The 57,101-nt window shown below is 72.7% G+C and carries 49 protein-coding genes, 3 tRNA genes and 1 pseudogene (1 of these 53 running past the window's edge); 29 read left to right on the forward strand and 24 right to left on the reverse strand.

What is annotated here, in order from left to right; all coding sequences use genetic code 11:
* Nucleotides 1–11: 11 nt before the first annotated feature.
* Nucleotides 12–84: transfer RNA gene (locus tag KR546_RS13615), tRNA-Asn, on the reverse strand.
* Nucleotides 85–314: 230 nt separating this feature from the next.
* On the opposite strand from KR546_RS13615, the gene KR546_RS13620 reads away from it, so the two are divergent.
* Nucleotides 315–692, forward strand: a complete 378-nt coding sequence (locus KR546_RS13620) for an ACT domain-containing protein (protein ID WP_238445269.1) — start codon at nt 315–317, stop codon at nt 690–692.
* A gap of 5 nt (nt 693–697) precedes the next feature.
* On the opposite strand, the gene KR546_RS13625 is transcribed toward KR546_RS13620, so the two are convergent.
* The 4 genes from KR546_RS13625 to qcrC all read right to left on the reverse strand — a co-directional run bounded on the left by KR546_RS13625 (nt 698) and on the right by qcrC (nt 4,382).
* Nucleotides 698–1,105, reverse strand: coding sequence for a hypothetical protein (locus tag KR546_RS13625; protein WP_238445270.1), 408 nt, complete (start codon nt 1,103–1,105; stop codon nt 698–700).
* Complete coding sequence (gene qcrB / locus KR546_RS13630) at nt 1,102–2,475, reverse strand: cytochrome bc1 complex cytochrome b subunit (protein WP_238445271.1); 1,374 nt, start codon at nt 2,473–2,475, stop codon at nt 1,102–1,104. Before qcrB ends, KR546_RS13625 begins: the two co-directional genes overlap by 4 nt.
* A gap of 70 nt (nt 2,476–2,545) precedes the next feature.
* Nucleotides 2,546–3,466, reverse strand: coding sequence for a ubiquinol-cytochrome c reductase iron-sulfur subunit (locus tag KR546_RS13635; protein ID WP_238445272.1), 921 nt, complete (start codon nt 3,464–3,466; stop codon nt 2,546–2,548).
* Nucleotides 3,459–4,382, reverse strand: coding sequence for a cytochrome bc1 complex diheme cytochrome c subunit (gene qcrC / locus KR546_RS13640; protein ID WP_238445273.1), 924 nt, complete (start codon nt 4,380–4,382; stop codon nt 3,459–3,461). Before qcrC ends, KR546_RS13635 begins: the two co-directional genes overlap by 8 nt.
* 211 nt (nt 4,383–4,593) lie before the next feature.
* Between qcrC and KR546_RS13645 the strand changes: the two genes are divergently transcribed.
* From KR546_RS13645 to KR546_RS13660, 4 genes are all read left to right on the forward strand, one after another.
* On the forward strand, nt 4,594–4,899 hold the full coding sequence (locus KR546_RS13645) for a thiamine-binding protein (protein WP_238445274.1): 306 nt from the start codon (nt 4,594–4,596) through the stop codon (nt 4,897–4,899).
* Nucleotides 4,900–5,084: 185 nt separating this feature from the next.
* Nucleotides 5,085–5,834, forward strand: coding sequence for a transglycosylase family protein (locus tag KR546_RS13650; RefSeq protein WP_238445275.1), 750 nt, complete (start codon nt 5,085–5,087; stop codon nt 5,832–5,834).
* A 141-nt stretch (nt 5,835–5,975) separates the two neighbouring features.
* A complete protein-coding gene (locus KR546_RS13655; protein ID WP_238445276.1) occupies nt 5,976–7,184 on the forward strand; it encodes an acyl-CoA dehydrogenase family protein in 1,209 nt (402 codons plus the stop codon).
* Nucleotides 7,181–7,741: a hypothetical protein gene (locus KR546_RS13660; protein ID WP_238445277.1), complete on the forward strand. Its 561-nt coding sequence runs from the start codon at nt 7,181–7,183 to the stop codon at nt 7,739–7,741. Before KR546_RS13655 ends, KR546_RS13660 begins: the two co-directional genes overlap by 4 nt.
* A 70-nt stretch (nt 7,742–7,811) precedes the next feature.
* Here the strand turns inward: KR546_RS13660 and KR546_RS13665 are convergent, their stop codons facing one another.
* From KR546_RS13665 to KR546_RS13675, 3 genes are all read right to left on the reverse strand, one after another.
* Nucleotides 7,812–8,780, reverse strand: coding sequence for a phytanoyl-CoA dioxygenase family protein (locus KR546_RS13665; protein WP_238445278.1), 969 nt, complete (start codon nt 8,778–8,780; stop codon nt 7,812–7,814).
* Between the two features lie 132 nt (nt 8,781–8,912).
* Nucleotides 8,913–10,751 (reverse strand): translational GTPase TypA, encoded by a 1,839-nt coding sequence (gene typA / locus KR546_RS13670; RefSeq protein WP_238445279.1) that lies wholly within the window; start codon nt 10,749–10,751, stop codon nt 8,913–8,915.
* Nucleotides 10,752–10,868: 117 nt separating this feature from the next.
* Nucleotides 10,869–11,435 (reverse strand): hypothetical protein, encoded by a 567-nt coding sequence (locus tag KR546_RS13675; protein ID WP_238445280.1) that lies wholly within the window; start codon nt 11,433–11,435, stop codon nt 10,869–10,871.
* Between the two features lie 149 nt (nt 11,436–11,584).
* On the opposite strand from KR546_RS13675, the gene KR546_RS13680 reads away from it, so the two are divergent.
* On the forward strand, nt 11,585–11,974 hold the full coding sequence (locus tag KR546_RS13680) for a hypothetical protein (RefSeq protein ID WP_238445281.1): 390 nt from the start codon (nt 11,585–11,587) through the stop codon (nt 11,972–11,974).
* Nucleotides 11,975–11,999: 25 nt separating this feature from the next.
* Nucleotides 12,000–12,073: transfer RNA gene (locus tag KR546_RS13685), tRNA-Ile, on the forward strand.
* A gap of 116 nt (nt 12,074–12,189) precedes the next feature.
* Here the strand turns inward: KR546_RS13685 and KR546_RS19765 are convergent.
* From KR546_RS19765 to KR546_RS13705, 3 genes are all read right to left on the reverse strand, one after another.
* On the reverse strand, nt 12,190–13,032 hold the full coding sequence (locus KR546_RS19765) for a tail fiber protein (RefSeq protein WP_338019158.1): 843 nt from the start codon (nt 13,030–13,032) through the stop codon (nt 12,190–12,192).
* Nucleotides 13,033–13,154: 122 nt separating this feature from the next.
* Entirely contained in the window at nt 13,155–13,424 is a 270-nt protein-coding gene (locus KR546_RS13700; protein WP_238445282.1) for a lipopolysaccharide assembly protein LapA domain-containing protein, read from the reverse strand.
* A gap of 33 nt (nt 13,425–13,457) precedes the next feature.
* A complete protein-coding gene (locus KR546_RS13705) occupies nt 13,458–14,930 on the reverse strand; it encodes an ATP-binding protein (RefSeq protein ID WP_238445283.1) in 1,473 nt (490 codons plus the stop codon).
* A gap of 107 nt (nt 14,931–15,037) precedes the next feature.
* On the opposite strand from KR546_RS13705, the gene KR546_RS13710 reads away from it, so the two are divergent.
* The gene (locus KR546_RS13710; RefSeq protein WP_238445284.1) at nt 15,038–15,760 is read left to right on the forward strand and encodes an aquaporin; all 723 of its coding nucleotides are present in this window, start codon (nt 15,038–15,040) and stop codon (nt 15,758–15,760) included.
* A gap of 57 nt (nt 15,761–15,817) precedes the next feature.
* On the forward strand, nt 15,818–16,402 hold the full coding sequence (locus KR546_RS13715) for an HdeD family acid-resistance protein (protein ID WP_238445285.1): 585 nt from the start codon (nt 15,818–15,820) through the stop codon (nt 16,400–16,402).
* Between the two features lie 16 nt (nt 16,403–16,418).
* On the opposite strand, the gene KR546_RS13720 is transcribed toward KR546_RS13715, so the two are convergent.
* Nucleotides 16,419–18,014 (reverse strand): peptide chain release factor 3, encoded by a 1,596-nt coding sequence (locus KR546_RS13720; protein WP_238445286.1) that lies wholly within the window; start codon nt 18,012–18,014, stop codon nt 16,419–16,421.
* 122 nt (nt 18,015–18,136) lie between these two features.
* On the opposite strand from KR546_RS13720, the gene trhA reads away from it, so the two are divergent.
* Both trhA and KR546_RS13730 read left to right on the forward strand, forming a co-directional pair.
* On the forward strand, nt 18,137–18,811 hold the full coding sequence (gene trhA, locus KR546_RS13725; protein WP_238445287.1) for a PAQR family membrane homeostasis protein TrhA: 675 nt from the start codon (nt 18,137–18,139) through the stop codon (nt 18,809–18,811).
* Between the two features lie 20 nt (nt 18,812–18,831).
* Nucleotides 18,832–19,347 carry a gamma carbonic anhydrase family protein gene (locus KR546_RS13730; protein ID WP_238445288.1) on the forward strand — a complete coding sequence of 172 codons (516 nt, stop codon included), beginning with the start codon at nt 18,832–18,834 and terminating at the stop codon, nt 19,345–19,347.
* A 12-nt stretch (nt 19,348–19,359) separates the two neighbouring features.
* Here the strand turns inward: KR546_RS13730 and KR546_RS13735 are convergent, their stop codons facing one another.
* Entirely contained in the window at nt 19,360–20,352 is a 993-nt protein-coding gene (locus KR546_RS13735) for a LysM peptidoglycan-binding domain-containing protein (RefSeq protein WP_238445289.1), read from the reverse strand.
* A 290-nt stretch (nt 20,353–20,642) separates the two neighbouring features.
* Here KR546_RS13735 and KR546_RS13740 point away from each other — a divergent pair, with 290 nt between their 5' ends.
* The 5 genes from KR546_RS13740 (at nt 20,643) to KR546_RS13760 (ending at nt 27,930) form a co-directional block, all read left to right on the forward strand.
* Nucleotides 20,643–23,582 (forward strand): DEAD/DEAH box helicase, encoded by a 2,940-nt coding sequence (locus KR546_RS13740; protein ID WP_238445290.1) that lies wholly within the window; start codon nt 20,643–20,645, stop codon nt 23,580–23,582.
* Complete coding sequence (locus KR546_RS13745) at nt 23,579–24,469, forward strand: hypothetical protein (protein ID WP_238445291.1); 891 nt, start codon at nt 23,579–23,581, stop codon at nt 24,467–24,469. The genes KR546_RS13740 and KR546_RS13745 overlap by 4 nt, the downstream gene beginning before the upstream one ends.
* A gap of 212 nt (nt 24,470–24,681) precedes the next feature.
* A complete protein-coding gene (locus KR546_RS13750; RefSeq protein ID WP_238445292.1) occupies nt 24,682–24,900 on the forward strand; it encodes a hypothetical protein in 219 nt (72 codons plus the stop codon).
* Between the two features lie 74 nt (nt 24,901–24,974).
* Nucleotides 24,975–26,360 (forward strand): class I SAM-dependent methyltransferase, encoded by a 1,386-nt coding sequence (locus KR546_RS13755; RefSeq protein ID WP_238445293.1) that lies wholly within the window; start codon nt 24,975–24,977, stop codon nt 26,358–26,360.
* A complete protein-coding gene (locus tag KR546_RS13760; RefSeq protein WP_238445294.1) occupies nt 26,353–27,930 on the forward strand; it encodes a sulfatase-like hydrolase/transferase in 1,578 nt (525 codons plus the stop codon). The genes KR546_RS13755 and KR546_RS13760 overlap by 8 nt, the downstream gene beginning before the upstream one ends.
* A gap of 118 nt (nt 27,931–28,048) precedes the next feature.
* On the opposite strand, the gene KR546_RS13765 is transcribed toward KR546_RS13760, so the two are convergent.
* A complete protein-coding gene (locus KR546_RS13765; protein WP_238445295.1) occupies nt 28,049–29,350 on the reverse strand; it encodes a S1C family serine protease in 1,302 nt (433 codons plus the stop codon).
* A 332-nt stretch (nt 29,351–29,682) separates the two neighbouring features.
* Here KR546_RS13765 and KR546_RS13770 point away from each other — a divergent pair, with 332 nt between their 5' ends.
* On the forward strand, nt 29,683–31,299 hold the full coding sequence (locus tag KR546_RS13770) for a sulfite oxidase (protein ID WP_238445296.1): 1,617 nt from the start codon (nt 29,683–29,685) through the stop codon (nt 31,297–31,299).
* Nucleotides 31,300–32,025: 726 nt separating this feature from the next.
* A pseudogene (locus KR546_RS19340) lies at nt 32,026–32,775 on the forward strand (sensor histidine kinase); the annotation flags it as partial.
* 90 nt (nt 32,776–32,865) lie between these two features.
* On the opposite strand, the gene KR546_RS13780 reads toward KR546_RS19340, so the two are convergent.
* Entirely contained in the window at nt 32,866–33,528 is a 663-nt protein-coding gene (locus KR546_RS13780; RefSeq protein WP_238445297.1) for a response regulator transcription factor, read from the reverse strand.
* 119 nt (nt 33,529–33,647) lie between these two features.
* Here KR546_RS13780 and KR546_RS13785 point away from each other — a divergent pair, with 119 nt between their 5' ends.
* Together KR546_RS13785 and add are read left to right on the forward strand one after the other, a co-directional pair.
* Nucleotides 33,648–35,582 (forward strand): ABC-F family ATP-binding cassette domain-containing protein, encoded by a 1,935-nt coding sequence (locus KR546_RS13785; RefSeq protein ID WP_238445298.1) that lies wholly within the window; start codon nt 33,648–33,650, stop codon nt 35,580–35,582.
* Nucleotides 35,579–36,622 (forward strand): adenosine deaminase, encoded by a 1,044-nt coding sequence (gene add / locus KR546_RS13790; RefSeq protein ID WP_238445299.1) that lies wholly within the window; start codon nt 35,579–35,581, stop codon nt 36,620–36,622. Before KR546_RS13785 ends, add begins: the two co-directional genes overlap by 4 nt.
* 18 nt (nt 36,623–36,640) lie before the next feature.
* Here the strand turns inward: add and KR546_RS13795 are convergent, their stop codons facing one another.
* The 7 genes from KR546_RS13795 to KR546_RS13825 all read right to left on the reverse strand — a co-directional run bounded on the left by KR546_RS13795 (nt 36,641) and on the right by KR546_RS13825 (nt 45,316).
* Nucleotides 36,641–37,927 carry a citrate synthase gene (locus tag KR546_RS13795; protein WP_238445300.1) on the reverse strand — a complete coding sequence of 429 codons (1,287 nt, stop codon included), beginning with the start codon at nt 37,925–37,927 and terminating at the stop codon, nt 36,641–36,643.
* A gap of 166 nt (nt 37,928–38,093) precedes the next feature.
* Nucleotides 38,094–38,537: a MarR family winged helix-turn-helix transcriptional regulator gene (locus KR546_RS13800; RefSeq protein ID WP_238445301.1), complete on the reverse strand. Its 444-nt coding sequence runs from the start codon at nt 38,535–38,537 to the stop codon at nt 38,094–38,096.
* 18 nt (nt 38,538–38,555) lie between these two features.
* Entirely contained in the window at nt 38,556–39,350 is a 795-nt protein-coding gene (locus KR546_RS13805; RefSeq protein WP_238445302.1) for a DNA-formamidopyrimidine glycosylase family protein, read from the reverse strand.
* 89 nt (nt 39,351–39,439) lie between these two features.
* Nucleotides 39,440–39,616 (reverse strand): DUF1931 family protein, encoded by a 177-nt coding sequence (locus tag KR546_RS13810; protein WP_238445303.1) that lies wholly within the window; start codon nt 39,614–39,616, stop codon nt 39,440–39,442.
* Nucleotides 39,617–39,774: 158 nt separating this feature from the next.
* Nucleotides 39,775–44,397 (reverse strand): DEAD/DEAH box helicase, encoded by a 4,623-nt coding sequence (locus KR546_RS13815; protein WP_238445304.1) that lies wholly within the window; start codon nt 44,395–44,397, stop codon nt 39,775–39,777.
* Nucleotides 44,394–44,918, reverse strand: a complete 525-nt coding sequence (locus KR546_RS13820; RefSeq protein ID WP_238445305.1) for an NUDIX domain-containing protein — start codon at nt 44,916–44,918, stop codon at nt 44,394–44,396. Before KR546_RS13820 ends, KR546_RS13815 begins: the two co-directional genes overlap by 4 nt.
* Before the next feature lie 20 nt (nt 44,919–44,938).
* Complete coding sequence (locus tag KR546_RS13825; protein ID WP_238445306.1) at nt 44,939–45,316, reverse strand: hypothetical protein; 378 nt, start codon at nt 45,314–45,316, stop codon at nt 44,939–44,941.
* 69 nt (nt 45,317–45,385) lie between these two features.
* On the opposite strand from KR546_RS13825, the gene KR546_RS13830 reads away from it, so the two are divergent.
* From KR546_RS13830 to hppD, 5 genes are all read left to right on the forward strand, one after another.
* On the forward strand, nt 45,386–46,678 hold the full coding sequence (locus tag KR546_RS13830) for a glycosyltransferase family protein (protein ID WP_238445307.1): 1,293 nt from the start codon (nt 45,386–45,388) through the stop codon (nt 46,676–46,678).
* A 51-nt stretch (nt 46,679–46,729) separates the two neighbouring features.
* Nucleotides 46,730–48,136 carry a WS/DGAT/MGAT family O-acyltransferase gene (locus KR546_RS13835; protein ID WP_238445308.1) on the forward strand — a complete coding sequence of 469 codons (1,407 nt, stop codon included), beginning with the start codon at nt 46,730–46,732 and terminating at the stop codon, nt 48,134–48,136.
* On the forward strand, nt 48,133–48,570 hold the full coding sequence (gene dut, locus KR546_RS13840) for a dUTP diphosphatase (RefSeq protein ID WP_238445309.1): 438 nt from the start codon (nt 48,133–48,135) through the stop codon (nt 48,568–48,570). The genes KR546_RS13835 and dut overlap by 4 nt, the downstream gene beginning before the upstream one ends.
* Nucleotides 48,571–48,647: 77 nt before the next feature.
* Nucleotides 48,648–48,724 (forward strand) — tRNA-Gly (locus KR546_RS13845).
* Nucleotides 48,725–48,853: 129 nt separating this feature from the next.
* Complete coding sequence (gene hppD / locus KR546_RS13850; protein WP_238445310.1) at nt 48,854–49,972, forward strand: 4-hydroxyphenylpyruvate dioxygenase; 1,119 nt, start codon at nt 48,854–48,856, stop codon at nt 49,970–49,972.
* Between the two features lie 23 nt (nt 49,973–49,995).
* Here the strand turns inward: hppD and KR546_RS13855 are convergent, their stop codons facing one another.
* Entirely contained in the window at nt 49,996–50,991 is a 996-nt protein-coding gene (locus tag KR546_RS13855) for an LLM class flavin-dependent oxidoreductase (protein WP_238445311.1), read from the reverse strand.
* A 143-nt stretch (nt 50,992–51,134) separates the two neighbouring features.
* On the opposite strand from KR546_RS13855, the gene KR546_RS13860 reads away from it, so the two are divergent.
* On the forward strand, nt 51,135–51,950 hold the full coding sequence (locus tag KR546_RS13860; RefSeq protein WP_238445312.1) for a hypothetical protein: 816 nt from the start codon (nt 51,135–51,137) through the stop codon (nt 51,948–51,950).
* Nucleotides 51,951–51,953: 3 nt separating this feature from the next.
* Here the strand turns inward: KR546_RS13860 and KR546_RS13865 are convergent, their stop codons facing one another.
* The gene (locus KR546_RS13865) at nt 51,954–53,906 is read right to left on the reverse strand and encodes an acetoacetate--CoA ligase (RefSeq protein WP_238445317.1); all 1,953 of its coding nucleotides are present in this window, start codon (nt 53,904–53,906) and stop codon (nt 51,954–51,956) included.
* Between the two features lie 204 nt (nt 53,907–54,110).
* On the opposite strand from KR546_RS13865, the gene KR546_RS13870 reads away from it, so the two are divergent.
* The 3 genes from KR546_RS13870 to KR546_RS13880 form a co-directional block, all read left to right on the forward strand.
* A complete protein-coding gene (locus KR546_RS13870) occupies nt 54,111–55,799 on the forward strand; it encodes a phospho-sugar mutase (RefSeq protein WP_238445313.1) in 1,689 nt (562 codons plus the stop codon).
* 85 nt (nt 55,800–55,884) lie between these two features.
* Nucleotides 55,885–56,793 carry a DNA double-strand break repair nuclease NurA gene (locus KR546_RS13875; protein WP_238445314.1) on the forward strand — a complete coding sequence of 303 codons (909 nt, stop codon included), beginning with the start codon at nt 55,885–55,887 and terminating at the stop codon, nt 56,791–56,793.
* A gap of 120 nt (nt 56,794–56,913) precedes the next feature.
* Nucleotides 56,914–57,101, forward strand: part of the annotated coding region (locus tag KR546_RS13880; protein ID WP_238445315.1) for an ATP-binding protein (this coding region is incomplete at its 3' end). Its footprint extends 967 nt past the window's final position; 188 of its 1,155 annotated nt are in view.

Here is a 57,101-nt window from a genome sequence, read left to right on the forward strand (position 1 = left end):
GGTGGGAACTGCTCCGGGGGTGGGGCTCGAACCCACGACAACTCGATTAACAGTCGAGTGCTCTGCCAGCTGAGCTACCCCGGAAAGGTGCGCGACTACGCGGCCGGAAAGTGTACCAGCGGCGTCGTCGGTCGCCGACCACGAGACGCCCCCGTGCGGGTGTCCCGCCGACCCCGCAGACACGGGTCCGGCCGCCTAGCCTGTGGCACGAAGCGAACGGACGGTCCGCGACATTCTCCGGCCCGACCACGCGTCCCGCGACCGGCACACCGAGCCCGGGAGCGATTCGGACGCGACCCAACCAGGAGGCACTCATGCGCAAGGATCTCGTCGTCACCCCCGACGACCGCCCCGGCGTGCTGGCCGACATCGGCGAGACGCTGGCCGAGGCGGGCGTCAACATCGAGGCCTGCAGCGCCTTCACCGGTGGGGGCAAGAGTGTCGTCCACCTGCTGGTCGACGACGACGTCGCCGGCGTCGCTGCCCTCCAGGAGGCCGGCCTGACCGTGCACGCCGCACGCGAGGTCGCCATCGCCCAGCTCAGCAACGAGCCCGGCTCGCTGGCCCAGGCGACCCGTCGCGTGCACGACGCCGGGATCAACATCGAGCAGGCCTACTTCGCCAACGACAACCGGATCGTCATCGTCAGCGACGATCCGGCAGGCGTCCGCTCGGCACTCGGCGAGGTCTGACGGACTCAGCCGCCCAGGCAGGCGACGTCCAGCACGCCGCCACAGCCGGTCTGGAGTGCGCGCAGGGCCAGCCCGAAGGCGAAGAACGCGCCCCATGCCAGCCCGACGTAGTCGTGGACCTCCCGCCGCATGCTCGCGATGCGTCCACTGACGATCGCGAGCAGCGGGAACAGCGATCCGTACAGGTAGTGCAGCCAGACCAGGTCGTCACCGACGAGCCGGCGACCCAGCAGCAGGAAGACGACCCCGATCACCGTCTGCAGGATCAGCAGGTTCTCGGTCCAGTGCTGCAGGCCCCAGTACAGGGTGGGGGCCTCGTCCCGCCCGACCAGGCGCAGGCCCAGGCCTGCCACCGCGAGGACCGCGAAGGCCGCGACCAGCCCGGCCCCCAGCCAGGCGTGCACGACGGTCACGTCGACTTCGCCGCCGGGACCGTGCTCGAGGGCGCCGCCTCGACCGGCTGGTTGAGTCGCTCGGCGATCCGGTACGCGGCCAGGCCGGCGAGGACCGGCAGGACGATCGCGGCCCAGCGCAGGACGGTGGTCAGGGTGTCCAGTGGGGTCTGGAGCGCGGCGGCCATGACGTCGTTGGACCCGGCGACGAAGATCACCAGGAGGAAGGTGAGGCCGGCGAATCCGAACGCGGTCCGGGCGGGCACGTCACGCGGGCGCTGGTTGATGTGGTGCTCGGCGTGGTCGCCGGTGATCCACCGGGCGTCGATCCACGGCCAGGCGAACACGATGCCGAACAGGATTCCCGGGACGACGACCGACGGGATGAAGATCGCGGGGATGGTCACCCCCAGGATCGTGAACTCCCAGGCGGGCCACAGTCGCAGGAGTCCCTCCAACCATCCCATGTACCAGTCGGGCTGGGAGGGCGCGAAGACCTCGAAGGGCTCGTAGGGCCCGTAGAGCCACACGGGGTTGATCTCGAACACGCCGCCCAGGAAGGCGAGCACGGCCGCGACGGCGAAGAACAGCGAGGTCATGGTCAGGGCCTGGTTGGGCCACAGCGGCTCGCCGACGACGTTGTCCTCACGGGCGCGGCGCGTGCGCTTCTGGGTGTGCTTCTGGCGCACCACCATGAACAGGTGGGCGCCGAGCAGCCCGAGCAGGCCGGCCGGGATGATCATGACGTGGAGGATGTGCAGCCGCCCCAGCACCCCGACCCCGGGATACTCGCCACCGATCCCGAGGTAGCCCAGCAGCGGTCCGACGAACGGCACCGACAGCAGGGCGGAGTAGCCGATCCGCAGTCCCGTTCCCGACAGCAGGTCGTCGGGCAGCGAGTAGCCGGTGAAGCCGGCGCCGAACGCCAGCAGCAGCAGGATGCCCCCGACGACCCAGTTCAGCTCGCGCGGCCGGCGGAACGCGCCGGTGAAGAAGATCCGGAGCATGTGCACCACGATGGCGGCGACGAACACCAATGCCGCCCAGTGGTGGATCTGGCGGAACAGCAGTCCGGCACGCACCTCGAACGACAGCTCCAGGACGGAGTTGTAGGCGGCGGAGATCTCCGTGCCCTGCAGCGGCACGTACGGCCCGGAGTACACGACCGGGGTGGTGTCCGGGGTGTAGAAGAGCGCGAGGAACGTGCCGGTCAGCAGCAGGATGATCAGCGCGAACATCGCGATCTCGCCGATCAGGAACGACCAGTGCCCGGGGAACGCCTTGCGCAGGTACTTGCGCGATCCCTCGGCCAGCTTCAGGCGGTCGTCGGCCCAGCCGGCGATCCGGTCCAGCAGGCTGTCCTTGGCCTCGGGGCGAGGTGCCGCAGTCATCGTGCGCACTCCTGTCGGGCGGTCGGGCGGTGGTCGGTTCGGTCCGGGTCGTGCGGGTGGTCGGGGGCGGTCAGCTGTCCTGGCCCTGCGTCAGGTTCCAGAACGACGGACCGACCGGGGCGCTGAACTCGCCGGTGGCGACCAGGAACCCCTCGTCGTCGACGCCGATGGGCAACTGGGGGAGGGGTCGGCCGGTCGGCCCCGACAGCACCTTCGCGCCGGCGGTGACCAAGAACTGGGACTGGTGGCACGGGCAGATCAACTCGGCGTCCTGGGCCCGGTACAGGCCGACCGGGCACCCGGCATGGGTGCAGATCTTGGAGTAGACGACAAGGCCGTCGACGACCCCGTCCGGGTAGGGCAGGGTCGACAGGTCGATGGCCCCCGGTCGGGTGTGCACCAACACGGCCTGGCTGTCCGCGGCACGGTCACTGTCGGCGGGGAACACCGTGGCGATCTCGTCCACCGCCAGCATCTCGGGGCGGAGCTCCTCGCCCTCGATGGTGACCAGCCGGCGACCGGCAGACCACGAGGTGTCGAACAGCTCGCGGCGGGCGTTGGGGTCGAAGATCGGGCCAAGGGACAGCAGGGGCACCGTCAGGGCGAGCCCCAGGGAGGCGCCCGCACCACCGAGCAGCTGCAGCAGGAACCGCCGACGCCCGCCGACCTTCACCTCGTCCACGGTGCTGTCGAAGTCCTGTTCGAAGCCCGCCCGGTCCTCGGCCCGCGAGGGCATCGGGTCGCGTGGCTCGACGATGACGCTGGGGCCGATCAGCACGCGCACCCACACGCCCAGGCCGGCGGCGACCCCACCGAAGGCCAACGTCAGCAGGATGCCCTCGAGCTGCGTGTCGCCACCCGTCAGGTACACCACGAGCAGGCCGAGCGCGGCGAGGATCGACACGCCGAAGCACAGGGCCGCGATCCGGGTCGCACGGTCCTCGGCACGGGCCTTGTCGTCACGCTCGTCGGTGGTGGTCTGGTCAGCCATCGGTCGCTCCCGTGGTCGGCTCGGGCCCGTCGGTCTCCACGACGTCCTCGGTGCCCTCGCGCTCGCCGAGCAGGTAGATCACCACGCCCAGCACTCCGAGCCCGACGATCCAGGCGATCAGGCCCTCGCTGACCGGCCCGCCCCGACCGAAGGCGAAGCCGCCGGCCGAGTCGCGGTGCGTCACGTCGTCGACCCACGCCACGATGGCCTCGAGGTCCTCGTCGGTGACGACCTCGTCGCCGAACACCGGCATCACCCCGGGCCCGACGCGCACGGCTTCGGCGACCACGATCGGCTCGGAGTCTCGCAGGTTCGACGACACGTCGTCGCGACCGACGGCGATCCCGGCGGCCGTCGGCCCGTGGCACGCCGCACAGTTGGTCGTGAACAGTTCCAGTCCGCGACTGAGGTCAGCTTCCTGCCATCCCTGGATGTCGGGGATCGGCGGGCCCGGCTCGATCAGTTCGGCCTCGGGAATGTCCTCGCCCTGGGCGAGGCGTTCCTCCTGGTCGTCGATCGCGGCCTGCGTCAACGACTGGACGTAGGCCGTGAGGGCAGCACGCTCGGTGTCGTTGAACTGCGGCGGCCGCCGCACGAGGGGGTCGCTGCTGTCCTCGGCCGGCATCCGGCCGGTCCGCACCATGAAGTCGACCGAGGCCGCCCCCACGCCCAGCAACGACGGTCCGTAGACGCCGGATCCGTCGTCGGGGATGCCCTGGCCCTCCGGGCCGTGGCACAGGATGCAGGCCTGGCCGTACAGCTCGCGGCCCTGGTCGACCAGGGCCGGGTCGAGGTTCGGGTCGTCCTGGGCACCGGCGTCACCGGACAGCGCGAGGTTGAACCCGGCGGCGAGCGCAAGCACGACCAGGAGCAGGCCGAGGCGTCGCAGGTGGCGGGCGTGGACGGGGGCTGCCACGATGGCCGGTGCCTTCCTGGTCGACGGGCGGTGTTCCCGATGGCCGGGTCCGCGGGCCCGCGCGCCCGCTCGGGATCGAGCCTATCGGGCGCGCCGGACGCGTCGGGACCGCCCGCCACCGCGGGATCCGGACCGTCGGGACGGCCATTCGGGGCGTGGCGACTGCCGCCGGGGTCCGGCATGCTGGGGCCACCGACGGACCGGAGATCTGATGATCGTGGCCTTCTCCATCTCGCCCGGGGGCGCTGGTGAGTCTGTCGGCGACGTCGTCGGTGAGTGCGTCGAGATCGTCCGGGCATCCGGCCTGCCCAGCGAGACGAACGCGATGTTCACCAATGTCGAGGGTGACTACGACGAGGTGATGGCCGTGATCGGGCAGTGCATCGAGCACGTGGCGTCGGTCGCACCACGCGTCGGCGTGGTCGTCAAGATCGACCACCGTCCCGGGATGGACGATGCGCTGGGCCACAAGAACGCCCGAATCGCCGGATTCGGGGACGGTCGCGGAGGCGGGTGAGGTCGTCGGAGGGCTGGGTCCGGGCCCATCGGCCAGTGGTCGTCCGCCCCCCGCCGATCGACCGTGGCGGAACGACACGCGGGGACCGTCGACCCCCGACCCTTGTGAACAGCGCCCCGGCACCCTGCCGTCTGCAGGCTGCCCCCGTGGTGCACCTCCCCTTTCCACCTGCCCAGCGAGCAGTCATGCCTTCTTCGATCCTGCCTGATGGAACGTCCCGCCGGCTGGCCCTGGCCGCCGTGCCCGCGGCGGCCCTCGTCGCCACGGCGCTGCTGTCGGTGACCGATTCGGGTGCCGTGCCCGTAGGTGCGGCGACGCCCGCACCCGTGTCGCCCGCGCCAGCCCCCGGCGACGTCGCCGTGACCGCTGCCGGCCTGGACGTCCAGGCGTTCGCCCCGGTCGAGCCGGTGGCGACCTTCGCCGACGTCCAGATCGCGGCCCCGGCCCCGACCGTCCACGTGCACGAGCCCTTCGTGGACGCGGACGGCAACGTCATCACGCCCCCGCCGCCACCGCCACCCGCTCCCGAACCGGAACCCGAGCCGGAGCCTGAGCCGGAGCCCGAACCGGAGCCCGAGCCGGAGCCCGAGCCCGAACCGGAGCCCGAGCCAGAGCCCGAACCGGAGCCAGAGCCCGAACCGGAGCCCGAGCCGGAGCCGGAGCCCGAGCCCGAGTACGACGGGTCGGTCCCGCTGTCGGTCTGGGAGGACCTCGCCTCCTGCGAGTCCAGCGGGGACTGGTCCATCAGCACGGGCACCTTCGAGGGTGGCCTGCAGTTCCACCCCCAGACGTGGGACGCCTACAAGGACGACGGCATGGCCGGCGCGGCCTACGAGGCCTCCAAGAGCGACCAGATCCGCATCGCGGAGCGTGTCCTGGACGACCAGGGATGGGGCGCCTGGCCCGCCTGCTCGTCGAAGCTCGGCCTCCGCTGAACCCCCGCGGCACACGATGCACGAACGGGACGGCCCCTCGGGGTCGTCCCGTTCGCCATGTCCGGGCGATGGTGGGGGACTGCCGTGGGGCGGCGCGGTGCCGGCCCTATGCTCGCCGGAGCCGACCAGGGATGCCGCCGAATGGACTTCGCGCGCTCGGAGCGAGCCGAGCGGCTGCGTGCCGAGTTGTCGTCCTTCATGGACGAGTGGATCTACCCCAACGAGTCCGCGGTCGCGGACCAGGTCGCTGCCTCCGGTGACCGCCACCACCACCCGCCACTGCTCGGCGAGATCAAGGCCGAAGCGCGTCGGCGGGGACTGTGGAACCTGTTCCTCCCCGACGAGGTCCACGGCGCCGGCCTGTCGAACGTCGAGTACGCGCCCCTGTGCGAGCTCCTGGGGCGCTCACCGCTGCTCGCGCCCGAGGCGACCAACTGCGCAGCGCCGGACACCGGCAACATGGAGGTGCTGCACCTGTTCGGCACGCCGCAACAGCAGCAGGAGTGGTTGGAGCCGTTGCTCGCCGGCGAGATCCGGTCGTCGTTCTTCATGACCGAGCCCGACGTGGCGTCCTCGGACGCTCGCAACATCCGCTCGGAGATCGTCCGCGACGGCGACGACTACGTCATCAACGGACGCAAGTGGTGGTCCAGTGGGGCCGCGTCGTCGCGGGCGAAGGTCGGCATCTTCATGGGTGTCACCGATGCGTCGGCCGACCCCTACCGCCAGCAGTCCATGATCCTCGTTCCCCTGGACACCCCGGGCGTCGAGGTGGTGCGGGAACTGCCCGTGCTGGGTCGCTACGACGGCCACGGGGGCCACCCGGAGATGCGCTTCACCGACGTGCGCGTCCCGACCACCAACCTCATCGGCACCGAGGGTGACGGCTTCCGGATCGCCCAGGAGCGACTCGGCCCCGGCCGGATCCACCACTGCATGCGCGCCGTCGGGATGGCCGAGCGGTCCCTGGAACTCCTGGTGGACCGCGCCATCTCGCGGGTGGCGTTCGGCAAGCGGCTCGCCGACCAGGGCAAGATCCAGCACTGGATCGCGCAGTGCCGTGCCAGGATCGAGACCGCGCGCTTGCTCACGCTGAAGGCCGCGTGGCTGATGGACACCGTCGGCAACAAGGGTGCCCGGACCGAGATCTCGGCGATCAAGCTGGTCGCGCCCTCCGCCGCCGAGTACGTCATCGACAAGGCCATCCAGGTGCACGGGGGAGCGGGCATGTCCGACGACGTCCCACTGGCGTCGTTCTTCGCCCAGGTGCGCGCCATGCGGTTGTTCGACGGACCCGACGAGGTCCACGAGATGTCCATGGCCCGGCGCGAGATCCGGGCACGCGAATGATCCCCGAGACGCCGCTGGTCGCCGCGCTCGCGCGGAAGGGCTTCACGCCGACCAGCCGCCGGGCGGAGTCCCAGCGGCTCGTGCGACGTGCCGACGACCGTCACGACCACGTCCTGCTCGAGCTCGCGCCGGCTTCGTGGCTGCTGCGGCTGGCCCGTCGGCCCCGGTCGGTCGTCGACATCGTCACGGGCGTGGTGTGGCCGATCGGTGAGCAGGCCTTCGCCCGGCCCGTGCCGGCCGAGCCGCCGGTGCCCCAGCAGGTCCACGCAGCCACGGGGTTCAGTTCGCTGTGCGAGGCCGAGGTCGATCCCGCGACGGCCGCGGCTGCCGTGGACGACTGGTGTCGTCGGCTCGAGGAGCCGCTCGTCGCGTTGCGCGTCGGGGCGATCAGCGAGCCCATCCGGCGGCTGGAGTTCGCCGTGGTGACGTCGCAGTCCGCGATCGGTCGGGAGGCCGCGGAGGCCGCACGACGGGCGGCCGAGCAGTTGCCACCGGCCCGTCGCGAACGCGAGCAGGCACGCATCGACCTCGCCCTGGACCGCCTCCCCTCCACGTGAGGCGTCGCACCTCGTGAACGACCCCCGGCCGGAGCCGGGGGTCGTGTCGGTGCGAGGAGCGTGGGCAGGTCTAGCGCAGCCAGGGGACCGAGCGGTCGAGCAGGCCACGCTCCTTGAGCTCGGCGCGCAGCGGGATCTCGTCGTTGATGCCGCCCTCGGGGTGGATGCCCCAGTAGTCGGGCAGGTTCGGGCCGTCACCCAGCAGCTGCTGCTGCACGGGGGTCAGGTCGTCCCAGAACGGCTCGGCGAGCTCGAGCGGCATCGGGTCGAGCGGGCGGATCCAGCGATGGGTGTAGCCCAGGAACAGGATCTTGCGGGTGATGTCGGAGAAGTTGCGGGACCGCGAGTGCCACATGCGGCGGTCGAACACCAGCGCGTCACCCGGGTTGCCGGTCACCTGGATCGTGCCCTCGGGGTGCTCGAAGTCCTCGGGGTCGTCCGGGCGGGGCAGGGTGTTGTCGAGGTGGCTGCCCGGGATGATCAGTGTCGAGCCGCGGTCGGGCTCGGACAGGTCCGAGAACAACAGGGCCGTCTTGATGGAGAACTGCGGGCGGCTCACGTAGTAGCCGTAGTAGTCGTCCATGTACTCCGCGTCGGAGTTCTGGCGCCAGCCGTCCTGGTGCCAGCCCCAGCGCTCGGGGTCACCGGACTCGTCCAGCGGGGGGTTGACGTCGAGGTGGTTGTGGTGGCTGTAGACGTTCCAGCCCAGCAGACCCCAGATCCACCGGAAGGCACGGTTGTCGTCCAGCAGCCGGACGAACTCCGGGTGGCGCACGACCCCGCCCTGCAGGTGCAGCCAGTCACCCTTCCACAGGTCGCCGGCAGCCTCCGCCTCGGCGTAGAACTCGTCGATGATCTCCTCGACGCGCAGGCGCCGGTCCTCGTCGATCGCGTTGCGGACGACGACGTAGCCCTCCTCGTGGAACTGGCGACGCTCGTCGTCGGTCAGCGGCGTCCAGCGGTCCGCGTCGGTGTCCGAGACCGACAGCGGCCGGTCCACGGGGGTGGGCGGCGGCGTCTGCGTGGTGGCGATGCTCATGGCGTTCCTCTCGGTCCTCGACGAGGCGTGGCGACGGATGAGGGTACTCGTGGGCCCTGCGTCGACCGAGCAGGCCCGACGCCCGAACGTCGGTGGCCGAGGCGCTGCAGCCGCGGGTGCGGATCGTCCCGCTCAGCCGGGGGCGGCGCCCCACTTGGCGCGTTTGGCGGCGCGGGCCCGGAGCGACTGGTCCAGCTCGACCTTGCGGATGCGCACGTGGCCGGGGGTGACCTCGACGGCCTCGTCGTCGCGGATCCACTCCAGCGACTGCTCCAGCGACAGGTCCCGGGGCGGTGCAAGCCGGACGAGCTCCTCCGCGGTCGAGCTGCGGACGTTCGTGGCCTTCTTCTCGCGACTGGCGTTGACGTCGAGGTCCTCGCCGCGGCTGTGCTCGCCGATCACCATGCCCTCGTAGAGCTCCTCGCCAGGCGCGACGAACAGCTGGCCTCGGTCCTGCATCGGCAGCAGGGCGTAGGTCGTGGCCGAGCCGGAGCGGTCGGCGACCAGCGAGCCGTTCGGTCGGGTCATGAGGTCGCCGGTCCACGGCTCGTAGCCGTCGGCGACGTGGTGCAGGATGCCCGTGCCCCGGGTCTGGGTCATGAACTCGGTGCGGAACCCGATCAGTCCGCGGGCCGGCACGTGGAAGCCGATCCGGACCCAGCCGTCCGCACCGTGGTGCATCTCGACCATGCGCCCATTGCGGGTGCCGAGCAGCTGGGTGACCGTGCCGACGTGCTCCTCGGGGACGTCGACGGTCAGCAGCTCGAAGGGCTCGTGGGTCACGCCGTCGATCTCGCGCAGGACGACCCGGGGCTTGCCCACGGTCAGCTCGAAGCCCTCGCGTCGGAGCGTCTCGACCAGCACGGCCAGCTGCAACTCGCCGCGGCCCTGGACCTCCCAGCTGTCCGGCTGGGCGGTGTCCAGCACCCGCAGCGACACGTTGCCGACGAGCTCCTGGCGCAGGCGATTCTCGATCAGGCGGGCGGTCAGCTTGGTGCCGGACCGGCCGGCCAGCGGCGAGGTGTTGACGCCGATGGTCATCCCCAGCGACGGCTCGTCGACCCGCAGGCGGGGCAGCGCACGTGGGTCGACCGGGTCGGCGAGGGTGTCGCCGATCATGACGTCGTCCAGGCCGGCCACCGCGATCAGGTCGCCCGGACCGGCCTCGTCGGCCTTGACCCGGTCCAGTGCCTCGGTCAGGTACAGCTCGGTCAGGCGGACCACCTGCGTGGTGCCGTCCTCGCGCATCCAGGCGACCTGCTGGCCACGCTTCACCGTGCCCTGCTGGATCCGTGCCAGTGCCAGCCGACCGAGGTAGGGGGAGGCGTCGAGCGTGGTGACCAGGGCCTGGAACGGGTGGTCGGGGTCGTGCTCGGGGGCCGGGATGGCCGACAGGATCGTGGCGAAGACCGCGTCGAGGTTGGGGTCCAGCTCGCCCGGGGTGGTGCTGGCCTGCCCGGCCTTGGCGTTCGTGTACAGGACCGGGATGTCGATCGCGTCGTCGTCTGCCCCCAGCTCGATCAGCAGGTCGAACACCTCGTCGACCACCTCGGCCGGTCGCGCGTCCCCGCGGTCGACCTTGTTGACGACCAGGACCAGTGGGAGGTCGCGCTCCAGGGCCTTGCGCAGGACGAACCGGGTCTGGGGGAGTGGCCCCTCGGCCGCGTCCACCAGCAGCAGGGCACCGTCCACCATCGCCAGGGCACGCTCCACCTCGCCGCCGAAGTCGGCGTGGCCCGGCGTGTCGACGACGTTGATGGTGACGTCGTCACGCACCACGGCCGTGTTCTTGGCCAGGATCGTGATGCCCTTCTCGCGCTCGAGGTCACCGGAGTCCATCACCCGGTCGGCGATGTCCTGGTGGGCGGCGAAGGCACCGGACTGGTGCAGCATGGCATCGACCAGGGTGGTCTTGCCGTGGTCGACGTGGGCGATGATCGCCACGTTGCGCAGGTCGTCACGCGTGCTCATGGGAGGGTCTTCGGTGATCGGGGCGAGGTGCCGAACGGCACATGAACGGCCTCGTCACGCGGACGAGGCCGTTGCACCAGCGTACCGGTCCGCTCACGGGCCCCGGTGCGTGGTCGGTCAGGCGTCGCCGCCGGACTGGACCGTGTAGTTGGCGACCGTGCCGTCGGGCGTGTCGGCGACGGTGATGAAGCCCTCGAGGCCGTCGCCCTCGAACTGCATGGTGCGGGTGTCGAGCCCGTCCATCTGCATCTCGCTGGTGCCGGTCAGGGTGTAGCCGGTGTCTTCGAGGCTGGCCTGCAGCTCCGCGGCGACGGTGTCCGCGTCCCCGGCGACCGACATGCTGATGTTGTAGCTGGCGTCGCCGCCGTCGTCGAAGGACATCGACGAGACCACCTCGTGGTCGGCCGGCAGTGGCAGCTCGGCCGGGAACCCGTCGGGCAGTTCCTGGGACCCGCCCACCGAGAAGGACCCCTCGGAGCTGGAGATCGAGATCGACCCGTCCTCGTCGTTGATGTCGAGGTCGACGTCACCGCCCCCGTTGGCGGCCTCGGCCGCCTCCTCGACGGCGCGCTCGGTGACGCTCTCCGCCAGCGACCCGCACCCGGCGAGGGCGAGGCCCAGCAGCAGGGCGGTGGCGGCTCCGGCGGTGCGGCGTGCGGTCCCGGACAGGATGGGCATGGTCATGGGGTTCCCCCGATCGCGTGTGGTCGTGCCCGCGTGGCGAACAGCGGGCGTCGCAGGTGGAGAGGTCGGGCGCCGCGGCCGTGATACGTCGCCCGTCGGACGGGGCCGACGTCGTACCCTGACCCGTTCCCCCTCGACCCGGGAGCTTCGTGAGCACCTTCGACTTCGACTTCGACCCCAGCTGGGCCTGGCTCGTGCGCCTGAGCACCGGAGCCAACCCGGACAACTCCCACGTGACCGTCGGTGACCAGCGCCTGGTCGTCGACTTCGGCTGGCTGGGCATCGAGACCCCGCTGGCCAACGTCCGGGACGTCCGCATCACGCGGGACTACAAGACGTGGAAGGCCCTGGGGGCCCGCGGGTCGCTGGCCGACCGCGGGGCGACCTACGGGACCAACGCCAGGGGCGGGGTCTGCATCTGCTTCCACGAACCGGTGCACGCGCTGCCGCTGTTCGCCAACCCGGGACTGACCGTCACGGTCGCCGACCTCGACGGTCTCGCCGACACCCTCCGCGTCGCCACCGGCCTGCCCGCCTGAGCCAGCCAGTTAGCCTCGGGCCGGCGGGCCCGTAGCTCAGCTGGTCAGAGCAGGCGACTCATAATCGTTTGGTCGTGGGTTCAAGTCCCACCGGGCCCACGCTCCGGAGGGGCGTCGTGATGTGAGTTCGCGGCGGCGATGTGAATTGGGAGCGACTGGGACGACAACTCACATCGGTGCGGCCAACTCACATCAGGCCGTGCCGCCGGGTGTGGTCAGTTCCGGGAGGGGTAGATGCCGAAGACGCAGAGCGCGTACGACAGGTCGTTGGGCGCGGCGTCGCGGAGGTCGGGGACGGCGAACGTCGTTCTCCCGTCGCCGCCGTAGGTGGTCCCGTACAGCGAGAACAGCGCCTGGTAGGAGGCGATGGGGAGCACCTGGCCGTTCGCGATGATCTGGCCGCTCGACACGTTGCCAGCTGTCAGGATGACGTCACCGAGCGTGCACTCCGCCCCACGACCCGACGCTGCACCCTGGGTCCTGGTGCCGAAAGCGGCGGAGTCGCCGGCCGGTCCCTGTGGGCCAGCCGGTCCGGCCGGTCCGACGGCCCCCGGCGCGCCCTCCGGTCCCGTCAGCCCGATCGGTCCGGCAGGACCGGTCAGCCCCACGGGGCCCTCGGGACCCTCAGGCCCGGCCGGACCTGCGGGCCCTGCCGGACCTGCTGGCCCGGTCGAACCCGTCGGGCCCTCCGGCCCGGTCGGACCCTCCGGCCCGGCTGGACCGTCGAATCCCGTCAGTCCCATGGGGCCCTCGGGGCCAGCGGCGCCCTCGGGACCGGCGGGACCCTCGGGACCAACTGGCCCCTCCGGACCGACGGGACCGTCGGCTCCTGCAGGGCCGGTCGGCCCCTCGGGACCGGGCGGTCCCTCGGGACCCATCTCGCCGAGGAATTCCAGCGGATACTCACTGCGCTTGCAGGTCTCCGCGACCCGCACCTTGCCGTTCGCGCTGTCCACGCACACTTGGCCCGCGGCTCCCGTTCCCGCCGCGGCGATGCCCGCCCCACCGGCGACCAGGCCGATGGCCAAGGCCAGGATTGCCGTCGTCGACTGTTTCATGTCCCGCCCCTTTCGTCCCCTCGAGGTCGGTCGCAGGCGACGCCCGCGGCTGCCCGTCCCCGGGCACACCCCAACCTGGGGGAAGCATAGGCCGCAACCGGCGCTCCGGAAGGAGCGCTCGGTCAGGCCTTGCGCCTGGCGCGTCGGGAGGACAGGAGCCAGCCGATCAGGATGCCCAGGGCCAACAGCATCAGCGTGACGATCCACAGGGGCGCGGAGATCTCCACGACCAGCAGTTGCACGGCGATGGACTCGTTGTTCTGGAAGATGAAGATCAGCGCCAGGACGCCCAGCACGATGGCCACGACCTGTCGGGGTGACACGCCCGTGTCACGCACGACCTGGTCGGGGCGGTTGGGACGGCGGTCGGGAGTCGACGGCTGGTCGGTCATGGGCGCCTCGTGGTCGCGGGGGTGGTGGAGAGGCTAGGACGCTCCCGGCCCGTCGCCAACGACCCCGCCCGGCCCCCCGTGGGCCCAGTCGGTCGGCACGTCGCCGCCACCCTCGGGCGTGATCCGCGTCCCGATCCGGGCCAGCACCGGCGGCGACGCGACGCGGCCGGCCAGGAGTGCCTCGCCCAGCCCGAAACTGCCGACCATGTCGACCAGGCCGGTCGGCGCGAAGCTGAACCGCTCGGCCAGCGCCGCGCGGTCGCCGGCCGAGTTGACCCGCATCAGCAGCAGGTTGTCGCACTGCGACAGGACGTTGTCGGGCAACTTGTCCGGACGCTGCGTCGACAGCAGCAGGTGGATGCCGTACTTGCGGCCCTCGCCCGCGATCCGGGTGAACAGTTCCACGGCCTGGCGTTCCAGGGGGTCACGGGGCACCGCCGGGCACACGTCGTGGGCCTCGTCGACGACCAGCAGGAACGGCTCGCGCTCGCGGCGTCGCGCCCACGCACCCTGCAGCACGCTCACCGCGACCGCCAGGCGCTCCCGGCGTTCCGGCAGTCCGGAGCTGTCGGCGATGAGTGCCCGGGGAGCGCGGCCGGTCCAGTGCTGGTGGACGGTGGTGCCGTCGCTGCCGGCCCAGATCTGCATCTGGAGCAGGCCAAGGTTCTCGGTGCGCAGGGCGAGGTCGCTGCCCGAGTCCGCGTCGTCCCGCATGCTCGCCACGACGTCGGTGAGCTTGTGCCAGGTGTGCGACTGTTCCTCGACCAGGTGGAGCAGCTGGTTGTACTCGTGTCGGTCGGTCACCGGGTCGAGCTCGAGCATCGCGGCCATTCCCTGCCGGCCGAGTTCGGCCAGCCGGATCTGGAGTGGCTCGTGGTCGGAGTCCGGCTGGCTCGACAGCACGAGCACGTCCGCGGCGGCCGCCCGGTAGCGCGCCGCCAGGTCGTCGTCGACGCCCGGGGCGACCTCGCCGAGGTGGACGTGGTCGCCGTTGGGGTCGAGCACCAGCAGCGGAAGCGTCGTCTCCAGCATCAGGCGTTCGAGCAGCACCCCGAGCGAGTAGGTCTTGCCCGATCCGGACTGGCCACACAGGAAGGTGTGGCGGTTGAACCCCGAGGCCACGAGGCTCGCGGCGACGTCGTCGCGATCGCGCAGCGACCCGACCTCCAGTCCGCCCGTCGCCGTGGACAGGGTGCGTCGCAGGTCGTCGTCGCCGGCGCGGGCGAGGGTGGCGCCGTCGAAGCTGGCGGGGGAGTGCACCCGATCGACGAGGTCACCGCCCGCCGACACCAGGCGACGATCGCCCGCGTCCACCACGTCCAGCTGGAGGACCTGCCCGATCCTGGCCTCACCCTCCGGTGGCTCGATGCGGACGTACTCCCCGAGCGGTGGGGATCCACCCAGCGGACCGCGACACCGGAAGGTACGTCCGTCGACGGACCAGGCGACGGTGGTGGACGGGTCGTGGTCGGTCACGGTGGCCTCGTCGGGTCGGCGGATGCCCATGATGCCACCATCGCGGGGGGCGCGGCGTGCCGGGTCGTTGTGTCGACCGACGTCATCGTCGATACTGCGAGTGCAGCTTCGTCCCGGACCCCGACGGAAGCCTCCCGATGGCCACCTCGCACAGTCCTGCCCGCATCGCCGTCGCCGAGGGGATCGGCACCGCCGTCCTGCTGATGGGCGGGGTCGGCACCGCCGTCCTGGCCGGCGAGGCCATGGGCACCCTCGGGATCGCCCTGGCCTTCGGACTGTCGCTGCTGGTGATGGCGGCGACGATCGGCCACGTGTCCGGCTGCCACATCAATCCCGCGGTCACCGTGGGGCTGTACCTGGCACGCAAGATCGACACCGCCCTGCTGGGCTGGTACCTGCTCGGCCAGGTCGTCGGTGCCCTGGTCGGTGCCGGCATCGTGTGGCTCGTCGCCTCCGGCGTCGACGGCTTCTCGTCGGCCGGCAACTTCGCCGCCAACGGCTACGGCGAGTTGTCCCCGGGCGGCTACGGGTTGGTCGCCGTCCTGGTCGCCGAGGTCGCCTTCACCGCCCTGTTCGTCCTGGTCGTGCTGGCCACGACCCGCCCCACGTACCCCCCGTCGCTCGGGCCGCTCGCGGCCGGGCTCGGACTGACGCTGGTGCACCTCGCGACGATCCCGGTCTCCAACACCTCCGTGAACCCGGCCCGCAGCCTGGCCGCCGCGGTGTTCGCGGGCGGCGACGCCCTGGCCCAGCTGTGGGTGTTCATCCTCGCGCCGGTGGTCGGTGGAGCACTGGCCGCCGTCCTGTGGCGCCTGCTCGGACCCCGGGTGGACGACGACGAGGTGGTGACGGCCGGCTGACCGCACGTGCTCGACCCCACCCCACCGATCGAACCCACCGCACCGAGGAGCCAGCCCATGGACCAGCGCACCGACGACCTCCTGCCCGTCTCCCTGGTGTGGCAGCTGCCGGTGGCCATCGGCGTGGTCCACCTGCTGCTCGGCATCGCCCTGCTGGTCTGGCCGGAGGCCAGCGTCACGGTCGTCGCGGTCCTGCTGGGACTGGAGCTGGTCGTGGCCGGGGCGCTGCGGACCGTCCTGGCGGTCGTCGAGCGGGGCAGCGAGGCCCGACTGCTGCGCGGCGTGGTCGGCGTGCTGGGGGTGCTCGCCGGGCTCCTGGTGATCAGCCAGCCGCTGCGGAGCGTGGGCCTGATCGTGGTCGTGGTGGCCGCGTTCTGGGTCCTGTGGGGCCTGGCGGAGGCGATCATCGCGCTGACGCCATCGGCCGCGGGGCACCGCGGCCCGCTGTTCCTCGAGGCCGCGCTGGCCATCGGTGCGGGCGCGATCCTGCTGGCATGGCCCGGCCCCACCGTGCAGGTCCTGGTCATGGTCGTCGGGATCGCGTTGCTGCTGGCAGGCCTGCTCGCCACCTGGGCCGGCTGGCGCCTGCGCGGCATGGTCCACGACGTCGAGACCGAGGCGGGACAACTCGACCGACGTTGAGGGACGGGCCCCCGGATCAGGTGGTGGAGACCTTGTCGAGCGGCAGCTCGGGATGGTCGCGCAGGATGCGCTCGACCTGCCAGCGGTCGCGGAACAGCGCGATCGGGGTGCCCGACGCACGCCGGTACACCTCGACGTCACGCATGCGCCGGAGCCGGTCCACGGCGTCGTCGGTCGTGCGACGGGCCTCGTGGAAGGCGGTGGTCTCGATCCGGACCGGTGAGCCGAACTCGTGCTCCATTCGCCACGCGGCGACCTCGAACTGCAGGGCGCCGACGGCCGCCAGGACGGGTGCCTGGTCACCGAGCTCGGGATGGCGCAGGACCTGGATGACGCCTTCCTGGTCGAGCTGGTCGATGCCCGTGCGGAACTGCTTGACGCGGGAGCGGTCCCCGGGCGTCGCGACGCGGAAGTGCTCGGGCGTGAACACCGGCATCGGCGGGTAGGCGATCTCGTCGCCGTCGTGGAGGGTGTCCCCGATCCGCAGGTCGGTGGCGTTGACCAGCCCGACCACGTCGCCGGGGAACGCCTCGTCCACGGTGACCCGCTCGCGGCCGAACACCTGGTGGGCGTACTTGGCGGCCATGCTGCGACCCGTGCGGGTGCAGGTCAGCTGCGAGTCACGCTCGAACCGCCCGGAGCAGATCCGCACGAAGGCGATCCGGTCGCGGTGTCGCGGGTCCATGTTCGCCTGGACCTTGAAGACGAAGCCCGAGAAGCCGGAGTCGATCGGGCGCACGGTGCCGTCCACGGCCGTGCGTGGCTGGGGTGGCGGTGCCATCGCGGCGATGGCGTCCAGCAGGGGCTCGACGCCGAAGTTGTTGAGGGCCGAGCCGAAGAAGACCGGGGTCGTGCGTCCCGCCAGGAAGGACTCCGGGTCGTGGGACAGCCCGAGCTCGTCGAGCAGGGCCAGGTCGTCGTCGGTCGCCGGGCCCGTGTCGACGTCGGCCGGGTCCCAGGTCGAGGTGGTGGCGTCCTGGCGCTGGGTGTTGGCGACGTCGGGGTCGTAGCGATGGAAGGCACGGTCGCGGCGGTCGACGACACCGCGGAAGACCCCGTCGGCCGTCCGCACCGGCCACGTGACCGGGGTGGCGACCAGGCCGAGCTGCTCCTCGATGTCGTCGAGCAGCTCCAGCGGCCCCCGGGACGGGCGGTCCAGCTTGTTGATGAAGGTGATCAGCGGGGTCCCGCGTCGGGCGCACACCTCGAACAGCTTCTTGGTCTGGGGCTCGACCCCGGCGGCGGCGTCGAGGACCATGATCGCGGCGTCCACGCCCGACAGCACCCGGTAGGTGTCCTCGGAGAAGTCGCGGTGGCCGGGGGTGTCGAGCAGGTTGTAGGCCAGGTCGGTGTCGGTCGCGTCGTCGTGGTGGTCGAAGCGCAGCACGGTCGTGGAGATCGAGATCCCGCGATCCTGCTCCATCTGCATCCAGTCCGAGCGAGCCGTGCGGGCGACCTTGCGCGACTTCACGGCGCCGGCCTCGGCGATCGCGCCCGCGTACAGCAGGAACTTCTCCGTCAGCGTGGTCTTGCCGGCGTCCGGGTGCGAGATGATCGCGAACGTGCGACGGCGAGCGGCCTCGCTGCGGACGCGGGCGGCTTCGGCGGACATGCGGGAGACCTTCGGGCGGGCTCGGCCCGCCCCGGGACGCAGGGCGGCACGGGAGGGGAGACGGCGAATGGTGGGGCTGCGGGCGGGAGGCGCGACGCCCCACGAGGCTATCGTCGCGGCCGATGATCCAACTGTCCCCCAACGCCGAACGGGCGCTCGAGGCGGCCCGGCCACGCCTGCGCGGAGTCAGCCATGCGCTGGCCGCCGTCGTGTCGGCGCCGCTGGCCATCCGGGCCATCCTCGTGGCCGAGCCGGGCACGCCCCGCGTGGCGGTGGGGATGTACACGCTGGCCGCGGTGGTGATGCTCACGCTGTCGGCCGGGATGCACTGGCGCGACCGCGGACCGGTGGCGACCGAGGTGTGGGTCCGGCTCGACCACACCGGCATCTACCTGATGATCGGGGCGGCAACGGTGGCCGTGGCGCTCCTCGGCCTCCCCCCGTCGTGGCAACGCTGGGTGATCCCGGTCGCCGTCGTGCTGGCCGTGGTCGGCCTGGTGGTCGAGTGGCTCCCGACCGCGACCCCACGCGGGTTCGCCCACGGGATGTTCCTGGGCGCGGGATGGGTCATGATCATCGGGGTCGTGGAACTGTGGCAGGGCCCCGGGGGCCGGGCCGCGGTGGTCTGGCTGGTCGCGGGGGGCCTGGCCTACACGCTCGGCGCCGTGATCGTGGCCCTGCGCCGGCCCGACCCGTGGCCGACCTGGTTCGGCTACCACGAACTGTGGCACGTCCTGGTCATCGTGGCGGTCGCGTGTCACTGGCACCTGGTCGTCGGCGTCCTCGCACCCGCCTGATCCCGATTCCGGAGCGCGTCATGGACACCCCTCGCCTCGTCACCGTCAACGGCCACACGCCGGTCGTCCACGACGACGCCTGGATCGCCCCCGGCGTGGTCGTCGCCGGCAACGTGGAGGTCCGGGCCGGGGCGTCGATCTGGTTCGGCTGCGTGCTCCGGGCCGAGGTCGGGCCGATCGTCGTCGGGGAGGAGTCCAACCTCCAGGACGGGACCGTGGTGCATGCCGACCCGGACCACCCGGTCACGATCGGTCGGCGGGTGACCGTCGGCCACCGGGCCGTGGTCCACGGGTGCACGCTGGAGGACGACGTCCTGGTCGGGATGGGCGCGATCGTCCTGAACGGAGCGCACGTCGGCGCGGGTGCGGTGGTCGGTGCGGGTGCGCTCGTCACCGAGGGGACCTCGGTGGCGCCACGCACGGTGGTGGTCGGAGCCCCGGCCCGCCCACGCGACCTCGACGTGCCGCCAACGCCCCGTCCCAACGTCGCGACCTACACCCGCCTGGCGAAGTGGTATCGCGCTGCCACGGGCTGAACTGTCGCTGCCTCAGCAGACCTGGGCCAGGGTCGGCCAGGAGTTGATGCTGATCCCGTCGCGATAGACCTCGAAGTGGAGGTGGGGTGGGCCGCCGGCGGCGTTGCCGCTGGTGCCGACCGTGCCCAGGACCTCGCCGGCCTCGACCCGCCCGGAGGCGCCGAGCTCGTCGAGGTGGGTGCCCCAGTAGCGGTAGCCGTCGTCACCGAAGAGGTGGAACTGCTTGCCGCCGCGAGTCCCGGTGACGTGCTCGACGCGGCCCGACACGGGGGCGACGACCGGCGTGCCGCGGTCGGCGTGCAGGTCGATGCCCTCGTGGTGGCGGCCGCCCGGCTTGGCCACGCCGAAGTCGTTGATGAACGACACGGCGCCGTTCACCGGGCAGGTCATGCCGCCCCCCCGACCGGGGATCGCCAGGGCCGTTCCCGTCGTGATGACGTTGGGGTCGGGGAGGTCGTTGGCGGCGGCCAGGTCCTGCCACGACACGCCGTACCGGTCGGCGATCCCGGCCAGCATCTCGCCCGTGCCCACGACGTGGGTGGCCGCGCCACCGCCACCGGCCGACGGGGGCGGGGGCGACGAGGCGCGGACGCGACGACCAACCGACAGCGGACCGTGGGTGTAGCCGTTGGCCGCCTCGAGCTGGTCGACCGTGATGCCGAGCCGGTCGGCGATGCTGGCCAGGGTGTCGCCGGCCTGCGAGGTGGTCACGGCGTCGGACGACGACGGCGGTGGGTCCACGGCGTCGGGCTCGGCCGCCGGAGGCTCCTCGTCGGGGGCTGCGTCGCCGGGCGCGTCCGCACCCACCTCGGGCGTGACGAAGACCTGCCCGACGTAGATGAGGTTGGGGTCGTCGATGTCGTTGGCCGCGGCGATCGCGTCGACCGAGCTGCCGGTCGCGTTGGCGATCGAGTACAGCGTGTCGCCGGCCTCGACCTTCCAGTCGGCGGACGACAGGCCGACGACCACGGCCGCGACACCGCACAGGACGAGGCCACCGAGCACGGGGCGCTCCTCGAGGCGGTCGCGCCACGTCGGCGGCGAGGACGGGGCGGGGGATCCGGAACGAGACAGCACGAAAGAGGACTCCGTTGGACAACAAATCCAACTATAGCCACATCAAGCACATCCTTCACATCCCATCGTGCGCTGGGCACGCAGTCGGGCGTCCAGGACCGGTTGGGGGCGGCCGGCCCGCCGCAGGGGTCGACGGGCGGGCTTTGTACGCTGGGGGGTCGACACCTCGGCAGGGCCCCTGTCCGAGCATGACCTGACGACCCCAAGGATCCGGTGTGGTGGACGGTGCCCGAGCGCGACGCGTGCAACTGTCGTTCGTCCCGGACCCGGACGCGCCCGCCGCGGGCGCCTTCGCCGCCTGGGGGGTCGAGGACCTGCGCGGGGCCCTGGGCCACCTCGACCTGCCGGCCGGCGAGGCCGGGAAGGTCGACCATGCGCTCGGCCACGTCGAGGCACGTCTCCTGCCACTCGTCGCGACCCTGCGGAGGCTCGCGGAGCTTCCCGCCGGCGAGACGTGGCCGGACTGGTCCCGTCCGTCCGACAGTGTGTTGGCGTGGTCGCTGGCCGCGAAGTTCGGACTCGAGCTGGTGACCGGCGGGCGCCTCCTGCCCCGCCTGGTCGCGACGTCGGCCCCCGACACGGCCCTGGTCCACTGGGTCGCCCTCGCCCCGCACGACGGTCGCCGTGAACGCTTGGCCGACCTGCTGCCCCCGGCGGCGCACGCCGTGGTGGTCGACGGGGGTCCGCTGGGCGCCTTCGACGCCCTGTCGGCCTTCCTCGACGCGGTCGCCGATGCCTGTGGACGCAACGGCCATCGCCCGGTGCCGCGCCCCGACCGGCGGCGCTCGGCACGCCCGTGGCGCGAGCTCCTGCTGGAGGGCCTGACCGGCGAGGACCCGGTCGTCGCGCCCCTGCGCCGGGCCGGTGACGAACTGGCGGCCGACGTCGTCGAGTGGCTCCAGCCGGCCCGCGGTGACGCTGGCCGGGCCGACCTGCGCCTGGCGATGCGCTTGCTCGCCCCCGACGTCGACGACACCGCGGACCTGGTCGTGTCCGACGACCCCTGGCGTCTCGAACTGCTGCTGCAGTCGGTGCACGAGTCGTCCGACGTGGTCGACGCCGCCCGCGTCTGGGACGGCAGCGCCACGGAGCTGGGTGGCCGTCGGCTCGACGGTGCACAGAGTGTCCTGGTGCGTGGGCTGGTCGACGCGGCCGCGACCTTCGCGCCGGTCCAGCGCGCGCTGGACGAGCAGCGGCCGACCGTGGTCGACCTGTCGTCGGCCGAGGCCGCCGACCTGCTGTCGGAAGGCGTCACTGCGCTGACCAATGCGGGGATCGGGCTGCTGCTGCCGCCCGAGCTGCGCGAGGTCAACGCCCAGCGTCTCCGTCCGCGCTTGAGGATCGGCCAGACCACGCCGGTGACGGGGCGCCTGGACCGCACCGGCCTGCTCGATCGCCAGTCGCTCACCGCCTTCTCCTACGAGGTCGCGCTGGGCGACGACGTGCTGGACTCCGAGCAGTTCGCCGAGGTGATGGACCTCGAACGGTCGCTCGTGCGCTGGCGTGGACAGTGGGTCCGGATCGACCGCGACGAGGCCTCCCGGGTCGGGGAGCTGGCCGGGTCCAGCGGCACGATGGAGCTGACCGAGGCGGTCGCGTCGGCGCTGTCCGGCCATGCCGAGCGCGACGACGACGAGCTCGAGGTGGTCGCCGTCGGGGACATCGCCGACCTGGTCGAGCGCCTGCGGGCACAGCCCGGTCCCGACGAGGCCGAGATCGTGGCGATCGAGGGTGACCTGCGCGAGTACCAGGAGCGCGGGGTGGCCTGGCTGCAGAAGATGGCCCAGATGGGTGCCGGTGGCGTGCTGGCCGACGAGATGGGCCTGGGCAAGACGATCATGGCGATCGCCCTGCTGACCTCCCGTCCCCAGGACCGCGCCCACCTCGTGGTGTGCCCGACGTCGGTGGTCGGCAACTGGGAGCGCGAGCTGGGTCGCTTCGCGCCGCGCCTGCAGGTGATCCGCCACCACGGACCCGATCGACCGGTCTCGCCCCGCCAGATCCCGCCGGGCCACGTCGTGCTGACCTCCTACGCACTGCTGCGACGTGACGTCGGGCTGCTGTCGCAGGTCGACTGGGACATCGCCATCTTCGACGAGGCGCAGCAGATCAAGAACGCCAGCTCGCAGGGAGCCAAGGCGGCCCGGACCCTGCCGGCACGTGCCCGCTTCGCCCTGACCGGCACCCCGATCGAGAACCGCCTGGCCGAGCTGTGGTCGATCCTCGACCTGACCAACCCGGGAATGCTCGGCCCGCAGCGACGCTTCACCCGACGCTTCGCCGTCCCGATCGAGCGCTGGCGCGACGAGGAGGCCGCCGCCCAGCTGCGTCGCCTGATCGCGCCGTTCGTGGTCCGTCGTCGCAAGTCCGACCCCGACGTGGCGGTCGACCTGCCCGCGAAGCAGGAACTGACGGTCATGACCTCGCTGACCCGTGAGCAGACCGTGCTGTACCAGCGGGCGATCGACCAGGCCTTCGAGTCCGGGCTGGGCTCGACCGCGTTCGAGCGTCGGGGTCGGATCCTGGCCCTGCTGACCCGGTTGAAGCAGATCTGCAACCACCCGCGCCAGTACCTGCGCGACGGGGGTGCCCTCGCCGACCGGTCGGGCAAGCTCGCCCGCGTCACCGAGATCCTCGAGGAGGTGCTGGCCAACGGCGACCAGGCGCTGGTCTTCACCCAGTTCCGCGAGATGGGTGACCTGCTGGCGATCCACCTCGCCGAGGAGCTCGGCCTGTCCGACGTCCCGTTCCTGCACGGCGGCACCCCGTTGTCCAAGCGCGAGGAGATGGTCGACGACTTCCAGGCCGGCACGGCGGTGCCGTTGCTGCTGGTGTCGCTGCGCGCCGGTGGCACCGGGCTCAACCTGACCAGCGCGACCGAGGTCATCCACTACGACCGCTGGTGGAACCCGGCCGTGGAGGACCAGGCCACCGACCGGGTCCACCGCATCGGGCAGCGCCGGGCCGTCACGGTCCACCGGATGGTGACCACGGGAACCGTCGAGGAACGCATCGACGAGGTGCTCGAGCGCAAGCGCGCGATCGCCGAGTCGGTCGTCGGTGACTCCGAGGCGTGGATCACCGAGCTGGGCGACGACGAGATCCGTGAGCTCGTGTCGCTGTCGGCCGACGCCTTCGACGAGGAGGACGCGGCATGACCGTCGGACAGGACCTCGCCCGCGCCTACCTGGACGTCGTCGCCGGCCGCGACGCGTCCCGCCAGCGCTGGCTCGACCGGGGCCGCCGCGGTGCGGGCCACCACGTCGACGCGCTGCGCATCGAGCCCGGCCGGGCCCGACTGCGTGTGCCCAGCCCACGGGGTCGCTCGCCCGAGGTGGTGGTCACCGTCCCGATGCTGGCCGGTGAGGACTGGGAGCACGTCATCGAGGTGGCCGGCCGGAACCTGCGCTCGACCGCGGACCTGCTGGCCGGGCGCCTCCCCGAGGACCTCGCCCGCCCCGAGCTGCTGGTCCCCGATTCGGTGGAGGCATCCTGCTCCGCCGATGCTCGCCAGTGTCCCCACGAGGCCGTGGCTCACCACGTCGTCGCCGTCGCGATCGAACGCGACCCGTTCCGGCTGCTCCAGTGGCGGGGACACCGGCGCCAGGACCTGCTCGGCGCGCTCCGACGTGCCCGGGGCGCCGTGTCCGCCGGGGGCGACGACAGCATCGACCTGTCGGACCCCTTCACCGCCCGTGGCGACCTGGACCTGCCGGTCCACCCGCACCCGCCGGCCGACCTCACCGCGCTCATCGACCGGCTCGGCCCGCCGCCGGGCATCGAGGAGCCCGACGAGCTCGAGGACGCGATCGCCGCGGCCGCGGCCATGGCGTGGCGGCTGGCCGCCGGCGAGGGCGGCGACGTCGCGGACGACGAGGTGCTCCTGGCCGAGCTGCGCGCCCAGCGCGTGACCAGCGCCGAGCGACTCGCCGACGCCCTCGGGCTGGACGAGCAGGTCGTCACCGACCACCTCGACCGGCTCTACGAGGGTGGGGCGGTCATGCGCATGGGGGCGGGGTCGGCGGCCAAGTACCGCGCCGCCTGACCACGGCCGCACCGTGCGCCGCTCCCCGACGTCCGGGTGGTCGACGTGACGTCACCACCCGATAACCTCACTGTCACGCCACGGCGAGGGGCGGGCCACCAGCAGGTGGAACCGACCCGGGTGTCCGAGCGGTGCACGATCGGCCGCGACCGACACCGGCCCGACCCCGAACCACCTGGCAACCGGGGTGACCGTCACGAGAGGAACCACCCGTGCGACAACGACTCGGACTGACCACCCTGTGGACGCTGGCGGCACTGCTGCTGGTGATCCCCGCGGCCAACGCCTACATCGACCCGGGCACGACCTCGATCATCTTCCAGGCCCTGATCGCCGGACTGGCCGCCGCCGGCACCGCGATCACCATGTTCTGGAGCCGGATCGTGTCGTTCTTCCGTCGTGACAGCGACGCCACCAGCCGGGACGGCTGACCGACCCGTCCTCGAGCACGGCGGGGCGTGGCTCGGCCGTGCCCACTGACCCTCCTGCCGAAGGACACGTGGCGATGGTTCTCACACGCGTGGCCGGATCCTTCCGGGATCCGGCCGGTTTCGTGTTCAGCCGGGACGGTCGACTGCTCCGACAGGTCAACCGCGTCCACGCCGAGACGTGGGACGCGGTCGCCGCCTCGGACCTGTTCCCCGCGTTGTGGGACGCCGGCCTGCTCGTGCACCACGAGGAGGTCGACGTCGCGCTGGGCGACCAGCGCGCCCACGTCGTCATCGAGCCGGAGCGCATCACCACCCTGTCCCAGCCCCACGAGTGGGCGCCGGGACAGCTGCGGGCCGCGGCCCTGGCGACGCTGGAGGTCCAGCGGACGGCACTCGACCACGGGATGACCCTGCGGGACGCGTCGGCCCACAACATCCAGTTCCACCACGGCCGCCCGGTCTTCATCGACACGTTGTCGTTCGAGCCCCTCGTCGAGGGTCGTCCCTGGATCGCCCACGGCCAGTTCTGCGAGCAGTTCCTGGCCCCGCTGGCGCTGCAGACCCTGGTCGACCCCCGCCTGCGACGGCTGCTGGTCGCACGGCTCGACGGGGTCGAGCTCGACCTGGCGTCCCAGCTCCTCCCGGGTCGCACCAAGCTGCGCCCCGGACTCGCCCAGCACCTGCACCTGCACGCCCGTGCGCGTGGGCGCGGCGGCAGCGGGGGCGGTGGCGGGTCGTCGCGCGAGGCCACCTTCTCGCACAACGCGCTCGTGGGCCTGGTCGACTCGTTGCGGCGGACCGTGTCGAAGCTGGAGTACCGACCGTCCGGCACCGTCTGGGGCGACTACTACGCCGAGGCCGACCACTACGTCCGCGACGCCATGGAGGCCAAGGTCGCGCTGGTGCGCGAGCACGTGGCGACCGTGGCCCCCGAGATCGTGTGGGACCTCGGCGCCAACACGGGCCGGTTCGCCGACCTCGCCGTCGAGGCCGGGGCGACCACGGTCGCCTGGGACATCGACGTCGGCGCGGTCGAGAAGGCCTGGCAGGAACTGGCCGCCGGGTCACCGCGCGACCTGCTTCCCCTGGTCCTGGACCTGACCAACCCGTCCCCGGGGCTGGGCTGGGCCCACGCCGAGCGCCCGTCGCTGGCCGACCGCGGACCGGTCGACCTCGTCCTGGCACTGGCGCTCGTCCACCACCTGTCGATCGGGGCCAACGTGCCCCTGCCCGACGTCGTGGCCGAGCTCGCCCGCCTCGGTCGCCACGTCGTCGTGGAGTGGGTGCCCAAGGGCGACCCCAAGGTCGACGTGCTGCTGTCGACCCGCGAGGACGTGTTCGCCGACTACACGCGCGAGGTGTTCGTGGAGGCCGTCGACCGTCACTTCGAGACGGTCTCGGTGAGCCCCCTGCCCCAGTCGGACCGCGAGCTGTTCCTGCTGCGTCGCCGCGATGACTGACACCGCGGTCGGGCTGGACGGCCCGGTCCGGGAGGCGGCTCCGCCGGTCCCGGGAGGGCCGCTGGGACGGTGGGTCCTGCACCCCCTGCTGGTCGTCGCGTACCCGACCCTGGCGCTGTGGGGCGCCAACGTCCACGAGGTCCCGGTCACCGACGCCACGGCCGTGCTGTGGCGCACCCTCGCGGTCGGCGCCGTCGTCTGGCTGGTCCTGGCGGGGCTGTACGCCCTGGCACGACGGCCCAACCCGGTGGCACGGGCGGGGCTGGCCACGTCGATCGCCGCGGTCGCGGTGCTGGCCGTCGGGCGGGTGCTGCCCGAGGCGAGCGCCACCACCGGCCTGGTGGTGACGGGGGCCGTCGTGGTCGCCGGGCTGGTGCTGTCCCTGCTGGTGTCGCGGGTCGTGCTGGCACGCCTCACCCTGCTGCTGAACGTCTTCTCGGTCGTGGCCACCGTGCTGGCCCTGGTGGCACTGCGCCCCGTCCTGGTCCCCAGTCGCAACCAGCCCGTGCTGGTGGACTTCGCCGGCGCCGAGGCCCCTGCTCGCGACATCTGGTACATCATCCCGGACCGCTACCCCCGCGCCGAGACCCTGTCCGACGAGTACGGGTTCGACAACAGCGACTTCGAGTCCCACCTCGAGGACCTCGGCTTCAGCATCCAGGACCAGGCCCGGGCCAACTACCCCAAGACCGCCCACTCCCTGGCCGCCACGTGGAACCTCGACACGGTCCAGGACCTGGTCCCGGAGCCCCCCGAGGACGGGGCCGACTACGGACCGCTGTACGACCTGCTCGACGACCACCGGCTGGGCCGGTTCATCACCGACTCCGGCTTCGACTACCTCCACCTGGGGTCCTGGTGGGGTCCCACGGCCGAGTCGTCGGTCGCGACCGAGAACCGCAACCTGTCGACGGCCTCGGAGTTCGAGACCGTCTGGCGCACCACGACGGCGTTGCGCTGGACGGGCGCGGTCACCGAGGAGGAGGGGATGGACTCGCGCAACTTCATCCGGGCCATCACCGACTACCAGCTCGACGAGCTCGACGCCCTGGTGACCGAGCCGAGTGACCGGCCGCGTTTCGTCCTCGCCCACGTGACGCTGCCGCACGAGCCGTACGTGTACGACGCGGACGGCTCCTACGTCACGGCCGAGGAGGAGCAGTCCCGCACGCGGGTCGAGAACACGGTCAACCAGGTCGAGTACGTCAACCAGCGACTCACGGACCTGGTCGATCGCCTGGTCACGGGCGACCCGGCCGACGACCCCATCATCGTCATCCAGTCCGACGAGGGGCCGCACCCGGAGGAGCAGTACGCCGCCGCGGGTGGGATCAACTGGCTGGACGTGGACACCGAGGTGCGGGCCGAGAAGCTGCGCACGTTCTCGGCGTGGTACCTGCCCGGGCTGGACGACGAGGTGCCCGCGGACATCACCGGGGTCAACACCTGGCGGTTCATCCTCGATCGGTACTTCGGGACGGACCTGGGCCTGGTCGACGACCGGGTCTGGGTGTTCACCGACGAGCAGCACCTGTACGACTTCACCGAGGTCACCGACGAGTTCGACTGACCCGCCCCCGACCACGTGGAGACGGCCCGACCCCGTGTGGGGTCGGGCCGTCCGCCCAGTCAGGGGGTGATGTCCGACCGGGACGTCGTGTCCGTCGCGCAGTGGTGGTGGGTCGGGGTCAGGCTTCGCCGAGGGTGACGGCCAGGTCCTGTCGGGTGCCGTCGCGGTCGACGGTCAGGGTGACCTCGGTGCCGGGCTCCATCCGGGCGAGGCGAGCGGCGAACTCCTCGAAGGTGGTGACCTCGTCACCGTCCAGGCCGACGACGACGTCGCCGTCCTGCAACCCGGCCTCGTCGGCGGGGGACCCGCTGACGACCTGGTCGATGAACGCCCCTGCGGGCACCCCGTCCGCGGCCGTGGCGGTCGCCCCACGCACGCCCAGGAACGAGCGGCTGACCGAGCCGTCGGCGATCAGGTCCTCGACGACACTGCTCACCGTGGCCGTGTCGATGGCGAAGCCGATGCCGTCGGACCCACCGCCCGAGGTGGCGATCGCCGTGTTGATGCCGATCAGCTCGCCGTTGGCGTCGACCAGTGCACCGCCGGAGTTGCCGGGGTTGATGGCCGCGTCGGTCTGGACGAGATTGGTCAGGGGCAGGTCGGCGCCCTGGACCGTGCGGCCCAGCGCCGAGACGATCCCGGCGGTCACCGACCCGTCGAGACCGAACGGCGAGCCGACGGCCACGACGGGCTCCCCGATACGGGGCGTGGTGTCGGAGACCGGCAGGGGAGCGAGGTCGTCCGCGTCCACCTCCAGCACGGCCAGGTCGGTCGTGGGGTCGGTGCCGACGACGTCCGCGGTCAGTTCACGACCGTCGGCGAGGGTGACCTCCACGGTCGGGGCGGTGGACACCACGTGGTTGTTGGTCACGATGTGGCCCTGGTCGTCGATCACGACCCCGGACCCGGACCCGGATCCCGTCGGCAGGGTGACGTTGATGCGCACGACCGAGGGGGTCACAGCCGCGGCCACGGCACTGACGTCCATGGCCTCCGGGGCGGTGCCCGGCGCGGCCGCGGCGCCCTGGTCGGCGGCAGCCCCGTCGTCAGCGGAGTCCTCCGCGGAGTCCTCTGCAGCGGGGTCGTCGGCCGCCCGGTCGTCGCCGGAGGTGGCGTCGTCCTGCTCGCCGGCGACGGTCGGCACCACCGTCTCGGCGGGCGCGTCGTCGTCGACCAGCAGCGCGATCGGTGTCGCGACGGCGGCGCCGGACAGCGCGGCCACCAGTGCCACGGCGACCAGCCCGGACCGGCGACCGGGCGTGCGATCATGGTCTGGCCCGGTCGACGGCGGCGGGGGCGGGGTGGTGCCACCGCGGGACGGGGTGGGCGTCGGCTCGTGGGCCTCGCCCTCGTTCCAGCGAGGTCCGGCGTCGGGCCCGGTGGTGTCGGGGGCCGGCGGGGTCAGGTACGTGGTCGGCATGGCGGTCCTCTCGTGCGTCGAGTCCGCACGGTACGAACGGGTGCTGAGAGCAGGATGAGGAGGTCCATCGCCGGGTCGAGCGCCCGTCACATGCCGCTTCGTGGCCTCCGTGGGCGGTCGGAAAGGGATTGTTCAGAAAGCCCCCGGTGACGTCCGCACGACCCCGCAGGACCGTGATGGGGGCAGATCCGGGTCCTCCTGGACGGGCTCGCGCAGCCGCCGGGCGCGGGTCGTGGAATGATGATGGGCGGCAGGGGCCGTTGTGGAGGGTGGAACCACCGACCGCCCCGCCGTCCGCCCGGACGCGGACCGGCAGCAGCGCAGGAGACACCATGAGCACCGTCGACACGACCGGACCCGACACCACGGTCGGGACGACCCCGGCCACCCGGCCGGCACCGGGACGCGCGGCCGCTGCGCTGGCGGGCGCCGTCGGGGCTGGCCTTGCCCTGGGGCTGACCGAACTGTTCGCCGGGCTGCTGGACGGGATGCCGTCACTGGTCGATGCCGTCGCCGCACAGGTCGTCGCGATCCTGCCGGGCGACCTGCTGACGTGGGGGATCGAGACGTTCGGCGAGCGCGACCGCCTGGTGATCGGGCTCGGCGTGGTCGTGGTCGTCCTCGCGGTCGGCGCGGCCGCCGGCCTGATGGCGCGGACGGGCCGAGGCGGCGAGGCCGGCGCGCTGTTCGTCGCGTTCGGGCTGATCGGGATCGTGTCGGCCCTGGGCGACGTCGCGACGATCCCCTGGGTGACCACCATCGCGGTGGTGGTCGCGGTCGCGGCCGGGTTCGGTGCGACGTGGGTCCTGGTCGCGGGCAGGCGCGGCGACGGCATGCTCGACGTGGTCCGGAGTGACGGACGGGAGCCTGTCGCGCTGGACCGACGGACCTTCCTCGCGGCGGCCGGAGCCGTGGGCGGCGTCGCGGCACTGGCCGGCGTCGGTGGACGGCTGCTCGGCCGACCGCCCGCGGTCGACCCGGACGCGGCCTCGCTGGCCGAGATGCTCCCGGACCCGGTCAGCACCCTGCCCCCGGCGCCGGCGGCGGCCAGCCTCGACGTCGACGGGCTCACCCCCTTGTTCGTGCCCAACGAGGACTTCTACCGGATCGACACCGCGCTGACGGGAGCACCACGGGTCGACGTGGCCACCTGGCGCCTGCGCATCCACGGGCTGGTCGAGCGCGAGCGGTCGTTCAGCTTCGAGGAACTGGTCGATCGTGGCCTGGTCGAGTCCGACGTCACCATCGCCTGCGTGAGCAACGAGGTGGGCGGCGGGCTGGTCGGCAACGCCCGCTGGACCGGCGTGCCACTGGCGCCCTTGCTGGACGAGGTGGGCGTGCTCGACGGCGGGACCCAGCTGGTCGGGCGGGCCGTCGATGACTTCACGGTGGGCTTCCCGACCGAGATCGCGCGGGACGGGCGCGATGCCATGATCGCCGTGGCGATGAACGGGGAACCGCTGCCGGTCGCCCACGGGTTCCCGGCACGCCTGATCGTCCCCGGCCTGTACGGCTACGTGTCCGCCACCAAGTGGCTCAGCGACATCGAGCTGACCGGGTGGGACGACTTCGACGCCTACTGGGTGCCGCGCGGCTGGTCCAAGGAGGGCCCCGTCAAGACCCAGGCACGCATCGACACGCCCGGCGAGGGCGCCGGGGTGGCTGCCGGGGACGTCACCGTGGCCGGCGTCGCATGGGCGCCCACCCGCGGCATCGAGGCGGTGGAGGTCCGGGTCGACGACGGGGCGTGGCAGGAGGCCACGCTGTCCGAGCCACTGGACGACGACACCTGGGTCCAGTGGCAGCTGCCCGTGGCCCTCGAGCCCGGCGGGCACCGGCTGGCCGTCCGGGCGACCGACGGCACCGGGCAGACCCAGCCCGAGGAGCGCACGGCGCCCCACCCGAACGGTGCCCAGGGCTGGCACACCGTGCAGGTCGACGCCGCCTGACATCGCCCCACCCGGGGTCGGGCGCACGACCACGCCGAGGCGTGGCAGACTGGGCCACGGTCCAACGACAGGAACCGGGTGAGTGCCCCGCTGCGTGTCCCGCCCAGCGGGATGCTGCGATCCCGCCTCGTGGTGGGCTTCGCCGCGGTGATCGTGCTCGCCGTCGGCCTGGGGTTCGTGGTCGACAGCGGACGTGCGACGGCCGTCCTCGACCGGTCGGTCGCGACCTGGATGCGGGCCCTGGCGGACCGCGCGGCAGTCGACCTGGCGCCGCTGGTGGGCGCGGTCGACCAGGACGATCCCGACAGCATCGGTGGGGTGACACCGCGCGTGCTCGGCGACGTCGCCGACGACCTCGACGTGGACGGCGTGGCGGTCGTGCGGGGCGACCGGGTCGTCGCCGCCGGCGTGGACCCGGCGCTGGCCATGTCGGCTGCGGACGGGGTCACCGACGACGCGCGGGTCGCGACCGACGGGCCGGGAGGCAACTGGTGGGCGGTCGCCAGCCCGATCGGCACCGACGGCGACGGCGTCGCCGTCGTCGCGATCGCCGATCCGGCCGCGGCGCTGGGACGCAGCATGCTCCAGACGCGGCTGCTGACCCTTGCCTTCATCGCCGTGGTCGCCATCGGGCTTGCCACCGTGGTGGTGCGGCTGCTCACCCGACCCATCGAGGAACTGGTGGCGACCGCCGCGAGCAGCGGGGTCGTCGAGGTCGTGCCACGCATGCCATGGGACGCACCCGACGAGCGCGGCCGCGAGCCTCCGGCACCACCCGACGAGTTCCGGGTCGTGATCAGCGCGCTCGAGCAGCTCCGCGACGAGCTCGCCGGAGCCCGTCGGACGATCGAACGTCAGCAGACGGCGCTGGCCGAGGCCACCCGGCGGGTCGTGGGTGGCCAGGACGAGACCCGGCGGGAGCTGGCCGGCGAGCTCCACGACGGCATCCAGCAGCAGCTGGTGATGCTGCGGCTGCACCTCACCCTGACCCGCAAGCAGCTCGAGGACGGCGCTGCCGAGCCCGACGAGGTGTTCACGCGGCTGGGTGAGGAGGTCGACCTGATGCTCAGCCGGCTCCGGGACACGGCTCGGGGGGTCTATCCGGCGATCCTGCGTGACCGTGGGCTGTACGAGGCACTGCAGAGCCTGGCCCGCCAGTCCCACGGACGCGTGAGCGTGCAGGCGGCACCCCGCCCCTTCCCGCGGCTGGACCTCGACGTCGAGGCCAACACCTACTTCCTGGTCGCCGAGTCGGTGTCCAACGCGCTCAAGCACGCCGGCGAGGGGGCCTCGATCGACATCGACCTGGTCTGCGACCCGGAGCGACTGCGGGTGCGGGTCCGCGACGACGGCCATGGCTTCGACGTCGAGCGTGCCCCGGAGGGTCGTGGCCTGGCGAACCAGCGGGACCGGGCCGCCGCCCTGGGTGGGACCGTCCAGATCGTGTCGGGTCGGACCGGGACGACGGTGCTCGCCCTGCTGCCGCGCGACGGTGCGCACCACCGGCCGGACCCGGCCGCCCGGGGCAGTCGACGCGTCGATCGTCGCGTCGCGACCGGGGCAGGGTCAGCGGCCCCGCTCCAGGTACAGGAGAACGGCCGCGACCCGGCGGTTGAGGTGGATGTCGTCCTTGATGTCGAGCTTCTTGAAGATCGAGGAGATGTGCTTCTCGACCGATCGTTCCACGATGTCGAGCTCGGCCCCGACCGCGGCGTTGCCCTTGCCGGTGGCCATGAGGGCGAGGACCTCGTGCTCCCGCGGGGTGAGGGCGGAAAGTCCGTGTGACTGCTGTCCCTGCGCCATGAGGAGCGTGTCGACGATCCGCGGGTCCAGCATCGAGCCCCCGGCGTGGACGGTCCGGACCGCCGAGGCCAGTCGGTCCACGTCGCCCAGGCGCTCCTTGAGCAGGTAGGCCATCCCCTCGGAGCCGTCCCCGAGCAGTTCCAGGGCGTACGCCGGGTCGTCGTGCTGGCTGAGCACGACGATGCCGACACCGGGATGGGTCTCGCGCAGGCGCTTGGCCACCTCGATGCCCTCGGTGGTGTGCGACGGTGGCATCCGGATGTCGATGATGGCGACGTCCGGCGGGTCGTCGTCGACCATCGCGAGCAGCTCGTCGCCGTCCGAGGCTGCCCGCAGCACCTCGATGTCGCCGACGCTGCCCAGGGCCGCCCGTGCTCCCTCGCGGACCAGGTAGTCGTCGTCACAGACGTAGACTCGCAGGTTCACCACCGCACCTCCCGACCCGGACGCCCCCGTCCGCCATGCTAGGCGCGCCACCGCCCGGCCGGGTGCTGCCGCCGAGGTCACTACGCTGGCGCGACCGATCACCCGGGGGTCAGTCCTGCATGTCCGTGCTCACCGTCAGTGGCGTGTCCAAGTCGTGGGGCGCCACGCCACTGTTCAGCGATGTCGACCTGCGTCTCCTGCGGGGGCAGCGGATGGCACTGGTCGGTGCCAACGGGGCCGGCAAGACGACCCTGCTCGAGATCGTGGTCGGGCTGGTCGAGCCTGACGAGGGCGAGGTCGTGCGTGCCCGTGGCGTGCGGGTCGGCTACCTGCCCCAGGACCTCGACCACACCCCGACGGGCACCGTGCTGGAGGAGACCCTCGCCGGCGCCGACCACCTCCTGGACCTGCAGGCTCGCCTGGAGGCGATGGAGGCCGACCTCGCCGACCCCACCGTGCTGGCGACCTACGGCGAGCTGCAGGCGCGCTTCGAGACGCTGGGTGGCTACCAGCTGGAGGCCGATGCCCATCGGGTGCTGGCGGGCCTGGGGTTCGATCCCGACGACGCGGACCGGCCGCTGGCGGACATGTCGGGTGGCTGGCGGGTGCGGGCCGCCCTCGCCCGGCTGCTCCTGGGACGACCCGACGTGCTGGTGCTGGACGAGCCGACCAACCACCTCGACGTCGAGTCGATCTCGTGGCTGGAGGGTGCGCTGGCCGGCTGGGAGGGCGCGATCCTGTTCGTCTCCCACGACCGCGACTTCCTCGACGCCGTGGCCGACCACGTCGCCGAGGTCGCGGCCTCCCGCGTGTTCACGTGGGTCGGCAACTACACGGCGTTCCTGGCCCAGCGCGAGGAGTGGCTGGCGGGCCTGCGGGGGGCCAAGGCCAACCAGGACCGCGAGATCGCCCAGACCGAGGAGTTCATCGCCCGCTTCCGGGCCAAGGCCACCAAGGCACGACAGGTCCAGTCCCGGATCAAGGCGCTGGACAGGATGGAGCGCATCGAGGTCCCCGACCTGCGCGCCCGACACGTGTCGTTCGGCTTCCCCGACCCGCCTCGCTCGGGCCGGGTCGTGGTCGAGGTGGTGGACGCGGCGGTCGGCCACGACGACGGGCCGGACGTGGTCGCCGACGTGTCCCTGGTCGTCGAGCGCGGGGACAAGGTCGGGGTCGTGGGTCCCAACGGCGCCGGCAAGTCGACCTTCGCGTCGCTGGTCCTGGGACGGCTGCCGGCGCGACGGGGGCGCGTGACCCTGGGCCACAACGTCGAGGTCGCGACCTTCGACCAGCACCAGGTCGAGGTGCTCGACCTGGACGCGACCGTGCTGGCCGAGTTCACCAAGGACCTGTCCGAGGAGCATCGCCAGCGCAACCCCCGCACGTTCCTGGGGGCCTTCGGGTTCACCGGGGACGCCGCCGAGCGCCCGGTCCGCGCGCTGTCCGGTGGCGAGCGGACCCGGTTGGCGCTGGCCAAGGTCATGGCCGACCCCGTGAACCTGCTGGTCATGGACGAGCCGACCAACCACCTCGACATCCCGTCGCGCGACGTGCTCGAGCAGGCGTTGTCGGCCTATCCCGGCACGCTGCTGCTGATCACCCACGACCGCCACGTGCTCCGCAACGTCGTGGACCGCGTCGTGGAGGTGCGGGACGGGCGGGTGACGGCCCACCGCGGCTCGTGGGACGACTGGGTCGCGGCCCGGGGAGCCCAGCCGGCGGTGACCCCGCAGTCCCGCCCCGCACGGACCGACGGGCCGGCGCCGGCCGACGAGGGCGGCGATCCCCGGGCGCGTCGGCGGGCTGCGCGTGCCCGCGAGCGCCACGAGCGGGCCGTGCAGGAGGCCGAGCGTGCCGTGACGGCCGCGGAGGCGGACGTCGCCACCCTGGTGCGGGCGATGGCCGCCGACGGGTTCTGGGACGACGAGCAGCGGGCCCGCACCGTCGTCGTCGGGCTGGACGCCGCGAAGGACCGGGCGGCACGCGCCATGCGGACCTGGGAACGGGCCGTGGAGGCCCTGGACACCGACGAGACGAACGAGGAGCGGACATGACCGACTGGACGCAGGTGCTGGCGCTGGCGATGCCCAAGGTGGTCCTGCACGACCACCTGGACGGTGGCCTGCGGCCGGAGACGCTGGCCGAGCTGGCGGCCGAGGTCGGCCACGACCTGCCCGAGGACGACCCGATCGCCCTGGCGCGCCACCTCCATGCCGGTGCGTGGCGGCGGGACCTCGAGCTGTACCTCGAGGGGTTCACCCACACCGTCGCCGTCCTCCAGACCCCCGAGGCCCTGGCCCGGGTCGCCCGCGAGTCCCTCGAGGACCTGGCGGCCGACGGCGTCGTCTACGCCGAGCTGCGGTTCGCGCCCGAGCTCAACACCCAGCAGGGCCTCACGCTGGACGAGGTCGTGGAGGCCGCCCTGGCCGGCATGGCCGAGGGGCCGATCCCCGCCGGGCTGGTGCTGGACGGCATGCGGACCTCACCCGTGGAGGTCGTCCGCGAGGCGGCCGAGGTCGCCATCGCCTTCCACGGCCGGGGCGTGGTCGGCTTCGACCTCGCCGGTGCCGAGTCGTTCCACCCGGCCCGGGTGCACGCCGAGGCGTTGGACGCCCTGGCCGAGGCGGGTGTGCCGCTGACGCTGCACGCGGGGGAGGCCCACGGGCCGACGATGGTCACCGAGGCGATCGACCGCTTCGGGGCCCGTCGGATCGGCCACGGGGTGACCCTGGTCGACGACCTCGACGGCGATCGGCTCGGGCCGGCCGTGCTGGCCGTGCGCGAGCGCGACGTCATGGTCGAGTGCTGCCCGACGTCCAACGTCCACACCGGTGCGGTGGACACGCTGGCCGACCACCCCATCGAGCGCTTCCGCGAGCTCGGCCTGCGGGTCAGCCTCAACACCGACAACCGGCTGATGTCGGACGTGACGATGTCGTCGGAACTGCTGGCCGTCGCCCGCGCCTTCGACTGGACCACCGACGACGCCCTGGCCGTGGCCCGTGACTCGCTGGACGCCGCCTTCACCACCGACGAGGTCCGCACCACCGTCCACGCCACCATCGACGAGACCGCCACCCGCCTCACCGACTGAGGCCGGAGCGGATGCTGGCTACGAGCGCGCGGACATCGGGACGAAGTCGCGGTTGCGCTCGCCGACGTAGACCTGGCGCGGGCGGGCGATCGCCTGCTCGGGGTCGAGCAGGTTCTCCTGCCACTGGGCGAGCCAGCCGGGGATCCGGCCGATGGCGAACAGCACCGGGAACATCGAGGTCGGGAACCCCATGGCCTGGTAGATGATGCCCGAGTAGAAGTCGACGTTGGGGTACAGCTTGCGATCGACGAAGTAGTCGTCCTCGAGGGCGATCTTCTCGAGCTCCACCGCGATGTCGATGAGCGGGTTCTTGCCGGTGACCTCGAAGACCTCGTGGGCCAGGTCCTTGATCACCGCGGCCCGGGGGTCGAAGTTCTTGTAGACCCGGTGGCCGAAGCCCATCAGCCGGAACTCGCCGTCCTTGGCCCGCTGCACGTAGTCGGGCACCTCGTCGACCGAGCCGATCTCCTCGAGCATGCGCAGGACGGCCTCGTTGGCGCCACCGTGCTTGGGGCCGTACAGGGCGGCGACGGCACCGGCCGCAGCCGAGTAGGGGTCGGCGTCCGACGAGCCGATGGTGCGCATGGTGGTCGTCGAGCAGTTCTGCTCGTGGTCGGCGTGCAGGATGAACAGCCGGTCCATGGCCTTGGCGAGCACGGGGTCGGGCTCGTAGCGCAACTCGGTGGTCTTCCACATCATGTTGAGGAAGTTGCCGGCGAACGACAGCTCGTTGTCGGGGTAGGACGGTCGCCAGCCGATCGAGTGGCGGTACGCGAACGCCGCCAGCGTCGGGAACTTGGCGATCAGGCGGGTCATCTGGAGGTGTCGTGTCTCGGGGTCGGTGGCGTCCTTGGCGTCGGGGTAGAACGTCGACAGTGCGCCGACGGTGGACACCAGCATCCCCATCGGGTGCGCGTCGTGGTGGAAGCCGTCGATGAAGTCCTTCATGTTCTCGTGGACGAACGTGTGGTGCGTGATGTCGTAGGTCCACTGGTCGTACTCGTCCTGGGACGGCAGCTCACCGTGCATGAGCAGCCACGCGACCTCGAGGAACGACGACTGCTCGGCGAGCTGCTCGATCGGGTAGCCCCGGTACTCCAGGATCCCTGCGGCCCCGTCGATGTAGGTGATGTCGGAACGCGTCGACGCGGTGTTCTTGAACCCCGGGTCGTAGGAGAGCATCCCGAAGTCGTCGTCGGCCACCTTGATCTGGCGCAGGTCCATCGCGCTGATCGTGTCGTCCGTGATGTCCACCTCGTAGGTCCGGCCCGTGCGGTTGTCCGTGATCGTGAGGGTGTCGGCCATGGGGTGGACTCCAGACGTGCTCGAGGGCGGTTCGGACGACGTCGTCCGTGGTGTTCTGCCGGTGCCGTCGCGGCCTCCACGAGGTTCCACGACGGTGCGGCCGTTGGCTCCACGCTACCGCCGGGGCCTCGATTTCGTCACACCGCCGGGTGGTCGTCCGCGGGGATCAGTCCTCGAGCGCGCGGTCCCTGATGCGGCCCAGCAGCTCGGCCAGTTCGTCGGCCTCGCGCTCGTCGATGACCGACGACACGAGGTCCACGAGGTCCTGGCGGTGGGCGGGCACCGCCGCCTCGAGCGTGGCCAGCCCGTGGTCGGTGAGCACGGCGTTGATGCCGCGGGCGTCGCGGTCGCTGGCCTCGCGTCGGACCAGGTTCCCCTGCTCCATGCGGTCGACCAGGCGGGTCAGGCCGGACTTGCTCAACAGGACGCGCTGGGCGAGCTCCTGCATGCGCAGTCGGCGGTCGGGGGCCTCGGAGAGGTGGACCAGCACGTCGTAGAACGTCAGCGAGATCTCGCGGTCGCGGAACCGGTCGTCGAGCGCGACGAGGAGGCGGGCATGGGCCTCCAGCAGGGAGCGGAACGCCTGCAGGTGCGACGGCGACAGGGTCATCGGTACCTCCCGCTCGGGTCAGCGCGTCCGGGGTGGCTGGCAGGACGGGCACCAGGCGACGTGTCGCGCGTTGCCCCCCAGTGCGGTGGAGGCGAGGGGGGTGCCGCAGCGACGGCAGGTCCGGCCGTCTCGTCCGTACACCCACAGTTCGCCCGGTCGCGCCCCGGGGACGGTCGTCCGCCGGACCCGGTCGATGTTGGCGACCAGTTCCCGGCGGCCCCGAGCATAGACGTCGCGCAACTCGTCGTCGGTCAGCAGGTCGGTGGGCGTGCGGGGGTCGAGCCCGGCCACGTGGCAGGCCTCGACGGCCAGCACGTTGCCCAGGCCGGCCGCGACGGACTGGTCGAGGAGCGTGACGTGCAGCGGACGCACCGGGCGGTCCCGCAGCCGACGGACGACCGCGTCGAGGTCGACGTCGTCGGCCAGGTCCGGCCCGAGTCGTCCCAGGACACGGTGGCGCGTCTCGCGGCCCGGCTCCAGCAACTCGGCGACCGGGGCCTTCCGGCACGTCGCCCGTGCCTCGGACGTGGTCAGGGCGATGCGCACGTCCCGTCCCCGCGGGGGTCCCGGGGGTGCCGGGCGGGTGACGTCCCAGCGGCCGGGCATGCCGAGGTGCACGTGCAGGACGACCGGGTCCGCCTCGTCGGGGTCGAGGTCGACCAGCAGGTGCTTGCCGTGGACGCGAACACCACGCACCTCCACCGGGCTCGGTGCCGGCGTCACCAGTCGCGGCATCACCAGCTCGGCCCGGCGGCCCACCAGCACGGGGCCCAGTCGCCGGGCGTGGCGGTGGATCGTGTCACCCTCCGGCACGGATGGGCCTTCCTGGTCGGGCGAGGCGGCCTGGACGACGACACCCCGGCGCCTTCAAGGCGCCGGGGTGTCGTGGATTCGGGTCCGACCTACAGGTCGTAGGGACGCAGGGTGCTGCGTCCGTTCTCCTTGGCACGCTTGGCGCCGGCCTCGAGAAGCTCGTGGACCTTGGCGTTGAGCGCGTCCGGGACATCGGACGAGAGGCGAAGGTCGAGGCCCTTGACGGCTTCCTTGACCTTGCTGGTGACGATCACGTTGTCTGCCACCGCGATTCCTTTCTCAGCGGTTGTCTGGGCAGACTAGGGGGTTCGTGGGGTCGTTTCGCGCACCAATGACCGTCCGATGGGGTCTTTCGGGGGCGTTCGGATGCTTGACGGGGGCGGTTGGGCCTCGTGACCGACGAATCGGTGGTCCCATCGAGGGCTCACGCGCCCCAGTGGGCTGTTTCCCGTGCCACGAGCCCCCCCGGAGTGACCACGAAGCCGTGCTCCTGCAGCCACTGTCCGATCGGGTGGTCCGCGGCCTCGATCCCGTCGATCCGCTGCAGCCTGACCCGTCCACCGAGCGCGTCGACCCTCGCCAGGAGGGGCTGGACCCAGTCGGGCTCGGTGGCGGTCGGGAAGGTGACCAGCGAGCGTCCGCCGCGTTCCAGCAGGACCCGTGGCTGCCCGTCGCCGAGGACCACCAGGCCACCCACCGACCGGGACGGCCGCCCGTCGGTGGCAGGCCAGTCCAGGATCGCTCCCCAGGGCTGGGCCGGGTCCGTGGCGGCGAGCACGACCGTGCCGGTGGAGGACTCGCGCTGGGCCCGCAGGCGGTCGACCACGCCGGGGAGGGCGAACTGGGCGGCGCCGAGGCCGGCCACGAAGTAGCCGCGACGAACGGTGCCGGTGGCCTCCATCCCGGACAGGATGGGGTAGATCCCGGCCCAGGCTCCCGGGATGCCCTCGGACCGCACGCCGTCTCCGGTCACGACACCCTGGCGCTCCAGCAGGGCACCCGCCACGGCATGCTGGCGCCGGGTCACGGCCTCGGCGTCGGGGGTCGTGGGCACGTCCGGTCCGGCATCGTCCCGGTCCTCGTCGGGGTCCGCGTCCGACACCTCCGGCCCGGACAGCAGGTCGGTGGCGGTCCATCGTCCCTGCGCCGCCGGTGGCCCACCCCGGCGCAGCCGCCCGGGACGGCGTCGACGTCGTCGGCCGCCACCACCACCGGCGGTGCGGGCCCGGACCGCGGCGAACGAGTCGTTGACCACCTCGCCGGCCCAGACCAGGTCCCACAGGGCGTCGAGCACGTCCTCGACGGCCCCGCCACCGGCGGCGTCGTACAGGTCGGGCCAGAAGGCGGTCACCGACCCCGCCAGGTGGACCCGCAGTCGGTCGTGGACCTCGCCGCTCGGCGGGTCGCCCAGCGGCTCGGGCAGCAGGTCGAGGTGGTCGCGGAACGCCAGGGCGAGGCGTCCGTCGCGTCGGCCCACCGACTCCACCCCGCGCCAGGCGACCTCGCCGGTGGCCAGCGCCTGGTCCAGCAGGCCGGTCGCGTCCCCGGCGACCCGTGCCGCGAGCACCTGGGACTCCAACGTCGAGGCCGCCAGCGACACCCCCTCCAGCACCTCGATGGCATCCAGCAGGGCCTCGATCCCCATCTGGGGGTCCACGACCCCGTGCCAGTCGACGAGGAACCGGGCGAAGGCGGCCTGGTCGACCGGCTCGATCTCGTTGCGCAGTGCGGCCAGGGAGCGCCGCTTGAGCTGGCGGACGACCTCGATGTCGGCCCATTCGAGGTCGCCGCCACCGGGACGGAAGGCGCCCTGGGTGATCCGGTCGTCGGCCTCCAGGGCGCGCAACGCCCCGGTGACGCGGTCGGCCGTCGTGCCCAGGCGGTTGGCCGCCTCCGCCGCCGTGAACGGGGTGTGGGTGCGGGCGTGACGGGCGACCAGGGCGACCAGGGGAGCGGGGACCGGGTCGGTGAAGGCCGACGGGAGTCCGGGCGGCAGCGCCACTCCCAGGCCGTCGCGCAGCCGGGCGGCGTCCTCGGCCGCGGCCCAGCGGGACTCGCCGGCCATCCCGACCTCGATGACCCGGCGCGTGGCGACGAGGTCGTCGAGGTGGTCGCGCACCCGGTCGGGGTCGCGCACCCGGTCGGCCAGCTCCTCGAGGGTCAGCGGACCGAGGTCGGCCACCAGGTCGGCGATCCCGTCCGCGTCCCGCAGTCGTCGGTCCCGGCCGCGCGGGTCGATCGGCTCGAGGTGCTGGAGCTCGGCCGCCACCACGGCCACCACCTCCGGGTCGAGCAGCTCGCGCAGCTCGGTGTCGCCCAGCAGCTCGGCCAGCAGGTCGGGGTCCAGGGCGAGCGCGGCCGCGCGTCGCTCGGCCGCGGGGGCGTCGTAGTCGTACATCCACTGCCCGACCCAGGAGAAGAGCAGCGACTGCGCCCAGGGGGACGGGCTCGCGGTGTCGACGACACGGACCTTGAGCTTGCGGGTCCGCAGGTCCTCGAGCACCTCGGTGAGCGCGGGGAGGTCGAACACGTCCTGGAGGACCTCGCGGGTGGCCTCCAGCAGGATCGGGAAGGTCGGATGGCCCAGCGCCACCTGGAGCAGGTTGGCGGCCCGCTGGCGCTGCAGCCACAGGGCGGTGCGCTGTCCGGGACGTCGCCGGGGCAGCAGCAGGGCCCGTCCGGCGGCCTCACGGAAGCTGGTGGTGAACCGGGAGGTCGTGACCAGCCGGCTCCGCAACAGGTCCTGCACGTCGGCGGGGTCCAGCGCGAGCAGGTCCGCGTCGACCTCGTCGTGGGCCTCCTGCAGGCGCAGCACGATCCCGTCGTCGGTCCACAGGACCTCGGGTTCGAGACCCTGCTCGACCATGCGGGCCTCGATCGCCATCGCCCACGGGGCCAGCACCGGGGCGCCGAGCGACGCGTGCACCACGATCCGCCAGTCCCCGAGCTCGTCGCGGAAGCGCTCGACCACGATGGTGCGGTCGTCGGGCACCTGCCCGGTGGCGGCCGCCTGCTCGGCCAGGTAGGTGACGAGGTTGGTGGCGGCCCGCTCGTCCAGCCCGTGCTCGGTGCGGAGGCGGGCGAGGGCGTCGTCGCGGTCCTGGGACGACAGCTCGCGGGCCAGCCTGCCCATCGCCCGGCCGAGCTGGACCGAGCGGCCGGGTCCGTCCCCGTGCCAGAACGGCAGCTTCCCGGGGCGTCCCGGGGCGGGCGAGACCACGACCCGGTCGTGGGTGATGTCGTCGATCCGCCACGTCGATGCGCCGAGCACGAACCGGTCGCCGACGCGCGACTCGTGGACCATCTCCTCGTCCAGCTCGCCGACCCGGGTGTTGTCGCCCAGGACCACCCGGTACAGGCCGCGGTCGGGGATCGTGCCGGCGTTGACCACGGCCAGCTGCTGGCTGTTGGCCCGTGCCCGCAGGACGCCGTCGACCCGGTCCCACACGATCCTGGGCCGCAGCTCGGAGAACTCGTCGGAGGGGTAGCGCCCCGCCAGCAGGTCGAGGACGGCCAGGAACACATCCCGGCCCAGTTCGGCGTACGGCGCGGCGCCGCGGACCAGGTCGTAGAGCTCGTCGACCGGCACGTCGTCCATCGCCACCATCGCGACGACCTGCTGTGCCAACACGTCCAGGGGGTTGCGGGGGTAGCGCAGGGGCTCGACGTCGCCCGCCAGCATCCGCTCGGCCACCACGGTCGCCTCGAGCAGGTCGTGGCGGAACTTGGGGAAGATGACCCCCCGCGAGGTTTCGCCGACCTGGTGGCCGGCCCGCCCGACGCGCTGCAGTCCGGAGGCCACCGAGCCCGGCGACGCGACCTGCACCACCAGGTCGACCGCGCCCATGTCGATGCCCAGCTCGAGGCTGGACGTCGCGACCAGCCCGCGGATGCGTCCCTCCTTCAGGGCGTCCTCGAGGTCACGGCGGTTGGCCTTGGAGAGCGACCCGTGGTGGGCACGGACCAGTGGCTCGACGTCCGAGGTCAGGACCTGGTGGACACCGTCGGCGAGGTCGGGGTCGAACGGGTCGAGTCGATCCGTCGGCAGTCCGACGTCCTCGAGACGAGAACGGCGCACCCGGCGGGCGTGGACGTCGTTGACGTCCGCCGCCAGGCGCTCGGCCAGCCGTCGGGCGTTGACGAACACGATGGTGGAGGTGTGTGCGGTCACCAGGTCGACCAGCCGGGGATGCATCGCCGGCCAGATGCTGGCCGTGGTCGCCTCGGCCGGGTCGAGGTCGGTGGCGTCGGGTGCGACGGGTGCGGACAGGTCGTCGACCGGGACGACCACCTCGAGGTCGATGTTGGGGCGGTCACCGGCGTCGACCACCGTGACCGGCCGGGGACGGGCGCTGTCGTCGGGTCCGATGTCGACCCCGCCGAGGAAGGTGGCGATCTCGTCCAGGGGACGCTGGGTGGCCGACAGGGCCAGCCGCTGGGGCGGGTCGTTGCCGGCCCGCCGGACGACCGCGTCGAGCCGCTCGAGCGTCAGTGCCAGGTGGGTGCCGCGCTTGGTGGGGGCCATCGCGTGGATCTCGTCCACGATGACGGTGCGCACGTCGGCCAGGGTCTCCCGTCCCCTGGACGTCAGGTAGAGGTAGAGGGATTCCGGGGTGGTGATCAGGATGTCGGGCGGCGTGCGGATCAGCCGGGCCCGGTCGCGTGACGACGTGTCGCCCGTGCGGATCCCCACGGTCGGGACGCGCACCTGGGTCTCGAGCCGCTGTGCGGCCAGTTCGATGCCGGTCAGCGGGGCCCGGAGGTTGCGGTCGATGTCGACCGCCAGTGCACGCAGGGGCGACAGGTACACGACCTGGGTCGAGGTGGGTGGCTCGTCGGCCGTCATCAGTGCGTCGATGGCGGCGAGGAAGGCCGCCAGCGTCTTGCCCGAGCCCGTCGGGGCCAACAGCAGGGTGGACTGGCCGTCGCGGATGGCCGGCCAGGCGGCCTGCTGGGCCGGTGTGGGCGTGGCGAAGGTCGTGGCGAACCACTCGGCGACCGGCCGGGAGAACCCGTCCAGCACGTCGGCGAGCTCCTCGCCGCTCATCGGACCAGGGCCCAGTCGGGCAGGGGGCGACCGGGCTCGCGGCCGGTCCGCACCGAGGCGCTGCCCGACCCCACGTGCTCCTCCAGCCACGGGAGGTCGTCGTCGCCCGGACCGTCGAGGTGGTCCAGCAGGTCCGCGAGGCAGGCCGGGTAGACGTCCTCGCGGGCCGCGAGCACGGCGAGCTCGTCGGACGGCCACCATCTCCAGTCGTCCAGCGACTCGTGCTCGTAGTCCTCGAGGTGGTGCGCGACCAGGGCCGGGCGATCGCCGACCCCGGCGAGCCAGAACGACTCGACCTGCTCGGTCCAGCGGCCCAGGAAGGTGAACTCGGCGCGCCGGTGCAGGACCGCCGGTCCACGCAACGCCACGGCGATCCCGGTCTCCTCGTGGAGCTCGCGGACGGCGGCCTCGCGGGCGGTCTCGCCCGGCCCGGTCCCCCCGCCGGGCGTGAACCAGAAGCCCTCGTCGTCGACCCGCGCGTGGCACAGCAGCACGGCGCCGACGTCGTCCCGCACGATCACGCGTCCGGCCCGACGCGAGATCACGGGCGTGCGGGCGCGGACGACGACCGGTGACGTTCGTGGCGGGGCGCGACCCACCAGGCCAGCAGGAACCACCCAGCACCAAGGACGGTGTGCACCAGGGCGAAGGCCAGCGACGGGGGATCGATCCAGGTGACCACCACCGAGCGGGTCCACAGCGCCACGGTCCAGCCGACGAACAGCCAGCGGAGCCAGTCCGCCCGGCCCGGTCGCGTCGCCAGCAGGCCAGCCGTCGCCAGCCCGACCACCAGGGAGCCCCCGATGCGCACCAGGGCCCAGGGATCGTCGGTCTCGGCGCTGGTCAGCAGGCCGATGCGGCCACCCCAGGACACGAGTGTCCAGGCGGCCACCGCGACGGCGAGCAGGCGGTTCGACATGGTCGGGAGCGTATGCGAGCACCGGGACAGTCCGACCCCGCAGGCCGACCACCGGCCTAGGCTGCCACCATGCCTGATCTCACCACCATCGCCGCCCGCAGCACCGACGACGTCGACCTGACGGACCCGACCGCCGTGTCGCAGACCCGGGTGATCGCCGAGCAGTTGCTGGACACCGGGGCGTCGCGGTCGGTGCTGCAGGACCTCGCCCGCGACCCCGACGTCGGCATCGACGTCCGGGTGGCCACCAAGCTGGCCGAGTCCCGCCGACTGGTCGACGCCCTGCCGGACCCGCTGCCCCGGGTGCAGGTCCAGTTCGCGATGTGGGGTGAGCACCGCAGGCTGCGACCGCGGGCGCCGGACAACCCGGCCGGCGAGGACTCGCTGCGCGTGAAGCTCGACCAGCTCGGGTGGCTGCTGGACGACCGGGGCCTCGACTGGCGGCTGGTGGCGGTCGACGACGGCAGTCCGGACGACGATGCGTCGGTCGCCCGCGAGATGGCCCACATGCACCCGCTGGGGGAGCGGGTCGTGGTGGCCGAGCTGGCGGACGCCATCCCCACCGACGAGGGACCGCTGGCCGGCCTGGGCGACGTCGACGCCTCCCGCAAGGGTGGTGCCATGGTGCTGGGTGCCCAGCTGGCCCTGGACGACGGCATGGACGCCGCGGTGCTGACCGACGCCGACAACTCGGTCGACCTCGGCCAGCTGGGGCTCCTGCTGGCGCCCTTCGTGGCCGGCGTGCCGGTGGTCGTCGGGGACCGCAAGCATCCCGACGCCGTGCTGCGCAAGGCCGAGGCCCGCTGGGGCCCGGGGATCGTGGTCCTCAGGCACATGCAGCGCATGGTCGGGCGCGCCCTGTTCTCGCGGGGGCTGCGCGACACCCAGGCGGCGTTCAAGCTGTTCGGCCGCGACGCCCTGGTGGACATCCTCGCCGCGCCCTCGACGTACGGGTTCTCGTTCGACCCGGACTGGCTGTACGGCGCCCTGGCCAGCGGCCACGAGATCGCCACGACCCCGTTCGCCTTCGTGGACTCCTTCGCCGAGTCGGCATCGCTGACCCAGGGGCCGATGACGACCTGGCAGTCGCTGCTGGTCGGGCTGACCGCGTCGGCCCGGTCGCGAGGCGCGGACCACGACGAGGACATGGCCGCGCTGGTCAGCGACCACGCGAGCGTGGCCGACCTCGAACGCATCGTCGCCCGTGCACCGGCCGTGCTCGCCCAGGCGGACCCGGCACGCCTGGGTGACCCCGAGCTGATGTCGGTCGCCGACCTGCGTGCCTGGATCGAGGACCTGCTCGCGACCGAGCCCGACGACCAGCCCGGTCCGGTCGCGGGTGCGCTCCCGGGGAACCCCTAGGCTCGACTCCCGGTGCGCGATGCCCGGACGACCGAGGGGCCAGCAGTGGCGATGGGACACGGAGACCGCCTGAGTGCCGTGGACGCGGCCTTCCTCGAGATGGAGACGCCGACGCAGCACATGCACGTCGGGGGGCTGTTCCTGTTCGAGCCGGGCCCGGACTCGACGTTCACGTTCGACCGGTTCCAACGGCTGGTGCGCTCCCGGCTGCACCTGGTCCCGCGCTATCGCCAGACCATCGCCTGGACCCCGCTGGGCCTGGCCCAGCCGATCTGGGTCGACGACCCCGCCTTCGACCTCGCCTACCACGTCCGCCACGCCGCACTGCCACGTCCCGGGGGCATCGACCAGCTCCTGGAGTACGCGGGCAGGATCCTGTCGCGACCCCTCGACCGCAGCAAGCCCCTGTGGGAGGCCTACGTCGTCGAAGGGCTCGAGGACGGCCGGATCGCGCTGGTGACCAAGAACCACCATGCGATGATCGACGGGGTGGCCGGCGTGGACATCGTCGGCGTGCTGCTCGACGACGACCCGGTGACCCCCGCGGAACTGCCCCGCCCGCAGGCGTGGGAGCCGCGGCGGGCACCCGGCGGCCTGGAGCGCACCACCGATGCCGTGCGTGAGCTGGTCCGACAGCCGGCATCGGTCGTGTCGCGTGCGCGGCGGGTGGCCGAGCGCCCGGTCGACGTCCTGCGGCGCACTGCTGCCGTCGGCCAGGGCATCGCCTCCATGGCGACCAGCGGGCTGTCCGGCGGTCTCGCTGGGAAGTCGGTCCTCAACCAGGCGCCCGGCATCTCGCGGCGCTTCGTCGTCGAGCAGCTGGACCTCGGCGAGATCAAGGAGGTCAAGAACGCGCTCGGTGGCACGGTCAACGACGTCGTGCTCGCCGTGTGCGGCGACATGCTGGGCCGGTTCCTGCGGGCCCGCGGCGAGCGCACCGCCGGCGACGACCTGCGGATCATGGTCCCGGTGAGCGTGCGCACCACCGCCAACCACGACAACCAGGTCACGGCGGTGTTCGTCGACGTCCCGGTGGGCGAGATGGACCCGGTCGAGCGACTGGCGTCGGTCACGCGGCGGATGGGCGACGTCAAGTCCACCCACCAGGCCGTCGGGGCGGACTTCCTGCTGAGCATGACCGGGTTCGCACCCCCGACGATCCACGCCGCCGCGGCCCGGGTCGCCTCGGGTGCCCGGCTGTTCAACGTGGTCATCACCAACGTGCCCGGGCCCCAGCACCCGATCTATGCACTGGGCGCTCGGCTCGTCGGCGGCTTCCCGTTCGTGCCACTGGCCGCCACGCAGTCGCTGGCGATCGGCCTGGTGTCCCTGGACGGCATCGTCAACGTCGGGTTCACCGCGGACTACGACGCACTGCCGGACGTCTCCGCCATGCCGGAGATGGTGCGCGCCAGCCTGGAGGACCTCGTGGCGTGCGCCCGGGCGGTCGGACGATGAGGCTGCGCGTGCAGCGGCTCCGTGACGACGTGGTGCTGCCCCGCCGCGCACACCCGGGCGACGCCGGTCTCGACCTGCGCATCGCCGAGGAGGTGGTGCTCGAGCCGGGCGCACGGGTCGCGGCGGGCACGGGCCTGGTCGTCGCCGTGCCGGAGGGCCACGTCGGGCTGGTCCATCCGCGCTCTGGCCTGGCGCTGCGTGACGGCGTCACCGTCGTCAACGCGCCGGGCACCATCGACGCCGGCTACCGGGGCGAGGTCAAGGTCGCCCTGGTCAACCTGTCCGACCGGGTCGCGCGCCTCGCGCCGGGGGAGCGTGTGGCCCAGCTCGTGGTCCAGGCGGTGGCCCTGCCGGAGGTCGAGGAGGCCACCGACCTGGCCGACGAGCACACCTCGCGGGGGGCCGGCGGGTTCGGCTCCAGCGGTCGCGACTGACGCTGCGGGCAACCTGCCCCGGGCCGGTCGATCGGTTTGTGTCGCCTCGCCGGCTCGGCTACCTTGGCCGGTCGCACGCGGTAGTAGCTCAGTTGGCTAGAGCGCCACCTTGCCAAGGTGGAGGTCGTGGGTTCGAATCCCATCTACCGCTCCAGCGCGAACGATTCGCACAGGGCCCCTCGCGTGATCCGCGTGGGGTCCTCGACGTTGGGCCAGTGGGGCGATCCGACGTCGGGCCGTACCGTTCGCCTGGCAACGACGCCTCGCTCGAGGAGCCCCAGCCGTGACGTTCCACGTCCCGTCCACGTCCCCCGGCCCCACCGTCGCACCGCCCCTGCACGGCATCGACCACCTCGAACTGTGGGTCGGCAACGCCCGCCAGGCCGCCCACTTCTGGATGACCGCCCTGGGCTTCGACGCCGTCGCGACCCTGCATCCGCATCCCGACCGCGTGTCGCACGTGCTCACCCAGGGCGACATCCGCCTGGTGATCACCGGTGCCCGCCTGGCCGACAGCGAGGTCGCCGCCCACGTGCGACGCCACGGGCACGCCGTGCGCACGGTGGCCTTCCGGGTCGCCGACGCCACCCGGTCGCACGACCACGCGGTCGCCGGTGGGGCCCGGTCGGTGCAGGCGCCCCACCTCGTCGTCGATGATCGGGGTCCCCACATGGCGGCATCGGTGGCGGCCTTCGGGGACGTCGTCCACGCCTTCATCGAGGAGGCCGAGCCGTCCTCGCACGACGTGGCGGCCACGACCTGCGACCTGCCGACCGTCGCCCCCGGGCTCCCGGCGGTCGGACTGGTCGCGATCGACCACGTGGTGGGCAACGTGCCGGCCGGCACCCTGGGCGAGTGGGTCGACCACCACGTCCGCACGCTCGGCCTGCAGCCGCTGAGCTCGTTCGGCGAGGACGTGTCGACGGACCGGACCGCCCTGCGCTCCACGGTGCTGCGCGACGCGTCCGGGACCGTCACCCTCCCCCTGAACGAGCCGGCGGCGGGCACGCACCGGTCCCAGATCGAGGAATTCCTCGAGGCCAACGGGGGCCCCGGGGTCCAGCACGTGGCGATCCGCACCGACGACATCGTCGCATCGGTCGCGGCGATGCGACGTCGCGGCGTGCGGTTCCTCGACGTCCCCCGCGGCTACCACGTCGAGGCCCGACAGCGGGTCGGCGAGGTGGGTGCGTCCTGGGACCGGCTGGAGGAGCACGACATCCTGGTCGACCGGGACGAGCAGGGCCACCTGCTGCAGGTGTTCACCGAGCCCCTCCAGGACCGTCCGACCCTGTTCCTGGAGTTCATCCAGCGCGAGGGTGCCACCGGCTTCGGTGCGGGCAACTTCGGGGCCCTGTTCGCCGCGATCGAGCGGGAGCAGGCTGCCCGGGGCAATCTCTGACGACCCGCGCGTCCTGACCTCGCTCAGGCCCAGGCTGCCGCGATCGCGCGCAGGGCCGACTCGGCGTCCTCCAGGCTGGTGGCCAGCGGCTCGAGGGCCGGCACGGTGACACCGGCGTCGGTGTAGTCGGCGATGCGGGCGGCGACCGTGTCGGCGTCGCCGAGCAGGAACAGGTCGTCGACGACGTCGTCGGTGAAGGCGGCCACCATGGCCTCGCGGTCACCCGACCGGGCCGCCCGGGCGATCTCCCGGGCGGTCTCGGTGTAGCCCATCCAGTCGTAGAAGCGGTTGTAGCCCGGCGTCGCGATGTAGGGCGCGAAGGTCTGCCGCACGACGGCACGCATGGCCGGGACGTCGTCGGTCACCCCGACGAACAGTCGCGCCACCACCGGGAAGTCGGCCGGCAGCTCCCTGCCCGCGGCGGTCGCGCCGGTCCGCACCTCGGCCAGCATGTCCTCGAGGTGGTGCGGCCCGAACTGGTTCAGGCACAGCCCGTCGGCGAGTTCCCCGGTCAGGCGCAGTGACTGGCGGTTCAGGGAGCCGATGAAGAGCGGGACCGGCGTGGGTGCCGGGGCCGGGTAGCGGTAGCCCCCCATCCGCACGTGGTCGCCGTCCAGCGACCCGCGCTCACCGTCGAGCACCGGGCGCAGGGCCAGGGCCATCTCGCGGACGTGCTGGAGCGGGCGGTCCCAGGCGATCCCGCCGAAGCGCTCAACCAGTGGTGGGGAGGAGGCACCGATCCCCAGCGTGAACCGGCCACCGGTGAGGTCGGCCAGGCTCAGGGCCGACATGGCCAGGACGAAGGCGGTCCGTGTCTGCACGGGCACCACGGCGACGCCCAGGTCCATGTCGGTGCCGGGGGCGAGCGCTCCCAGGATCGTCATCGCGTCCGGACCGGCCACCTCCGACGCCCACCCCTCGGCGAACTCCAGGTCGGCGGTGCGCCGCACGAGCTCGACGACGGCCCGGCTGCCGATGGCGGTCGGACCGAGCGACAGGGACAGCCGGGGACGAGGCATGGAGGCTCCGGGTGCACGGGGTCGGCGTCGAGGACCAGCCTAGGTGGGTGACCACCACGCCCGTGGTGGCTGTGCCGCCGCTGTACCGTGTCCGGCCGACTGGTCGCGTCGCCCGACCGGTGACTGCCGATCCCGAGGCCGTCGTGTCCCCTCGTCGCTCGCTGCCCCGACTGCTGCCCTGGTTCGCGGCTGCCGTGGTGCTGGCCGGCTGCCCCGGCGGATCCGAGTCTCCAGCCCCGACCAGCCCGGTGCAGGACGCCTCGGCAGGCCCGTCGTCGTCGGACCCGTCGGTGACGTCGTCGGACGCCACCGAGCCGGCGGCCACGCCGACCCCGACCCCCAGCCCGACGCCGGTGTCGGCACCCAGCGGGAGCGGCGCCGTCGTGGTCGTGGCCGCGGACGACACCACGGAGGCCCCGGTCGGCGGGGACTGCATGGTCTCGGGTCCGGCGCTGCCCGACGACCCGGTCGGGGACGTCCTGCTCGACGACGTGGAGGTGCTGATCGGCGTCGACACCTTCGTCGGGCCGGTCGGCGAGTCGGTCACCGACCGGCCCCTGGTCGTCGTGGTCGACGGCGAGGCCGACGACGCGACCGTGCGGATGACCGGCGGTCCGGTCGTGGACTGGGACACGTGGCAGGGGCCGATCGGGTCGCTGGAACTGGCGGACCCGGTCGCCGTCGACGGGGTCACCACGGTCCAGGCCCGCCTGACGGCGCGTCTCGCACGTGGCGAGCAGGTCTACCGCCGAGAGCGTGCACCCCAGCCCGCACCGACGGAACCGGCTCCCGCCACGCCCGCCCCGACCGACACCCCGACGGCGGCGGCGTCCGGGGTGACGTCAGGGGTGGCCGACGTGCGGCAGGTCGCGCTGGTCCAGCCGGCTCCCTCGCCCAGTGCGGCTCCCGTCGAGGCCCTCGACCTCGCCCTGGACGTGGTCTGCACGGTCGTGGGATGAGGTTCAGCCCCGGCGTTCGGCCTCGGCCCAGTCGGCGAAGGCCTGCAGGCTCGCCGGGTTCGCCAGGGCACCGCGCGAGGCTGCCTCGTCCACCGGCGTCCCCGCCAGGATCCGCTTGACCGGCACCTCGAGCCGCTTGCCCGACAGGGTGCGCGGGATCGCCTCGACCGCGACGACGCGGTCCGGCACGTGCCGTGGGGACAGCTGGTCGCGCAGCGTGGCGCGGACCTCTGCCACGAGGTCGTCGTCGACGCTCGCGCCGTCGGCCGGTGCGAGGAACAGGACGAGCTCGCCCATCGAGTCGTCGGGGTCCTGGCCGGGCAGGTGGACCACCAGGGCGTCGTCGACCCGGTCGATCGGGTCGACGACCGCGTAGAACTCCGCCGTCCCCAGGCGGACGCCGCCACGGTTGAGGGTGGCGTCCGAACGGCCGCTGATGATGCAGGATCCACGCTCGGTGATCGTGATCCAGTCGCCGTGGCGCCACACGCCCGGGATGTCGTCGAAGTAGGCCTCGCGCAGGCGGCTGCCGTCGTCGTCACCCCAGAAGGCCACGGGCATGGAGGGCATCGGCTCGGTGATGACCAGTTCGCCCTCCGTGCCGACGACGGGCCGGTGGTCGTCGTCGTAGGCGGCCACGCTCGCGCCGAGCATCCGGCACGGGATCTCGCCCCGACGGACCTCCACGAGCGGCGCCGGCCCCACGAAGGCGGTGCACAGGTCGGTCCCACCGGACAACGAGCCGATCTGGGCGCGCGAGGACACCTCGGCGGCGAGCCAGTCGAACCCGGCCGGGGGCAGCGGCGCGCCCGTGGAGCCGATCCCACGCAGTCGCGACAGGTCGTGGTCGGTGCCCGGATGGATGCCCGCCTTGCGACAGGCCATGACGAACGGGGCGGAGACACCCGCGTAGGTGGTGCGGCTGTCGGCGACCAGCTCCCACAGCGTGTCGAGGTCGGGATGGCCCGGGTTGCCGTCGAACATGATCGTGGCCGCCCCCACCAGCCCGGCCGAGACCAGGAAGTTCCACATCATCCAGCCGGTCGTGGAGTACCAGAAGAAGCGATCGCGACGGCCCATGTCCAGGTGCAGCCCGAACGTCTTGCAGTGCTCCAGCAGGATGCCCCCGTGTCCGTGGACGATCGGCTTGGGCAACCCGGTCGTCCCGGACGAGAACAGGACGTACAGGGGATGGTCGAACGGCACCTCCACGAAGTCCATGTCGCCCGGCTGGCCGGCGAGCTCGTCCCAGGGGATGGCGTGGCGGAGTTCGGCGTCCGGGTCGAGGTAGCCCAGTGCCACCAGGTGCTCGACCGAGTCGAGGGCGTCGAGGACCGCCGCGACCTCGTCGCGTCGGTCGATCCCGCGATCGCCCCAGCGGTAGCCGTCCACGGCCAGCAGGACCTTCGGCTCGACCTGGGAGAGTCGGTCGATGACCGAGCGGGTCCCGAACTCCGGGGCGACCGAGGACCAGATCGCGCCCAGGGAGGCGGTCGCCAGGAAGGCCACCAGGGTCTCGGGGATGTTGGGGAGCCAGGCCGCGACCCGGTCGCCGCGGCCGACCCCGAGTCGTTGCAGGCCGGCGCGGACGGCCCCCACGGCCGTGTTCAGCTGCCGCAGGGTCAGGGCGCTGTCCGGGCGGGTCTGGGACCGCGCGATGATCGTGGCGTCGTCGGCCGCGCGTCCCCGGGTGGCGAGCAGGTGCCGGGCGTAGTTGATCCGCGCCTCGGGGAACCACACCGCACCGGGCATGGACGCATCGGCGAGGGCCGGCCCCGGGCGGGTGTCGGACGCGACGTTGAACTCGTCCCACACCGCTGCCCAGAACGCCCCCGGGTCGCTCGTCGACCACTCCCACGCGGCCTCGTAGCCACCGTCGGCGACCCGGCGCGGCGCGTACTCCTGCAGGAACCGCCCCATCCGGGTGGTCGTGGGGTCGGTCGGCGGCGACCACATGACCGGCGGCTCCCGCCGGGGCCGGTCCGGGTCGTCGTCGGGACCGGGCGGGCCGGGCTCGCGATCGGTCATGGTCGCCCTGTCGTCGGGCCGCTGAGGGTAGGCGCGCCACCGGCGGCGTTGTCGGCCGTCGGGTCACCGGCCGAGGGACGGGTGCCGCCCTATCGTGGCGTGGGCGTCGTCGGGTCGAGGAGCGGGAGCGGGATGGACCAGGAGTTGCTCGCGCGTGCACGTGCCTGGGTGGCCGGTGATCCGGATCGCGACTCGGCGGCCCAGCTCCAGGCGATGGTCGACGCCGGGGCCGAGGAGGCCCTGCGCGACCACGTGGCCGGGGACCTGGCCTTCGGTACCGCCGGGCTGCGCGGGGCGGTCGGACCGGGCCCCGACCGGATGAACCGGGCCGTGGTGATCCGGGCGACCCGCGGTCTCGCCGACCACCTGCTGGCCACGGTCGACGGGGCGCGTGAGCGGGGGGTCGCGGTGGGCTTCGACGCCCGACCGGACTCCGAGCGCTTCGCCCACGACGTGATGTCGGTGCTGCTGGCCGCGGGCTTCACGGTGCACGCCCACCTCACGCCGACCGCCACCCCACTGGTGGCCTTCGCCGCCCGGCGCCTGTCCACGGCCGCAGCGGTCGTGGTGACGGCGTCACACAACCCCCCGGCCGACAACGGCTACAAGGTCTACGACCAGCACGGTGTCCAGATCACCCCACCCGACGACCGGCTGATCGCGGAGGCCATCGCTGCCGTGGGCCCCGCGGTCGACGTTCCCGGGGTCGGCGACGGCATCGAGGGCGTCCACGAACTCGGGGAGGAGGCCATGGCGGCCTACGTCGCCGCGATCACCGCTGACGAGGTGGTCGCCGCGCCCCGCGGCGACCACCCGTCGGTCCCGCTGGTGGTCACCCCCATGCATGGTGTGGGCGGGGGTCCGGTCGAGCGGATCCTGCAGGCGCGTGGGCACCACGTGGTCCGCGTGGACGGGCAGTGGGAGCCCGACGGCAGGTTCCCGACCGTGGACTTCCCCAACCCCGAGGAGCCCGGGGCGCTCGACCTGGCCGAGGCCACCGCGACGGACGTGGGCGCAGCGGTCATCCTGGCCAACGACCCCGACGCCGACCGGCTCGCCGTGGCCGTGCCGACGGCACAGGGGTGGCGACGGCTCAGCGGCGACGAGGTCGGCTGCGTGTTCGCCCACCACCTGCTGTCGCGGACGGGTGGCGACCTGGAGCGTCCGCTCGTGGCGTCGTCGATCGTGTCGTCGGCGAGGCTGGGGCGCATCGCGGCCGCGTTCGACGCCCGACACGAGGTCACCCTGACCGGCTTCAAGTGGCTCTGGCGGGCCGGTCGCGAGCTCGCCGACCAGGGCTGGCACTGGGTCATGGGCTACGAGGAGGCGCTGGGTTACAGCCTCGGGGACGCCGTCCGGGACAAGGACGGGATCAACGCCGCCGCGACCATGGCCGACCTGGTGGTGGAGCTGGCCGCCGAGGGGCGGGTGCTGGTCGACCTGCTCGCCGACCTCGACGAACGCTACGGGCGCTGGGCAAACGTCCAGGCCTCGGTCCGGCGCACCGGCGCCACCGGGGCCGACGAGATCCTCGCGGCGGTCGACGCCGCGACCCGGGTGGACGGGGACGCGCTCGGGATGCGCACGATCGAGCGGGTCGTGGACCACCGTGCACCCACGCCGGACGCGCCCGCGTGGCGACCGACCACGCCGCTGGTGGTGTGGCACCTGTCTGGCGGCGGACGGGTGCTCGTGCGACCGTCGGGGACCGAGCCGAAGCTCAAGGTCTACGTCGACCTGCCGCTGGACGACGGCGAGGAGGCCGGGCTCGGCGACGTGCTGGCCGGGCGGACGGTCGAACTGCTGGGCATCGGCGACTGAGCAGCGCGGCGACGCGTGTCGCACGGCGTCGGCACCATGGGGTCCGTGCCCGTCCCGACCCCGCCCCCCCATCAACGAGGTGCACGTGCGCTACGCAATCGACGCCTGGGACCCCAACTACGGCGCCGCGGTCGCGCCGGTGCTCGACCAGTCGACCGCACCCCGCGACCTCGACGTCGAGCGGCCCGAGCGCGACTGGGCCCCGATCGCCGCGGGGACGACGCCCGCGCACGACGTGCTGTTCGTGGACGGCGTGCGCCGGATCGACGCCCGCGTCTGGGCCGTGGGCGACACCCACACGGCCCCCGCGCTGGCCGTGTCCGTGGCCGCCGGGGCCGTGCGGTGCAACGCCACGGCGCGGGTCGTGGACACCCGCGTCGCGCGCTTCCTGGTCGGTCGAGCTGGCCTGGCGCCGATCACGGGCTCCGGGCTGGCCTGGACGCCGCTGGCCGCGGCCGACGACGACGAGGCGACGCTCGTGCAGGCGGTCCAGTCCGAGATGGGTCGACTGGAGGCCCTCGTGGCCGGGGACGTGCCCGATGCCGACCTGGTCGTCCTGGACGGCCCGCTGAGCGGCCGGACCCACCTGGACGACGCGGTCGGCTACGTCAAGAGCCACCGCATGTCGTACCTGCCCGCGTCGGTCGAGGGCGTGGTGCGGCGGCTCGGGCCCGGGGAGCGCACCCCCGTGTTCCTGTTGCAGGCCAACTGGCCACGGTTCTCGTGGTACCTGCGGCTGCCGGGTGGCACCGGTCATCCGTGGGCGGGTGTCGTGCGCATCGAGGCTCCGGCCAACGTCACCGAGGTCGGCGCGGCCGTGGCACTGGCCGACGTCGTGGGGGCCACGCTGCCACGGTTCGCCTCGCCGGCGCACCGGGACGCGCGCGCCCCGGTCAACCTCCTGCCGATCGCCGGGCTCGAGGACACCCTGCACCACCTGCTGGGCGACCGCGACCTGCTCACCCGGCGCCTGCGTCTCGCCGTGGCGTCCTGAAAGGGCCCACAGCGAGGAACGGGAGCACGGCAGTAGCCTCCACGACGTGTCGCCGTCCGGGCGTCCGGCCAAGGAGGAACTCGACACCGTGTCCTCTCGCCGATGACCGACCGTGGTGTCGTGCCGACGTCCCGAGAACCGTCGCCGTTCGTCGGGCGGAGCGCGGCTCTGGACCACCTCCGCGCCGCGCTGCGGGTCGCCCGGGGCGGCCACTTCGCCGGCGTCCTGGTCGCCGGCCCGGCAGGCATGGGCAAGACCCGGCTGGTCGACGAGTTCCGTTCGTGCGTCGGGCCCGGCGTCGGTCGCGT

It is taken from the genome of Salsipaludibacter albus, from assembly GCF_019798055.1.
Taxonomy (GTDB): Bacteria; Actinomycetota; Nitriliruptoria; order Nitriliruptorales; family Nitriliruptoraceae; genus Salsipaludibacter; species Salsipaludibacter albus.

Excerpts from the sequence above, each read along its gene's own strand:
- KR546_RS13755 (WP_238445293.1), top strand. The coding sequence starts at position 24,975 with ATGGTTCTCACACGCGTGGCCGGATCCTTCCGGGATCCGGCCGGTTTC.
- KR546_RS13720 (WP_238445286.1), bottom strand. The coding sequence starts at position 18,014 with ATGTCCGCCGAAGCCGCCCGCGTCCGCAGCGAGGCCGCTCGCCGTCGC.
- KR546_RS13855 (WP_238445311.1), bottom strand. The coding sequence starts at position 50,991 with ATGCCTCGTCCCCGGCTGTCCCTGTCGCTCGGTCCGACCGCCATCGGC.
- KR546_RS13645 (WP_238445274.1), top strand. The coding sequence starts at position 4,594 with ATGATCGTGGCCTTCTCCATCTCGCCCGGGGGCGCTGGTGAGTCTGTC.
- KR546_RS13785 (WP_238445298.1), top strand. The coding sequence starts at position 33,648 with ATGTCCGTGCTCACCGTCAGTGGCGTGTCCAAGTCGTGGGGCGCCACG.
- KR546_RS13765 (WP_238445295.1), bottom strand. The coding sequence starts at position 29,350 with ATGCCGACCACGTACCTGACCCCGCCGGCCCCCGACACCACCGGGCCC.
- KR546_RS13770 (WP_238445296.1), top strand. The coding sequence starts at position 29,683 with ATGAGCACCGTCGACACGACCGGACCCGACACCACGGTCGGGACGACC.
- KR546_RS13865 (WP_238445317.1), bottom strand. The coding sequence starts at position 53,906 with ATGTGGTCGCCGCCGACCGACCCCACGACCACCCGGATGGGGCGGTTC.
- KR546_RS13620 (WP_238445269.1), top strand. The coding sequence starts at position 315 with ATGCGCAAGGATCTCGTCGTCACCCCCGACGACCGCCCCGGCGTGCTG.
- KR546_RS13660 (WP_238445277.1), top strand. The coding sequence starts at position 7,181 with ATGATCCCCGAGACGCCGCTGGTCGCCGCGCTCGCGCGGAAGGGCTTC.
- qcrB (WP_238445271.1), bottom strand. The coding sequence starts at position 2,475 with ATGACTGCGGCACCTCGCCCCGAGGCCAAGGACAGCCTGCTGGACCGG.
- KR546_RS13795 (WP_238445300.1), bottom strand. The coding sequence starts at position 37,927 with ATGGCCGACACCCTCACGATCACGGACAACCGCACGGGCCGGACCTAC.
- KR546_RS13705 (WP_238445283.1), bottom strand. The coding sequence starts at position 14,930 with ATGGGCATCCGCCGACCCGACGAGGCCACCGTGACCGACCACGACCCG.
- KR546_RS13745 (WP_238445291.1), top strand. The coding sequence starts at position 23,579 with ATGACCGTCGGACAGGACCTCGCCCGCGCCTACCTGGACGTCGTCGCC.
- KR546_RS13710 (WP_238445284.1), top strand. The coding sequence starts at position 15,038 with ATGGCCACCTCGCACAGTCCTGCCCGCATCGCCGTCGCCGAGGGGATC.
- KR546_RS13635 (WP_238445272.1), bottom strand. The coding sequence starts at position 3,466 with ATGGCTGACCAGACCACCACCGACGAGCGTGACGACAAGGCCCGTGCC.
- KR546_RS13665 (WP_238445278.1), bottom strand. The coding sequence starts at position 8,780 with ATGAGCATCGCCACCACGCAGACGCCGCCGCCCACCCCCGTGGACCGG.
- KR546_RS19765 (WP_338019158.1), bottom strand. The coding sequence starts at position 13,032 with ATGAAACAGTCGACGACGGCAATCCTGGCCTTGGCCATCGGCCTGGTC.
- KR546_RS13675 (WP_238445280.1), bottom strand. The coding sequence starts at position 11,435 with ATGACCATGCCCATCCTGTCCGGGACCGCACGCCGCACCGCCGGAGCC.
- KR546_RS13830 (WP_238445307.1), top strand. The coding sequence starts at position 45,386 with ATGCCTGATCTCACCACCATCGCCGCCCGCAGCACCGACGACGTCGAC.
- trhA (WP_238445287.1), top strand. The coding sequence starts at position 18,137 with ATGATCCAACTGTCCCCCAACGCCGAACGGGCGCTCGAGGCGGCCCGG.
- KR546_RS13715 (WP_238445285.1), top strand. The coding sequence starts at position 15,818 with ATGGACCAGCGCACCGACGACCTCCTGCCCGTCTCCCTGGTGTGGCAG.
- KR546_RS13650 (WP_238445275.1), top strand. The coding sequence starts at position 5,085 with ATGCCTTCTTCGATCCTGCCTGATGGAACGTCCCGCCGGCTGGCCCTG.
- KR546_RS13700 (WP_238445282.1), bottom strand. The coding sequence starts at position 13,424 with ATGACCGACCAGCCGTCGACTCCCGACCGCCGTCCCAACCGCCCCGAC.
- add (WP_238445299.1), top strand. The coding sequence starts at position 35,579 with ATGACCGACTGGACGCAGGTGCTGGCGCTGGCGATGCCCAAGGTGGTC.
- KR546_RS13825 (WP_238445306.1), bottom strand. The coding sequence starts at position 45,316 with ATGTCGAACCGCCTGCTCGCCGTCGCGGTGGCCGCCTGGACACTCGTG.
- KR546_RS13815 (WP_238445304.1), bottom strand. The coding sequence starts at position 44,397 with ATGAGCGGCGAGGAGCTCGCCGACGTGCTGGACGGGTTCTCCCGGCCG.
- KR546_RS13655 (WP_238445276.1), top strand. The coding sequence starts at position 5,976 with ATGGACTTCGCGCGCTCGGAGCGAGCCGAGCGGCTGCGTGCCGAGTTG.
- KR546_RS13730 (WP_238445288.1), top strand. The coding sequence starts at position 18,832 with ATGGACACCCCTCGCCTCGTCACCGTCAACGGCCACACGCCGGTCGTC.
- typA (WP_238445279.1), bottom strand. The coding sequence starts at position 10,751 with ATGAGCACGCGTGACGACCTGCGCAACGTGGCGATCATCGCCCACGTC.
- KR546_RS13835 (WP_238445308.1), top strand. The coding sequence starts at position 46,730 with ATGGGACACGGAGACCGCCTGAGTGCCGTGGACGCGGCCTTCCTCGAG.
- KR546_RS13760 (WP_238445294.1), top strand. The coding sequence starts at position 26,353 with ATGACTGACACCGCGGTCGGGCTGGACGGCCCGGTCCGGGAGGCGGCT.
- KR546_RS13800 (WP_238445301.1), bottom strand. The coding sequence starts at position 38,537 with ATGACCCTGTCGCCGTCGCACCTGCAGGCGTTCCGCTCCCTGCTGGAG.
- dut (WP_238445309.1), top strand. The coding sequence starts at position 48,133 with ATGAGGCTGCGCGTGCAGCGGCTCCGTGACGACGTGGTGCTGCCCCGC.
- KR546_RS13870 (WP_238445313.1), top strand. The coding sequence starts at position 54,111 with ATGGACCAGGAGTTGCTCGCGCGTGCACGTGCCTGGGTGGCCGGTGAT.